This window comes from Bacillus sp. V59.32b (genome assembly GCF_003429085.1).
Lineage (GTDB): Bacteria > Bacillota > Bacilli > Bacillales > DSM-1321 > Peribacillus.
On the sequence record NZ_QVTC01000016.1, the window covers coordinates 1 to 57671 of the forward strand.

A 57671-nucleotide genomic window follows, 5' to 3' on the forward strand; every position below is an offset into this window, starting at 1 on the left:
TACTGCCTTCATGGCTCGGGACTTTCACCCTAGAGACTACACCCATGCCGGGCGCACCATTAAAAGCCCCCGGCCAGGCCGGGGGCTTTCTTATTACTTAATCTTACTTGGGCTTCTTCTTATCGTTTTTGTACTCAATTTCATACGTAAAAGCGACTGGATTTTTCTTGTCAGCCGGTGCTGCGTATGACGTGATCATATAATTCTTGCCGTCTTTGAATAACTGGCGAAGCTGGAGCGCTTTTTCTTCGGTTACATTAAACGGCTCAACATGGACCACTTTATACTCTGTTTTCGCGTTCTTCCCTTTACCTTTCGTTTGTTCATTAATAAATGTCACGGTATATTCAACATACTGTCCTAAAACTTCATCGATTGACTTGAAATTGTCCGTTGATGAACCATCACTGGAAAAACCGATTTCCGGAATTTCGATGTTATCAACAAACCAGCCTTCCTCTGTAGTTCCCCAATCAGTCATATATCGGAATGAAACCAAAACTTTCTGGCCGGCATATGCAGATAAATCAAAGGACTCATTCTCCCAGCCGTCGCTATGGCCTGTGAAACCTGGCAGATTCGCTTTAATTGTTGGATAGCCTTCTTCCACAACGTCAGAACGGGTATTTTCATTGGCCAGACTCTTCCATGTCTTTCCACCGTCTGTCGAAACCTGGACCGCTGCGAAATCCCATTGTTCTTCAATTTTATAATGATGGTCAAAATTCAAAGTAGCTTTATTGACATTGGTTAAATCCGCTTCAAGGATTAAGGAATTATTCGCTTCATCGCCCGCATTGCCCCATAACACCTTATTATTGGCATCAACTGGATCAGCTGCGGATTTCCAAGGGGATGGCAGGAAATCCACTCCGTCAAAGGAGATGTTACGGATCTTGCCGGATTTTTCAATTTCCTTGAAGTCTCCGCCCCACGCAGGCACACCTTCTTTTTCAATCGCCTTTGCAGCTTCATAATTCACGGTGAATCCACGTTTTGTGCCTTTATCATCCACTACCAAATCTCTTAAATCAATACTGTCAAAATTATAGATTCCTTTACCTGGTTTATCGCTATCAATGGCGAGTGCTGTGATAAAACGATTATACACATCTTCGAAATCAAGCTTTTGCCCGTACGCAGGCAGCGTTTGGTTCACGCTGTCAATGCCGTTCGTGTCATTCAATGCAAGATCACGGATGTACTCCCTGCCGAACTTATCATTCATATAAAGCGTAAATAAATACACTTGTCCATAATCAGCGATCGTTTCCGGCCCTGTTGTTGCCCCTTGATGTTCATCCCAGCTAACCAGAGAGTTTTCCGGATGGTCGAGATAGAAATTGATCGATCTGTCATCATGGCCGTAGCCGCCAAGATACTCGGAGAATGTAGACATTCCTTCATTTAACCATGTTTCTTCATCACCATCATTGTCGCTATGGATTAGGTGCTGAAGCTCATGGATCGTTGTCCCATAGAAAGTATTCTCAAGACGGGTATCCCAATCTCTTGTATCAATGGTAATGATATTTCTATCAATATAGTTTTCTAGCGTTCCCCAGAAAAAGCCGGCAACAAAGAATGGATAAGTTGGATCTTTGTAATTATCATCGATAATATTATCTACCAGCATAATGACTTTATCGCTGCCCTCGTAATAGCCTTTTGGTAATAATTTATCATTGGCAAGCGGTGATTTTGATCCATCATGAACGTCCGGTGTTCCGAAGAATTCAGTCGCTTTCGGATAGATGTTTGCGTCGAACTCATTCTTTAATTTATCAACCTGCTCCTGTGTCACTACATGGGCCGGACGGCTATCTCCCTCAGGGAATGAAAGGTCGTTGGCTACCCAGATTTCCACATTATTACCGACGCTCCTTAAAGTGAAATCTTTGAATTGCAAGTTTCGATTCAAAAATTTCTTCGTTCCGCCGTCGTATGTAAATGAACTGTCCGCAGAAGTAGAATCACTACCTGATTGCTCATCAAAATTGATCGCTTCCGCCTGCTTCTTAATGCTGTCTTCCGCCTTCTTTAGAAACGCTTCATCCATTGAGAGGCTGTTTAAATAACCATCAATATCAACCCTGTCGCCATAACGTTCTGTATCCCAATTTGGTGTTGCCGCTTCTGCCGTGGGCGCTGCTGAACCTATAGGTGCAAGCAAAGATAGCGCTAAAGCACCGGTTGATAGTACTGAAAATAATTTTTTCTTCAACTAAGTGACCCCCTTACAATAATTGTATTAATGCATAAATTATTCTAACATGCCGAATTTTCTGAATAAAGGGTCGATAGGACTACACCCTAATGAAAGACAAAAAGGCTGAAGAGGAACAGTATATCTTCCTCTTCAGCCTTTTTAGTTTTTACATTATTTAACTCCTAACAAATAATAATTTATAAATCTGAATCAGCACAAGCGGCACGAGCGATAATCCATAGATCATATAGAATTGTGCGCTATTCAGATCTGCCACTTCAAATACGCCTTTCAGCGGTTCGAACATGAGTACCAGGTGCAATAGCAAAATCCCCAGAATCACCGCAAACCAGATATATTTATTGGAGAATACTCCGATTTTGAAAATGGAATGTTTCGCTCTTGCATTGAATCCGTGCAGCAATCTTGAGAGGCAAAGAGTAGCGAATGCCATTGTGCTTGCGATTGCGGCGTCTCCAGTTGATAATCCGATATGGAAGGCAACCAGGGTGACAATCGCGATCAATAAACCTTCTGCAATAACCCTTCTCGCGAATTGCCCATTTAACAACGGTGTTCTAATATCCCTTGGCTTTTCTTTCATGATGTTTTCGTTGTGCGGCTCCAAGCCGATTGCGATAGCCGGTAGACTGTCTGTAAGCAAATTGATGAATAACAAATGCACAGGTGCGAACGGTACGGGCAAGGCTCCTAATGACGCGTATAGTACCGCAATGATTGCCCCGGTGTTCCCTGATAACAGAAACCTGATTGCGTTCTTAATGTTCTCGTAGATGCTTCGCCCATTGGAAATGGCTTTGACGATTGTGGAGAAATTATCATCGGTGAGCACCATCGATGAAGCGTCTTTCGCAACCTCTGTACCGGTTATCCCCATAGCGATTCCGATATCTGCCTGTTTTAAGGCCGGGGCGTCATTTACGCCATCCCCCGTCATCGCCACGACATTTCCTTTTTCCTGCCATGCCCTTACAATCCTGATCTTATGCTCCGGGGACACCCTCGCATACACGGAAATATCTTCAACCTTGTTTTGGAGTTCTTCATCGCTGAGCTTTTCCAACTCAATCCCTTCAACAGCTTCCGATTCATCCTTCAGAATCCCGATTTGCTTGGCGATGGCACTGGCGGTAATTCGGTGGTCACCTGTAATCATCACCGGCTTGATGCCTGCCTCGATACAATCCCTCACGGCGGCTGCCGACTCTTCTCTTGGAGGGTCCATCATCGCCGTAAGCCCTACAAAGATGAAGTCTTTTTCATCATCGAAACTGATAGTAGGATCATCGACCTCTTTATAGGCGAATCCCAGAACCCGCAATCCATTTCTTGAAAATTCCCTATTTGCTTTTTCGATGTCTTTTTTATGTTCTTCGGTAAGGTCGGTTACACCCTGTGAGGTTTCGATCTTTACCATTCTCGAAAGGAGGACATCGAGTGCACCCTTCGTGATCATCACTGTCCTTTGATCGATTTTGTGAACCGTGCTCATCAGCTTTCTGTCAGAATCGAACGGGATTTCCCCGATTCTTGGATATTCTTTTCTGACAGTCTGTTCATCCAGCTTATAGATTTCCCCGAAATTAACGAGCGCAATTTCCGTGGGATCGCCAATTTCTTTCTTTTCTTCGGTGATGGAATCATTGCACAGCAGGGACATTAAAATAAAATTCTTTTCCAGCTCCCTGTCTTGGTTCAGCTGATCATGCTCCACCACTTTATTATCGACAAAAACCTTTTGCACGGTCATCTTATTCTGCGTCAACGTTCCCGTTTTATCGGAGCATATGACGGAAATACTTCCGAGACTTTCTACCGCATGGAGCCTTCGGATGATCGCATTTTGCTTAGCCATCCTCTGCGTTCCAAAAGCGAGTACAATCGTTACGATCGAGCTTAATGCTTCTGGGATCGCCGCTACGGCAAGCGATACCGCGAACATAAAGGAGTCGACAATTTCGCGTCCTCTAAATAGGTCAAGCCCAAAAATAACCAAGGCGATGACAATGATGACGATCGCAAGCTTTTTCCCGAAATCATCCAGGCTTGCCTGGAGAGGCGTTTTCTTTTCCTTCGCCGATTCCAACAGGTTAGCGATTTTCCCGATTTCCGTCTTCATACCGATTCCGGTTACTAAAACAACGGCTCTTCCGTAAGTGACGAAGCTTCCGGAAAACACCATATTTACTCTGTCGCCAATCGGTACGTCATCTTTGTCAATCGGTTCAACGGATTTGTTGGAACTTACCGATTCACCAGTAAGGGAGCTCTCATTTACCTGCAGGCTGTGGCTTTCGATAATTCTGCCGTCCGCACTGACATAATCGCCGGCGTCCAGATAGAGAATATCCCCTACCATCACTTCCCTTGAAGGAATTTCCTCTCTTTGCCCGTTCCGTAACACCTTGGCTGTCGGTGAAGACAGAGCCTTCAGGCTGTTCAAGGATTGCTCCGCCTTGATATGCTGGACCGTACCGAGAATAGCATTAATGATGACCACTATTAGGATAACAATCGTACTTTCAAATTTTCCTAAGAAGGCGGAAATCAGTGCAGCCGCAAGTAAGATAATAACCAGGAAGTCCCGAAACTGATCAAAAAACACTTGTACCGCGCTTCTGCGTTTTGCTTCTTCTAATTCATTGAAACCATATTGTTCACGTCTTTTCTGGACATCATCAGCACTTAAACCCTGTTCAGACACATCCAAGGTTCTCATCACTTCATCGGATGATTGCCTGTAGAATTCACTCATTCTGCATCTCCTTCCCAAAACATGAAAAAAGTTTCTGTTAATCTGCTTTAGTGACTAGTATTTTACTTTACTGTACCTTTTATGTTAACAAATAGTTAAAAACCCTGAATCGAAATGAAAAAGGCCACAACCCTCTGATTAGGATCGTGGCCTTTCCGGGAAAATTAATAGTCCGAGAAAACAGATTAAAATGATTTAAGCGAAAAAATGCATGATTTACGCGAAAGTACCACTCACTTAAGTGAAAATAAGGGTGATTCACGTGAAAATGCTCTCCATTTAAGCGAAAGTGGAAATCCCAGGGTTTTCTCATCAAGAAAATCAACCACCCTTTACTTCCAACAGCTTTTGCCTTAGATCATTTTCCATAGAACCGAGCTCCAGCTCAGCCTGGCGGCGTTTATTCCGGCCTTCTTCCTGGATGCGCAAGGTTTCTTCAAGAGTAGAAAGTAAATTCTCCTGGGTTTTCTTAAGCGTTTCGATATCGATCAGGCCGCGTTCATTTTCTTTCGCGGTTTCAATTGTATTGCTCTTTAGCATTTCCGCATTTTTTAATAATAGCTCATTGGTTGTCTTTGATACTTGCTTTTGCGCTTCGACTGCATTGCGCTGCCTGATCAGTGTTAGAGCGATTGCAACCTGATTTTTCCACAATGGAATCGCCGTCATGATCGACGATTGGATTTTTTCTACAAGCGCCTGATTTGTATTTTGAATCAGACGGATTTGCGGAGCGCTTTGTATCGTAATCTCCCGGCTTAATTTCAGATCATACAGGCGTTTATCAAAACGGTCGGCGAATTGGACCATATCGTTTACTTCCTGGAACTTCATTTGGTCATTTGTTGCTTCAGCCATTTTCCGAAGCTCCGGGATCGTTATGCCATGCAGCTCCTCCAGCTTGATTTCCCCGGCTGCGATATACACATTCAAAGCCTGAAAATATTCTTTATTATTTTCATAAAGCTTATCAAGCATGACGATATCCGAGAGGAGGACATTTTTGCTGCCGTCGAGCTTTACGCTGATCCGATCAATCTGTGCCCCTGTCTTTTGATATTTGGACAGTACCTCTTGAACGGAACCGGATACTTTGCCAAACATGCGGCCAATCAACGTCCGCTTCTCCGGTTTCAGTTCGTCCGGGTTTACGTCGTTCAATTTCTTCATTAAGTCGCTGATGATCGTGCCTACCTCGCCTATATCCTTCTTCTGAACATGCCCAAGCATCGTTTCCGAGAAAGAAAGGAGTTTGGATTGCGCCGGCGTGCCATATGAAATCATCGCCTGGTGGTTTTTCGGGTCAATCTGTTTCGCAAGCTCGTAGGCCTTGGCCTTGTTTTCTTCCGGGATGACATCAATGAGTTTAACCGGTTTTTCTTCTTTCATATGGAGGTTAGAAGCTTGTCCGCTGTCTCCGAATGGATTAGATAATAAATCATCCATTAAATCCGCGCTGCCAGTTTTATTTAACAGGGATGGGTTGGTTTCGCTCATATTATCTCCTGCCTTCTTTTAGTAATTGCGATTCTTTTACTGTTTTCATCGAATGCTTCACCACATCCATTTCGAAATGAAGCTGATCAATGTCATCAGAAAGGATTTGATATAAATCTTCTTCGATCGAATCCTTGATCTTATCCAACGTCCGGCGCGTATCGGCAAGAGACTTTTTAAGCTCTTTATCCATTTTAGGCTGGGCCGATAAAAAAACATATTTCTCTGCCAGCTCGACTGCCGAATCCAAATGGGTAAAATAAAAGCGTTCCGCCTTGTAAAAACGCTTTGGCTCCTTTTTGGTCAAACCGTATATTTTTCTCGTAATCCGAATGAATTCGATCCTATCTTTTATGGAAGAAATATCCCGCATGGAAACAAGCGCCTTATTCAGCCGGGTAATTTTTTGCTTCGCTTCATCTAAATTCCCCTTAATATATCGATACTCTTTCCTGGTCAGTCCGTATCTTTTTAATGAACGGTGCTTCAAATAAGCTGAAATCCCGCCGTATATGGCGATTCCGCCACCTAAGGAAACCGCAGTCGCGACCAAAAAAGTTTGATTAAAAGCAAAATAAGTGACCAGCCAAAAAGTGATAGTTGCAGGAATTGAAAAAAATATGGTTACAAGAAATGAAAAAAACTGTTTCATTGAATATCGACTCCTGACATAAGCTCTATACCTACACATACGAATGGATGGAAATAGAGTTTCATTTAATGAAGAAAAAGTATAATTTCTCTCTCAAGTTTAACCATACAGAATAGTTGTTAATCCTGCCAGGGACTGTGAATGTAAGGGGAACTAGGGCTTGAGGCGTAGTTTTAAAATCCGCTTACCGAGGAGTTACAAAATATATATGAAAAAAGGAGGAAGTAAAATAACAAGCGCAATCACCATTACACCCGACGATAACGACATTTCTTTCTCAGAAATTTGAGGGAGCACTTTTTCGATAGACCATGTTATAAAATAGACTAGGAGACCAACTAGAGCAGCTGTTGAAATAAAGTCATAGGGCAACACAATTGAAAAGTTCTCTTTGATTATATCTACAAAATTTATAGCTAAAATACCGATAATTATGAAAATAAGTGAGGTTAATCTCAGGAGTTATATCCCCCTTTTTTAAAATTAGCTTTCCATTTCAACTAGTCTGGCAACCTCATGCCCGCAATTTTTGCATTTACCCTGCAGTACAATCCCAAATTTATCCGGTTCTATCGTATAGTCCACAATCGTTACAACATCGCCGCAATGTCCGCAGAAGACATTATTAAGTAACATATCACGATCCGCTTGAGGGATTTTCATCCATCTGCTGGCTGCACCAAATGATATGATTTCTGCATGCTCTTGTGCTCCATCATCTTCTTTCATTTTAGTGGAAAGATATGATTGGAATTCCTTGCTCATCTTGAAGCTTTCAACCAGAAGATCCGTTAGTTCTTTTTTGAGTACCCCTTAAGATGCTCTCTTAGCTCTTTAATTGAGAATTTGCCGTTCTTATCTTTCATCACATGATCAATCCATTTCCATTTTTACTCTTAGACTATCATGGTTTAAAGCATCAGTAAAATTATCATCCCTATATAGTATTTATTATTTTAGAAGAAGAAATTTTTAATAAATGGTGAGAATCAAAGGGAAACCAGCATGATTCTGCATTTTAATTAAAAAACACCCTTTAAATCAATTCTTAGTCCATCTTTGATTATTGATGTAAGTTCTCCAATATCTATTTTCGTAGCGTATTGTTCATACTTTTCTTCTTTATTCATTCCGAATCGATTAACTTGCTTATTGTATAACTCGAGGATAATATAACTGTGTGGTAATACAACAAATTGAACAGGACAGTGATTATCATGCAAAATCAAAACCTATTCGAGATCATAGCTGAAACAAACCGGCGACATATAATAGACCTTCTGCGCACCAAACCGCGATCCGTCGGAGAACTGGTCGAACGCTCTCAATTAAGTCAACCGGGCGTTTCTAAGCATCTTCGGATACTGCGCGAAGCTGGCTTGGTCACCGCTAGCAAGGAATCGCAAAAGCATATTTACCATTTGCATGCAGAACCGTTAAAAGAAATTGATAATTGGCTGGAGCCATACCGTCAGCACTGGTCGGACAGGCTCGATGCACTTGAACATTTTTTAGATGAGGAGGACTAAAAATGTTAGCTGTAATAGAGAAGGTTGAGGGTGGCTATGTCGCCCGGTATGATCGTCCTTTAAAACATTCCGTAGAAAAAGTGTGGGCTGCTTTGACAGAAAATGATAAACTGGCAAAATGGATGTCAAACCTCCAAGTAGAAGAACTTCGAAAAGGAGGAACCATAAAGTTTGATATGAAGGACGGTTCCGGATCATTCATCGATATGGAAATTTTGGATTTCCAAGAGTATTCCGTGTTGGAATACGAATGGGGCAAGGACCGAGTCCGCTTTGAATTATACCCAAAACCGGATGGCTGCCTGCTCGTATTGAAAGAGTTTATCAGCACCTTAACGGATCACACATCAAAGGATCTATCAGGCTGGCATGTGTGCATGGATGTTTTGTCTGCATTACTGGAAGGCCGTTATATGGAATTCCCAAAAGGCGAATGGGAAAAATGGCATGAGAAGTATAAATTAGCCGTCAAGGAGATGCAAATAATCGAGTACGATTCATGATGATCGAGAACAAATTCGGACAATCGAGCACAAATCCAGATAATCGAGCACAAATCCAGATGATCGAGCACAAATCCAAATAATTGAGCACAATTTCAGATAATCGAGCACAAATCCAAATAATCGAGCACAAATCCAGATAATCGAGCACAAATCCAAATAATCGAGCACAAATCCAAATAATCGAGCACAATTTCAGATAATCGAGCACAAATCCAAATAATCGAACACAAATCCAAATAATCGAACACAAATCCAAATAATCGAGCACAAATCCAAATAATCCAGCACAGCACAAATCCGTTGACGAGAATTCATCAGCAAACCACTCTTAGGGAGTGGTTTTCAACTTTAATTGATACCCTGCTTTACAAACCACGGATTAATTTCTTCAGCAGTCTCATGGAGAATTAATAGAAATGAGACAATACCTACTTCATTTTGAAAAAATATCATCCACATCTATGCTAAGACCCTTTAAGGCCTTTGACGCTAGAACCCCCGCGTCAATTTTCATATCATATTGTTCATACATTTCATCTTCATTAAGGGCATAAACAGTTATTGCATGAAGCATGGGATTTACAATCCAATACTCTTTCACTCCATACTCCATATATAAATTCAGCTTTGTAACCAAATCATGGGACTGATTGGATGGGCTCAGAATTTCAACAATTAAAGTCGGAACACCAACATACCTTGCATCAGTAAACCCACTTTTATCACAGACAATGCATAAATCGGGTATAACAATCCTGGTACCCTCCACTCCATCTTTCTTTAATTCAATATCATAAGGCGCACTAAATACTTCACAGTCTTTTCCTTCAAGAAACATACCGAACCTGAGCTGAAGCTTGCTTGACACCCTTTGATGCTTTGTCGATGGTGATGGGGTCATGTATACAAATCCATCCATATATTCAAGTAAATCTGTACTGCTTTCCCGCATTTTAAGATACTCATCTAAAGAAACAAAGCGATCACCGGCAAGTGCCATAGTTTCACTCCTTAGAAATCATTTATTACCTATTTTATCATGTTTCATTAGCGAATTCCTTGTCATCTATGATTCACCCGGTGCCTTCGGTTCGATACAATTCACATCAACTGAAATACTTAAAAGACTCATCGAGAAAATCCAAAATCAACTGGAATAATGTTCTCAATACAAGGAAAAGTAAAAAAGAATACTTTTGAGAGGGGTAACAGTTATGTCAAAAAGGGATAAGCACGCTAATGGGGATCAATCTGGTACAAACCCTGGCAGCCACACAGAAAATGACGCTGTTGACGTCAGCAGTCTTTCTTCCAATAGCAAACAAAACCCGGAAATCCGTTCTGGCGGTCGGGGGCCTGTCATCATTAATGACCCGGAAGCCACAGAATTAAATCGCGGGATTTTTGATAACACCCACCGTGAATATTATGATGGTGACCAGTACCGATAAACTGAATCATTACGCAGTAAAAAAGAGCTCGATTATCCTATACCGGATATCGGGCCCTACATTATTTTTTAGGTTAATTTTTTGTTCGTTTTATTATCCACACTTGCGAATTCTGTTCCAAATCTCCCGGAAGAGCCCGCTTGATTCTCTGCGGCTTCAGCCTGGTTACGGCAAGTTGCCTCAGCGTCCACTCCAGGGGCATAATCCGAGTTTTGGAGAGATTGATTAATGCATGCTGCATCCCGGCTTTGTCGATTGTCTGCCATCGCTCATCACCTCCCCGCTATTAATGTATCCAAAAACCAACCTGCGTATTTCGGAGTTCTTCAAAGTTTTACGGAATCATCCCCACTTTGTACGGAATTCCTCAATAGTTTACGGGAAAAGATCTGAATTTCACGGAATTATTTATTAGTTTTACGGAAAAATAACTACGTATGCCACAGCGAGACCTAATCTTTGCTTTTATCTTTATGATTTTTTCGGTCGGTTATATAAAGCATGACACAGCTGGAGATAAAGGTAACGATCCCCATAATGGATGTCAGATAGTACATATGCATGATGTTCACGATTCCGCACTCCTGTCTGGCAATTTTTTATTAGTTTCCCTTTTTTTTCGGTAAAAAATACCTGTAATATGCTCCAGCACATTAGGAAAGCTACCTGTAATGAAGGAGGGTGTAATATGGAACATGTGAGATCAATTGTTATAAAATACGTATTTACTTTGGCGATTCTTTACGTTATTCTGGGCATCATTTTCGACATGAGCTTCACGAACGTGTTATTGACTGCCACGGTGGTCACTGTAGCGGAATATATCATTGGCGATTTGTTAATATTGCCAAGGACGAATAATACAATTGCTACAGCTGCCGATTTTGGTTTAGCCTTGTTTGTTATATGGGCCATGATTGCGAGCCTGACCGATGCTGCCAACCCGTTTGTGCCGGCTCTCATCGCTTCCGCGACATTTGCGGTCTTTGAATACGTATTTCATAAATATTTCGCCAACACTGTACTCGATAATGGAGACAAGCCACGAAATCAGACGAGGATGCAATTCCAGACAGAAGCATCTGAGGAGTTTTCTCCGCCAAGGCGCGCAAAAGGGAAGAAAAAAGATCGTTTGCCAAGGCTATAAACGTAGTATCAATTCAATCAAAAAAAGAGTGTCCCAAAGCAGGCTTTGGGGCACCCTTCCTTATTACCGTCTTACCAATTATTGTTTAAAACAACTTTACCTAAAGCCTTACCGGACTCGAGGTATTCATGCGCTTTCGAAACTTCATCAAAAGTAAAATGGGTGGAGTCAACAAGCGGGCGAAGCTTCCCTTCCTCAACCACCTGAGCAACCTTCTGCAAAATCTCGCCATGATTTTTTCGCTCGTCCGCATTGATGATCTTCAATAACATAAAGGTGACATGCAGCGAAAGTCCCTTTGCATGCAATAGGGAAAGGTCATGTGTCGATCGGGCAGCAATTGCCAGAACCGTTCCGTGCATGGCTGCGGCTTCAAAAGAACGATTAAGGTTTTCTCCCCCTACCGTGTCAAATATGATTTCAAATCCTTTTCCGTTCGTATATGTTTGGACATAGTCCTGGACGGCTTCTTCTCGATAGTTAATTGCCTCGTCTGCTCCCAGACGCTTCGCAATCTCCTGCTTCTCCTTGGAAGAGGCAGTAGTATACACATTCGCTCCCGCCCATTTGGCCAGTTGAATTGCTACATGCCCTACTCCGCCGGTAGCCGCGTGCACGAGTATATCTTGCCCGGCTTTAAGGTTACCTCTTTCGAATAATGCTTCCCAGGCAGTGATACTGACCAACGGCAGGGCAGCGGCCTCTTCCATCGTCAGATTTTTCGGTTTGTGTGCAAGCAATTGGGCATCTGCCAGCATAAATTCCGCAAGTGCACCGCCGGTTCCTTTGAATCCGCCCGCGCAGCCAAATACTTCATCACCTGGTTGAAACCTGGTAACCCCTTCGCCTACTTCGGCGACAATCCCGGCAACGTCCCCTTGTATCACTGCCGGAAACTCTGGGGAAACGGCAGGAACTGCTCCACTGCGGACTTTCGTGTCAATCGGATTCACACTCGTAGCCTTAACTTGGATAAGGATATGTCCCGGTGTTACCTCAGGCTTTGAAATCTCTTTTAATTCAAAAATGGTAGGGTCGCCGAACGATTGAATTATTTGTGCTTTCATTCCCATCACTCCTTTCCTTTCACTTTACAGAAAATTCGGATTGCGGACAATCATTACGGCTGAACTAGACAACTGCCGGTTCTTTGACAGCATCCAATAGCAGGTCAACAATATGGACCCCTCTCATAGTAGATGAAAGTCCTTCCCGTTCGATGCCAAGCTTCATTTGCAGTAAGCATCCCGGATTTGCTGTCGCGATTGTCGCAGCATGTGTAGCCTTTGCCAGCTCCATCTTGGTATCGAGTAATTTCATCGACATTTCCGATTCGATAATATTGTAAATTCCTGCAGAGCCACAACAGCGGTCTGCATTTACCATTTCCTTGAATTCCACACCCTTGATCGCTTGAAGCAGCTGCCTTGGTGCAGACGATGTTTTCATGACATTCCGAAGGTGACAGGAATCCTGGTACGTAACAACTTGATGCGGCAGCTCCAGGTTGACCTTTTCATGAAATTTTGTGGCGACGAGCACTTCCGAGATATCCTTGATTTTTTCTTTAAAAGCGATGGCCCGTTCTTTCCAATCAGGGTCATCCTTAAGCAAATGGTCATAATCAATCAAGAATGCGCCGCACCCACCGGCATTCGTAATGATGAAGTCAACATTTAAATCTTCAAACGCTTTAATATTCCTTTTCGCAAGGTCCTTCGCACTCTCCTTTTCCCCGCTGTGTCCGTGCAGAGCTCCACAACAGGCCTGCTCCTTGGGTATCACTATTTCACACCCGGCAAGCTGTAGGAGTTTCATCGTTGCATTATTCGTTTCAAGGAAAACAGTATCCATTAGGCAGCCGCTAAAGAAAGCGACCCTGCTCGTTTGTTGACCGATAGAAGGTAAATGTTCCGGACGATTTTTCATTTCCTTTCTCGTAGGCACCTTTGGCAGGACTTTTTCCATGGCAGACAGGTTATCAGGCAGAAGCTTCAACATTCCCGTGCTTCTCACGACTGTCTGCAGACCTGAACGCTGGTAAAATCCAAGCATGCCTGTCAGGTTCTGCATCCGGTTTTGATGTGGAAATAACCCGTTGAATACAACCTTTCTTACCACTTTTACCGGAAGTGAATGCTTTTTGTTCTGGTTGACGATATCCCTTGCTTCCTCGAGCAGATGTCCATAATTAACACCTGACGGACAAACAGGCTCACATGCCCGGCAGCCGAGGCAAAGATCCAGAGATCTTTCAAAGTCTTCATCCGGTTCGACAAGGCCATCCACCACTGCCTTCATCAAGGCAATTCTGCCGCGCGGTGAGTGTGTTTCCTGATAGCCGGATTCGATGTAGGTCGGACAGGTAGGCAAGCAAAACCCGCACCGCATACAGTTTAGCAATTCATCCTGATCCATGCGTTCATTGAATTCGGTTTGTATCTTTCGCTGTTCTTGTAAGGTTGTCATTTTGCGATCACCACCCGCTGTCTGCTTTCTTCTGCGAATACCTTTCCAGGGTTCATGATATTATTTGGGTCCAAGGCATTTTTGACAGCTTTCATCGCTGAAATCCCTGCTTTCCCAAGCTTCCATTCAAGATAAGGGGCCTTCATGACGCCCACACCATGCTCACCGGTAATCGTTCCGCCCAGTTCAATCGCCTTTTCGAATATTTCAGCAAACGCCTTTTCGACACGCTCCATTTCCTCATGGTTCCGGGCATCGGTTGGGCATGTCGGATGAAGGTTTCCATCCCCGGCATGGCCGAATGTACAAATATCCAAGTTGTATTTCTCGGCAATTTCATTGATCGCTTTTACCATTTTGGCGATTTCTGACCTTGGCACGGTCGCATCCTCTAAAATCGTTGTTGGCTTTAAGCGGGCAAGGGCGGACAAAGCGGTCCGACGGGCTGTCCTTAAAGCCTCCGCCTCTGTTTCAGACTGGGCAATTTGGACGGAGACCGCATTTTCCTGCTTGCAGATTTCTGAGATTAATGCGATATCACGTTCGACGACTTCAGGCGGGCCATCCTGCTCGATTAATAGGACAGCTTTCGCTTCTGTCGGCAAGCCAATGCGTGCATAGTCTTCCACTACCTTCAATGTTGGCTGATCGAGAAATTCAAGGGTAGCAGGGATAATTTTATTAGCGATAATTTTTGAAACGGATTTCGCTGCCGAATCCAAGTCTTGATATAAAGCAAGCATCGTCTTTTTAGTCTCGGGAATGGGAATGAGCTTTAAGGTTGCCTCCGTGATGACTCCAAGCGTCCCCTCTGATCCAACATACAGACGGGTAAAGTCATAGCCTGCTACATCCTTCGCAAGTTTGCCGCCTGTACGGATGATTTCCCCATTCGGAAGGACAATCTCCAGGCCCATTACATAATCTCGGGTCACCCCATATTTCAACCCGCGAAGCCCGCCCGAGTTTTCATTAATGTTGCCGCCAATCGTAGAGATTTTCATGGAACCGGGATCCGGCGGGTAAAACAAGCCTCTTGCTTCGGCGGCTGTGATGACATCAAATGTGATCACTCCGGGCTGGACGGTTGCGGTTAAATTTTCTTCATCAATTTCAAGAATTCGGTTCATATGTTTAAACAGCATGACGATCCCGCCTTCGAGCGGACACGTACCGCCGCATAGGTTGGTACCTGATCCCCGTGGCACAATCGGGACATGGTGCTCATTGCAAATCTTGACGATTTCCGCTACCTCCGCCGTATTTCTCGGGCTGACAACGGCATCCGGAAGAGCCTGGTAATTCGGTGTTGAATCATACGAATAGACGAGCCGCCCTGTTTTGGAATCATCGAAATTTTCAACGGTCACGACAGCGACCATTTTTTCCTTAACTGTGTTTGTTAGCAATATCCTTCACTCATTTCTGTTTAAAAATTTACACTGGCTGACTTATGTGCTCACAGGATATGTTTAGTAACTTCTTGTCATATGGTTAAGGGATCATCCAGCTAAGAACTGTATTCTGCAAGAACGTGATAATTCCTACCAGAGTGACAAGGAAAAGGCTGTGCTTGATCGTGAAGCGGAATAAATCTGATTCTTTCCCTGCAAGTCCAACTGCCGCACAGGCAACTGCAATGGATTGAGGCGAGATCATTTTTCCGGCTACGCCACCTGATGAGTTGGCCGCAACAGCAAGCACTGGATCCATCCCGATTGATGTGGCCGTGATCTTCTGCAAATTCCCGAACAACAGGTTGGCGGACGTGTCCGATCCTGTAATGAAAACACCAAGCCAGCCAAGGAATGGTGAAAAGAATGGGAACAGGATCGCTCCGGTTTTCGCCAGACTCATACCAAGGATGGTACTCATACCGGAAGCATTGGTTACGTATGCGAAACCAACAACAGATCCGATCGTCAGGATTGGATATTTTAATTCATTTAATGTCTCGCCCATTGTGACCACCCAATTTTTCCAGGAGATCCCGACAATGAACTTGGTGATAATCGTCGCGATCAGGATAGCCGTTCCGGCAGCCCCGAGAATTTCCAGCTTATATACAGCAGCAATTGGATCTCCCGCCGAATTAATCACTTGATTATTCAGGAAAGGAACCTCAGGAGCGAAGGTCAGGGAATGCCCGACTGAGTTGATTGCTTTTAGAATCCCGTTTGTGCCTTCATAATGACCTGTCAAGGCCAGTTTAATGGCCGGGATTCCCCATAGTGAAATGACTCCAGTAAGGACAAGGAATGGAGACCAGGCCTTAAAGACTTGTCCACCCGTATAATGCTGCTTGCCGGTTGTAGCTTTCACAGCAACAGCAGCGGCCATTTCCTGTTCGGCCGGAAAACGGTAGATTGTTTTCGGCTTCCAAAATTTAAGAAAGATAACCATCGCGAATAGTGATACAAGCGCAGAGAGAATATCCGGAAGCTCTGGCCCTAAGAAATTAGAAGCTAGATACTGTGTCACAGCAAAGGACACGCCTGAAACAAGAATAGCCGGCATGATTTCCAACGCTTTTTTGAAGCCCGCCATGATGACGATTAAGTAGAATGGAATAAACACGGAAAGAAACGGAAGCTGGCGGCCGACCATTTTCGAGATTTCCATCGCCGGGATCCCGGTAGGACCTTCTACAGCAATGATTGGAATACCTATGGCTCCGAAAGCAACAGGTGCCGTATTAGCGATCAGGCACAGCCCTGCAGCATATAACGGATTAAAACCAAGACCAACCAAAAGCGCGGCGGAAATGGCAACCGGAGCCCCAAATCCGGCTGCTCCTTCAAGAAAAGCCCCGAACGAAAACGCAATCAATAATGCCTGAATGCGGCGGTCTTCCGTTATCGATAAGACCGAATTGCGGATAATATCGAACTGCCCGGTTTTCACGGTCAGCTTATATAAGAAAACAGAAGTGATAATAATCCAGCCAATCGGCAAAATCCCGTAAACGGCACCCTGCGTCGCCGACATAACCGCCATACCTGTTGGCATTTTAAACGCCACGATGGCGGTAACCAAGGCGACCCCCAGGGTGGTGATGCCGGCAATATGGCCTTTCATGCGTTTGATGGCCATCGCCCAGAAAAAATACAAGATAGGAATCAAGGCAACAATAGCGGAAAGAGCAAGATTATCTCCTACCGCTGTAAAATCTTGATGAAATGACATGAAATTTCCCCCTTTGAATAAAATGATTAAATCCTTCATGGAACACATTTTCAAATAGTAATCGCTTACAAAATAAGATAAGGTCATCTGATGACTGGGTGATTAACCTTGTATACGAAAAATTATAGAGACGATTCGGAAAATTTACAACTACTTATTTGATTTCTTAGAATATTTTCTTAATTCCGAGGGTTTGACAACCATTTTTATTAAACCTATGAATCTCTTTGAAAAGAATAGTTCAGCTAATTTGATAGGAACGATGTATAATAGGATGTAAGTTTTTGAAAAAGTTGGTGTGGAGGCTTTGAACTTGGAATATAAAAAAATTAAACCAAAGAAAATATATGAGGAAGTCGCTGAGACCATTTACGACTTGATTAGGACTGGAGCACTAAAGCCAGGCGAAAAACTTGATTCCGTCCAGCAGCTCGCCGAAAATTTTCAAGTTGGCCGCTCTGCGATAAGGGAAGCGTTGACGTCTTTAAAAGCGATGGGACTTATTGAAATCAGGCAAGGCGAAGGCACATACATTAAGGAATTTGAAACAGAACAAATTGCATTCCCATTGTCCACTGCCATTCTGATGAACCAGGAAGACATTGCCCACCTTTTAGAGGTCAGGAAAATCATCGAAACCGGGACGGCATACGCGGCAGCAAAAAAAAGAACGGACGAACAGCTTTTGGCCATGGAAGAAGCCTTAGAAGAAATGCGCCTTATTAACGGAAATGAAGAACTCGGAGAAAAAGCGGATCTTCAATTTCATTTTTCCATTGCCAAGGGTTCACAAAATCCGTTGCTAATCAACCTGATGAATCATGTTTCGGGATTGATGGGTGAAACAATGAAAGAAACCCGCCGCCTTTGGCTGTATTCGAAACAAACAACAACAGACAGGCTTTATGAAGAACATCTCGCTATCTATCATGCTATAAAACGGCAGGATGCGGAAAAAGCAAGAACCATCATGCTTGAACATATTGAAAATGTTGAAGGTGTCCTTACGAAATACTTAAAACAAACGAAATCCCCAAAATAAATGCACCCAAAAACCACCTCTTTTTTTAAAAAGGTGTTTTTTTTCAAAAAAGAGTGTAACCCCTTTCAAAATTTGTTACGATTATAGTAATATTATTTTGAATATTTGTTATAATGTTAGCCAAGTCATCTGATGACCAGTTCATCACATCCATATGATAATGAAATTGATTCAAGGAGATGTTGATATGAAAGTAACTCTTTTTGCAACATGCTTAGTAGATATGTTTCAAAGTGATGTTGGAAAAGCAACGGTAGAACTGCTGGAGCGGCTAGGATGCGAAATAGATTTTCCTGAATCCCAGGTGTGCTGTGGACAGCCCGCTTATAACAGCGGATATGTAAAAGAATCCAAGGAAGCCATGAAGAAGATGATCGAAGCATTCGAAAGCGCCGAATACGTTGTATCTCCATCCGGATCATGTACGGCGATGTTCAAGGAATATCCTCATCTTTTTAAAGGCGACAGCGAATGGGAGCCAAGGGCAAAAAAACTCGCCGAGAAAACGTACGAGCTGACCCAATTCATCGTCGATGTTTTAAAAATTGAAGATGTGGGCGCACGCTTTGAAGGCAAGGTTACCTATCATACCTCCTGCCATATGACAAGATTGCTTGGTGTAACAACAGCACCTATGACTCTATTGAAACATGTAAAAGGCTTAGAATTTTCGATGCTGCCCAATAAGGAACAGTGCTGTGGCTTCGGGGGAACTTTCTCAGTTAAGATGGCGCAAATTTCCGAGCAAATGGTAGACGAAAAGGTCCTGCATGTTGAAGAAACAGGGGCTGATTATTTAATTGGAGCGGATGCCGGATGTATGATGAACATCGGCGGACGAATTGAAAGAACAGGAAAACCAATCAAAGTGTTGCATATTGCTGAAGTGTTAAACAGCCGTTGAACCAGCGAAGATAAATGGCACAAAAATATTTAAGGATGGAGGAACTTCCTATGACAATGAAAATCGGGACAGGCGATTTCAAAGAACGCGTTGACCAAGGAATCAATGATGCTTTTATGCGCGGAGCTGTTGCCGGGGCACAGGAACGAATGGGCACGCGCCGGAATGATGTGATCTCTGAACTGAACTGGGAGGACTGGCGTTCACACGGAGAAGAAATTCGCCAGCACGTTCTCGAGAATTTGGATTATTATTTAGAGCAGCTTAGCGAAAATGTTGCAAAACGCGGAGGCCATGTATTCTTTGCGCAAACCGGCGAGGAAGCAAATGAATATATCCGAGAGGTTATTGCCAAAAAAGATGCAAAAAAAGTCGTGAAATCAAAATCAATGGTAACGGAAGAAATTTCGTTAAATGCCGCTTTGGAACAAGCCGGCTGTGAAGTCATTGAAACGGATCTCGGGGAATATATCCTCCAGGTCGATGACCATGATCCTCCCTCTCACATCGTAGTACCGGCATTACATAAAAACAAAGAGCAAATCCGCGATGTATTCACAGAGAAACTCGGCTATCAACTAACCTCCAAACCGGAGGAACTGGCCGGGCACGCCCGAAAAAAACTGCGCGAGGAATTCATGACCGCCGATGTCGGAATCACCGGATGCAATTTTGCCGTTGCTGAAACCGGCTCATTCAGCCTCGTTACAAACGAAGGAAATGCTGACCTTGTTACCTCCCTGCCGAAAACGCAAATTACCGTGATGGGAATGGAACGGATTGTTCCGACCTTTGAAGAAATGGAAGTGCTTGTCAGCCTGTTGACCAGAAGCGCGGTCGGCCAAAAGCTAACAAGTTATATCACCGTCCTGACCGGTCCGCGGGAAGAACTCGATGTTGACGGCCCGGAGGAATTCCACCTCGTCATCGTCGATAATGGACGTTCAAACATTTTAGGCGGCGAGTTTCAATCTGTCCTGCAATGTATCCGCTGCGCGGCATGCGTAAATGCCTGCCCGGTCTACCGCCATGTCGGCGGACATTCGTATGGATCCATCTACTCAGGGCCGATTGGAGCCGTATTATCTCCGTTGCTGGGAGGATACGAAGAGTATAAAGAACTTCCTTATGCATCTACCCTGTGCGCGGCATGTACGGATGCATGCCCGGTGAAAATTCCGTTGCACGATTTGCTTCATAAGCACCGGCAAGTCATTGTCGAAAAGGAAGGCAAAGCGCCCATTTCCGAAAAACTGGCGATGAAGGCATTTGGCTTAGGGGCCGCCTCACCGATGCTGTATAAGATGGGATCAAAAATTGCGCCAACAGCGATGAATCCATTTACAGATGGGGATCGAATTTCAAAAGGGCCGGGTCCATTAAAAGCTTGGACCGAAATCCGCGAGTTTCCAGCTCCGAATAAAGAGAGATTCCGAGATTGGTTTAAAAATAGAGAAAAAGGGGGCCAACAATGATGCAAGGCACCATTCAAAACCAAGAGACATTTCTAAATCAAATCGCAAGCCGTCTTGGCCGGGAACGCTTATCTGCCCCAGTTCCACGTCCTGCGTGGAAATACCAACCCCAAGAAGAAGTGCTGAAGGACGCCACGGCGGACGAGTTGGTCGAAGTTCTAAAAACCCATTGTTTAAAGATCCATACAAGTCTAGTACTGACCGACTTAAATGGCTTGCCCGAAACCCTCGAAAAAACGGTTGCGGACTATGGCAATGAATCGATTGTGACATGGAAAGATCAAAGGTTTTCTGATTGGGGTCTTGATCCATTATTAAAAGATACTCTGCCCCGGCAAAATATTGACGTTTATGAATGGGACCATACGAAAGGGCACGAAAACATCCGGCAGGCTGAAAAAGCCAATATCGGAATCACAATCAGTGAAATCACCCTCGCTGAATCAGGTACCGTTGTCTTGTTCAGTGATAAGGATAAAGGCAGGACAGTTAGCTTCCTCCCGAAAAGCTTTGTCTGCTTAGTTCCCAAAAGCACCTTAGTCCCGCGCATGACCCAGGCTGCAAAGATCATGCGGGAAAGACATCTGCAGGGTGAGATGGCATCATGCGTCAACTTCATTACCGGCCCAAGCAACTCAGCTGATATCGAGTTGAATTTGGTCGTAGGTGTGCATGGTCCGATTAAGGCGACTTATATTCTGATTGATGATTTGTAGGACAGGACTAGTGACGCCGATTTATAAAAATAGATTTGGGATAATTGCATTCATGATCAATGGATTGAAAAAGCAGACAGTGCAGCGAGGATCTTTTAAAGATTCCCGTGCTGTCTGCTTTTTGTTTGATTTAGTTGCTGAAAGGTATTCATTACTAGACATGGCTAACTAGCATTTCATTTTGGTGATTCGCTTCACAAAATCATGTTATTTTCTGATTAAGCTATAAATAGAAGCCCCAACCAAGTCCCCCGCTTCTTTAAGGCGCTCTGGACTAATATGTTCAAGCGTATCAAGCGGAGTATGGTAATATGGCTCTAAATTAGCTGTTCCCGGCTCGCGGCGAATAAAGTTTACAGCTGGGATGCCTGCTTCATGAAAGGAAACATGGTCAGAAGCACCGCGCTGATACAGGATCAATTCTGAAGGGGTTCCGATTCTCTCCGCTGTTGCCTGTGCCGTATCCGAGACGATGTTAGCCTTCCCGTCAACTGTATTCATGAATATAGCTGATGCATTTTCCCATGAAGTCCCCACCATATCCATGTTAAAGTTCCCGATGCTCCGGGCAATTTCATCATCGGTCAACTGGCTAACATAATGATGTGAACCAACCAGGCCGATCTCCTCTGCCCCCGCAAATACAAAACGCAACTCCTTGTCTATTGGGTAGCTCTTCATCACACGCGCCAATTCTAAAGAGACCGCTGTCCCTGTAGCATTATCACTTGCCCCCGGTGCAAACGGTACGCTATCGTAGTGGGCAGATACGTGTAAAATGTCATGATTGCTCCCTTTTTTCGGCAGCTTGGTTGCGATAATGTTCTGTGATTTCACGTTTTCGATTCGTTCTATTTTCAATGTAACCGTTTTGTTTTGCATGACAACATCCTGTAATAAAGCCTCTCCACTAACTTTGGTGATACCGCCCACCGCAATCGGCACCTCGGCACCAAGGGATGGATTTAACGGGGCCGGTGAATCGACATTATTATAAATCAGTACCCCAATGGCGCCCGCCGCATAGGCATTGTCTACCTTTTGTTTAAATGTCAATCCTTCTCCCCTGGATATAAGAGCAATTTTTCCTGCCGCAGCTTCAGAAAAATCCGTCACCTTTCCATATCCGGCATTAAATAGTTCTGCAGTGATTCCCTCTTTTGACGTAGAGGCTGACCCCGCAGGGATTGTGACCAACACTTCCTTTTGGTCGCTTGTTTGCAAATGGCCCATCAGCCTGTCAGGTATACTGAATTCTTGAGTTTCTACTTTATAGCCATAAGACTGGAGCCGCTTTTTTATATATTCAGCTGCCATACGTTCCTCCTTGGTTCCCGTCACGCGCGGGCCGATTCCTTTTGATAGCAGAGCCACATCGGCATACATCCGTTTAGCACTGACATTAGCCGTAATCTTTCGGTCAAAGGCTTTGGAATTTGGTTGTGTTACATTATGTACTGCGGCTTCTGCAGGGCCCGCAAAATCCACAGGCGCAAAATACAGACCTGAAGTTAGTAGAATCGTTGAGAGCATAATAGAAGAACGTTTTTTCATATTTCTTGCCTCCTCAAGTATTCATTTCATAAAACCTATTCGCTTTCATTTCGTACAATCCTTTTTCAACTATAAAAACAAGGCTATTAGACTAGCTTTTCTACACAACCAAAAATATTTTTTAGGACAAAGGTTTGGTCGTTAATATGAAAATATAAGTATTGATAGAAAAAACGATTGCCAGTGAAATTCTCAAATCATCCCATGAAAAAAACTGCATAAAACTAACAGTTTCCAGGCTGAATATCCGGGTATCTTTAAAGTAGAATCAAAAAAATTTTCTTAGGAGGAATTCCAATGAAAATAGAAGAAGTGATGACGAGAGAGGTAGAATACTGTTCAGCTGATACGCCAATTTATAAGGTAGCGCAAAAAATGAAGGAGCTGGACGTCGGGGTCATCCCGATTTGTGAAGGAGACCAACTGACAGGTCTTGCGACAGACCGTGACCTGGTCATCAAAGCAATGGCCAGCGATATGCCAAACGATACTCCCGTATCCAATGTGATGACACAAGACCCTGTCCGCGGAACGATTCATATGTCGGCAGAGGAAGCGGCCGATTTAATGGCCGATGTCCAAATCCGCCGCCTGCCAATCGTCGAGAATGGCAAATTAATTGGCATTGTCTCCCTGGGAGATCTCGCCGTGACAGAAAAACTCGACGGCGAAACGGAAGAAGCGCTCGAGGAAATCTCCACCCCGTCAAAACCGATGCAATAAATAGCCAAAGGGTGTCCCGTGAATCTCGCGGGACACCCTTTTTATGTTGAAATTTGTGTTTACTACTTAAGCCCCCGAATATGCCAACCGATAAATTAAAAACCTTTCATTAGCATTGTCCTCATAAAAATGAGGCAGAATTACTTCCTCCTTCAATTCAAAAGAGGTGTCGTTTTCCAGGAAATAAATATAATCTTCTGATGGATAATAGAGAACCAGGTCTACCTCCCTTCTTTCCTCTTCTACAGAAAATAAGATATTGTTAATGATATTCATGAATACTTGTATCGAAAATGGATTAAAAAAATAGAACCTATTGTCGGATGGATCAATTTTGTATTCTTCCGCAAAGCAATAATGGAGATGAATTTTATCTTTACTCTGTTTATATTTTTTCAAATAACGATTTCTATTTGCAACTGCTTCTTGATAAAGGGTTTCGTTCATCTCTACTCCTACAACCGTTGCATGAGATAAATAATTGATATAAAAGATTAATCGGCCTTTTCCACACCCAAAGTCGACAACGCGGTCGCTGCTGTTCCATTTATATATATTAAATAATTCTTCCAGGGCACGATATGGGGTTGCCTCATAACGGTGATAATGCAGCGACTTATGAAAACCCTTTTGGTCTCCTTCTGTTTTTACGTTCAGTAATTTATCGTAATCCTTCTGCTTCATCGATTTTCTCCTCGTGACCCTCTATTCTTATATTGAAAAAAGGCGCCCAATAAATCGAGCGCCCTTCTTCAGATACATTATTCTAAGTTAGCATTTAGTTACTGCCAGCTGATTTTTCTGCGAGCGTATCATCCGCCGGTTTTGCCCGTTTGATAAAGAAAGCAAGAACAAGTGCAACAGCAGCAACAAAAGCTGACACAAGGAAAGCATCATTAATTCCTTCCAGCATGGCTTTCATGCCGATTTGAAGCTTCATTTCAGCTAATGCAGCTTTCGATGGCTCGCCTGCCGCATTTTTCATAGCCTCATTCGTGTATTCAATGGCATAGGATTCCGTACGAGTCGACATAATCGTGACTAACAACGCTGTACCAATGGCACCGGATACCTGCTGTAATGTATTGTTCATCGCGGTACCATGCGGATAAAAACGTGATGGCAACTCATTTAATCCATTTGTCGAAACCGGCATCATTACCAGTGACATGCCGAACATCCGTATAGCGTGCATAATCGTTAGGTAGGTATAAGATGTCTCAGCCGTTAGCACGCTGAAATAATAAGTCGATACGGTTGTAATGATTAACCCAATGATCGCCAACATACGTCCGCCATACTTATCGAACAATCTTCCGGTAATTGGTGACATAAAGGCATTCAAAATCGCCCCTGGCAGCATCATTAAGCCCGCATCGAGCGGAGAGATCCCGCGGATTGTTTGGACATAAATCGGCAAGAGCAGCATACCAGAAAACATCGCCATCGTAACGACCATCGAAATGACCGAGGATAAGGCAAACATCGGATATTTAAAGATCCTGAAATTCAGCATCGGCGATTCCATCTTTAATTGGCGTAAAATAAACCATATCAAAGCAGCTATTCCAATGACGATCGTCCCGTAGACCTGGGGGCTATCCCAACCTTTATTGCCGGCAGAGCTAAATCCATACAACAGCCCTCCAAACCCTACACTCGATAACGCAAGCGAAAGTAAATCAAGGCGGATATCCACTTTTCCTTTCTTATCCTTAAGCAAGAAAAAGCCAAGCAAGAAAACGATAACAGCAATTGGCGTTACAAAGTGGAACAGCATTCTCCAGTCATAATGTTCAATAATCCAGCCTGATAAAGTCGGTCCAATCGCTGGCGCAAACATTAAAATCAAACCGAAGACACCCATCGCCGCTCCCCTTTTTTCGATTGGGAAGCTGACTAACATGACATTCATCAAGAGCGGCATCATAATCGCCGATCCTGAAGCCTGAACCATACGAGCAGTCAATAACACCGGAAAAGCATGGGCAATCCCAGCAATAATGGTACCGGCCAAAAATAAGCCCATGGCTACCAGGAATAATCGGCGGACAGAATATTTTTGAATTAAAAAAGCAGTAGCCGGAATCAAGATCCCATTGACTAGCATAAAGCCTGTTGTCAGCCACTGCACGGTCGTTGCGTCCACATCCAAGTCCACCATTATGGAAGGCAAAGCAATATTTAATAGCGTATTATTTAAGAATGCAATAAAAGCCCCAATCATCAACACCGCGATAATCCCGTACGGTGGACGATCAGTCTTATTTATGGAATGGTCCATGTTTTTCCCCCTATATACGTTCAGTTCATTATTTGTACTCTAATTTCAACACAAACTATATCTTATACCATCGGTTCAAATATTGCAAAGCAAAAACAGCACGATGTTTACTATGTTTGTTAAAACAAGATAAATCCTGTACTATAAATTTATACAGGCAGTATAACTGAAAATAAGGGTGATTACATGAACGAAAGGAAAGAGCATGTCATAAAAGCGGCGCACCACTTGTTTACTGACAATGGCTTTCAAAATACATCCATTCAAGACATATTGGACTATAGCGGGATTTCGAAAGGAACATTTTATAATTACTTTTCCTCTAAAAACGAGTTATTAATCACTCTTTTCACAACTCTCTATAAAAAGTTGGAAAAGGACCGCAATGAATTGCTCATCGGCCAGGATCCCTCCAATATTGAAATCTTCATTAAGCAAATCGAATTGCAAATGAAGACAAATCGGGCTAATAAGCTCATTACCCTTTTTGAAGAAGTACTCGTTTTGAATGATCCGGATTTTAAAGAATTCATGAAACAAGGCCAGTTCAGAATGATTCGCTGGTTATACCATCGGTTCATAGACATCTTTAGCGAAAGCAAGAAACCTTATTTGCTGGATTGCGCGATCATGTTCCTGGGAATTCTGCACCACAACCTTAAATATCAAGCGATAGCAACCCAATCAAACCAAAGCATTCACCATGTAGTCCGTTATAGCGTAGAGCGAATCGTCAAGATCGTTGACGAAGTGTCCGTTGCTGGCGATCAATTAATCCAGCCCGAGCTTTTGGACAGCTGGCTTCCAAACAATCAGAAAACCGATCCGGCGCTCCAACAGAAGCTTTCCCATACTTTATTGGAGTTAAGAAAAACGCTAGGCGATAATCAAGATCAGGCGAAATATATGGAGTTATTGGACTTTATCCAGGACGAGTTGCTGAATTCAAAGAATCCCAGAAAGTTTCTCGTAGAGAGCGCCCTTTTATCTTTAAAAGAGGGTCGGCAATTTTTTGAAGAAAAGCAGCTCGAAAATCTTGAAGAGCTGGTGATGGCTTTTTTCAGCAAGAATGAGGAATAAATTATATTGCCGAAAAAGAAGATGGTGACAAAAAATGACGCCTGAGCAAAATAGAATCGAAGAAGATATTAAATGCTATGAAGAAGCATTTGGCTTCCCGCAAAGCTGGTGAAAATGCTGAGGAGCTATTAAAAATTGGAAACAGAGAAGAAAAGTGGAGAACAGATAACATTGAGTAAGCTATAACAGTCCGAAAAAGATATTATTATCACTCGATTTCAGAGAAATTAGATAAGCTGAATCCCTCAAAAATATTAAAATTACCGTTCTTTCACTCCATGAAAAAAGCTCCTCTTCAAACAAGAAGATGAGCTTTACTTATTTTCAGATTCCGAAGCACTCTATATCATTTTTTCAATTTGTTCCCGCTTTGGTTCCAGGAATGGCGGTAAGGATAGTTTTCTCAAGCTTTTCATACGGTTCGTCTCCCATAAAACCCGGGCCATCCAGTGCAAACTCAAAGAAAATCTGTGGGGTAACTCTTGCATACAGGGATTCGAAAAAATAGCGATCTACATAACCGGACGTTTGGAATCCAAAGCTTAGCAAACAATCAATCCATCCTAAAGGACAGAATGATCTTCCACACGGAATGCGGCACGGCGGACTGTACCAAAGCCTTGTCTGGCCGACGGCAGAATCGCTTTATATTCGACGATTACCTGCGCCCCGTTGCCTCCTTCCCCTACTTCAAACAAATGGAATGACCCTTCAGCGATTTCTTTAAACAAGAGAACCTTCTCCATCGCTTCTTTAAAAGGCGATCCGAACAAAGATCGGCCCTAAACCAGTAATCGCTTATTCCAAGGGGACCGGTCCTTTTTGTCGAATTGTTCTTTAACTCCAGTATGTTTTACATCGAGGCGATCACTATCATGTTCATGCACATACTGATAAAAGAACTCTTTTCATGAACTTGTCCATCATTTCTGCTAAATTTTGATCGCCATTGTTGACACACCAGTCGAGTACGATACCCCTGACAATCACCAGCAGATATTCAGCCATTTCTTCTTCCGTCATATCATTAGTAATTTCTTCATTTGTTTGACCTAATTTTATTAATTTTTGCAAAGCCAAGTTCATATGTAAATCTTTTCGGTAAAAAAAAGCATCATCCGTAAAAAGATTATGCCTCGTTATATTTAATCCTAGTTCGGTGATGTTATTCGCAAGCAGGGCAAAAAAGTTCAGAATGACATGCTTGATAGGTCTTTGACATCTTCGTAAAGAAAGATACTCCATACGTTTGCTTGGTCATCAAAATGAACAGGAGATTCCTTTCTCATTTTCTCGTACCAAGGATCATATGTGCTACCAGCTTTGGCCTTGATTTGGCCGATTGCGACTCTCAAAGTTTAGTGAGGAGGAAATAATAAAATGGGCGGAAGCAAAGGCAAGAGGTGAAATGGAGCTGGCTGAGTTCTTTCACGGCATTGTTGAGGAGAAGCGTGGAAACCTGGGAAAAGATATCATATCGATTTTAATCCAGGCAGAGGAAGAAGGCATGAAGCTTTCAGTTGAGGAATTGGTTCCGTTCTGCAACTTATTGCTGGTCGCAGGAAACGAAACGACAACTAATCTGCTGTCAAATGCCGTATTCAGTATCATGGAGACCCCTGGCGCTTATGAGGAGCTTAGTACTCTTACATGTTTTATTTTTCGAAATCATTATTCTGTTCTTCAAAAAGGCCCTTCAATTCTGCTTTACCTTCGCTATTGTACTTAGGAACTGTATCAGCGATTTTAATGGAAAATACGGTAGACAAAATAATAACTGCGATATAGAAAATTGCTATTTTTTTCATTTCCCAGGCCTCTTCTCTGTGAGCTGACGTATCAGCTTTCTTGATTATAATGTTCACTAGTTGGAGGCCTTTAATGCAAAAAAACTGTTTGAAGCCCACAAAAAAATTCACTTAACTTTATAATTACGTGAATTTTCTTCTTGTTTTGGAAATAGCATTAGATGGACTGTTTTACATTATTTCTAACAACTGTTCTGCCATATAGTTAGCTCTGGTTAAATCTCAAACGACATCATCTATAATTTACTCTATAAGGTCTTCCTTATATTGATAATGCTCCTAAAATGTTCCCTAATTAACATAAGCGACCTTAACACATATCTGTTCTGTATCCCTCAACGCTTTTATTCAATTGAATAGATAAGAGAGTCCTTAAGTACTTTTTTGTTCTTCTAAACCATTCTAATAATCAAGAGCGTTAATATAAAAATTAAGCAATCTTAGCCCTGTGGAATACAGAACTAAGATTGCTAAGAAAGACAAATGTATGATTAACTAAAAAGCTGATGTCCAGCCCGCGTCCGCAGTGACCACCGTACCATTGACAAAACTAGATTCATCTGATGCTAGAAAAAGTGCGACTTGTGCGATTTCTTCTGGTTGCCCTGCACGAGGAATAACAGATTGGGCAACTTGTGTACGACTTGTACCAAACTCATTTAAATTAGTCATGGTGGATTCAATGTTCGTTATCGTAGCACCTGGTGCAATAGCGTTACAACGGATTCCTTTGTTGGCATACATGAAACCTGTATTTTTCGTAATACCAACAACTGCATGTTTAGAAGCTGTGTACGCAACTCCGGCATGAGCGCCGTTAAATCCCCCAGTAGAAGCTGTGTTTACAATTACACCTTTGCCTTTTTCCAAAAAGATTGACACTGCCTTACGTGTTGCGCGCATCACACTTTTTGTATTAATATCAAAAATTCGATCCCATTTTTCATCAGTAATATCGCCAACAGGTTCAAAACCGTCCATTATCCCAGCATTATTAACGAGGATATCCAGTGTCCCAAATTCACTTACCGCTGTATTGATCATGTTTTCAATATCTGATGATTCTGCGACATTTGCCTTCACGGCTTTAGCTGTACCGCCATTCGCAACGATTCCACTTGCCACCGTTTCTGCACCTTCGAAATTATAGTCGGCAAGAATTACTTTTGCTCCCTCCTTCGCATACAATTCAGCAATCGCCTTGCCCATACCTGAAGCTGCTCCTGTAACCACTGCTACCTTTTCATTAAGTCTCATATCCATCGTCTCCTTTATTTTTATTAGTTTATAATAGATTGATAGCTTACTAATACCCATTTAGTTTGTTAAATATTAACGAACCATGTTCATAATCCTATCAACTTCTTCCCCAATTATTTTTTAGCAAGTGCATTTCTTACGATTGGCGCTACTTTATTCGCCAACAAGTCTATCGCTTTTTCTACATTAGCCAATGATTGTCCACCCATATCAAATTGTCCCATAAAACGGCTATGGCCAAATAACTCATGTTGATATAGGATTTTTTCAGCCACTTCTTCTGCACTGCCGACTGCTAATATTTGATTGGAGGTTCTTTGCGGGTGTAACGATTCTTTTGACACAAAAAAGTTTTGGCCACGTTCTTTCATAAAGTATCCAAAGTAGTTCATATAATGTGGATAAAACTCTTCGACAGCTTGTTCACCTGTTTCTGCAACATAGGCATGGCCTGTTACGGATACACGCAGTTGACTTAGATTATGGCCAGCTTCATGCGCAGCTGCCCAGTACAAATCAGTTAAATGTTTGACACTTTCAGGCCGGCCTGCTAATAAACCAAGAGCCATATTCACTCCTAACCTACCTGCACGAACGGCACTTTCAGGTGTGCCTCCAACGCCAATCCATAATGGGAGCTTCTCTTGATAAGGGCGTGGTGAAATACTGGTATTTTCAAGAGGCGATCGGAACCTGCCAGACCAACTAACATTTTCATTTTCTTGTAATCGCATAAAGAGTTCTAATTTTTCTTCGAATAATTGATTATAATGTTTTAAATCTGCACCGAACATTGAAAATGATTCTAAAAAGGCACCGCGGCCCACGATAATTTCCGTCCGTCCTTTAGAAAGTAAATCGAGCGTTGCAAAATCCTCATAGACACGGACAGGATCCGCCGTACTAATGACTGAAAGTGAGCTAGTCAATTTAATCTGGCTTGTTTCCCTTGCAATGCCCGCTAATATCATGGCATATGAAGAAGTTACAAAATCCGGGCGATGATGTTCGCCAATGCCAAATACATCTAACCCTGCCTCATCCGCCATCTTTGCCATTTGAATCATTTCTGAAATGCGTTCTTCCTCACTTTTCACATGGCTCTTATCTGGGATCCTTTCACCGAGAGAATAGATACCAAATTCAAATGACGATTGTTTTGAAATTTCCATACTCGCAGTCCTTTCATTAGATAAGAATAAATAACAGGATAAACACCATAATACCAAGGAAGACAATGGCTGACGTTTCTTTAAAACCATCTTTGACACGAAGATGAGTAAGGATTCCGCCAATTGCCGTTACACCAAGCAATAGCGCACCAGCAATGGCATAATCAGTTTGCCAAAAACCGATAACTAATAACGCAGCCCCGGCTAATTCTACGATCCCTGTTACAACCCGGAACCATTGTGGTAACCTCCAATGCTCAAATCCTTCTTTATGCATTTTCGAACCAAAAACTTTTCCCATCCCCGCAGCTAGAAACATGGCTGCTAATAAACCTTGTAAAATCCAAGCTAATATAGTCATATAAACTCCCCCTTATTTATTAAAAACAATCGGCATTTTGTGAATATACTCATTTTTTCTCGTCATATCAAACAAACATTTGGCAACATTTTCTCTTGATACATTCATACTTCCTTTTGTATCACCCAATGAAATGCTGTATCCTTTGCCATCATGCTTAACATTTGGGTTAATAATTCGTACGACAGTCCAATCCAAATAAGATTGTTTTACTAACTGTTCAATACGTTTCATCTCCTGATACCCTGTTGGAAATAATAGCTTTGCCATCATGCCTGGTAAAATGGTAATCACTTGAGATCGATCTTCATTTGCCTTTATTGATGGAGTACCGAGTGTAATAAAGCGCTTTTTCTTTACCTTTTGCATAACCTGGATGATGGTTTGATGGGCTGCAGCAATAGGCAAATCCTTAACTTTCCTTGATTTATCTAGCGCTGGTCCTAAAGCACTGATTACTGCGTCCGAATCAGCGATCGCTTCTTCAATTTTTCTCGCATCATCTAAATTTCCTACGATAATTTGTAAATTTTCATGACTGATAGTTAACGCATTATCCCTTCTTATATAGGCAATCACTTGATCACCATTTTCCAGTGCTTCCTTCACTGCTAGCTGGCCTATTGCTCCGTTAGCTCCAAAAACGGTTAATTTCAATTCTTTAACACCTCAGTTTATTAATCACCTTTTGTTTATACAACATATGTTGTATAGTTAAAGTATATTACACTGTAAAAAATGCTCAACCAACACTTTTTAACTTTTATCGCATATACGACAGATTTGATAAATTGTCTAATATCTAAAAGGGGTTATAACATGGCTGAAACAAAAATAGATCCACGGATTGTTCGTACACGTAGGTTAATCATGGATGCATTTGTTCAACTTTCAATAAAAAAGGATTTTAAGGATATTACCATCAAAGATATTACAACAGAAGCAACGGTTAATCGTGCGACCTTTTATTACCATTTCACGGATAAATTTGACTTATTGGAAAAAGTATTAAAAGAAGACTTGATGACAAACGTAATCAGTGAAATCGCTGAACATAATGAACTGACCGAATCCACGATCATTAGTGTTTTTTTATCCGTTACAACTTTTCAAAAATCGATAGCAACGCAATGCCGAAGAAGCTTTGAGGCTTTTTCAGCAACATTTGAAACCATTATAAAGAAAGAATTAGAAAGTATCTTTTATCAAATGTTATTAAAGCGACATTCCACTGAAAACGATGAATCTCTAAGAATAGCATCTGTCATGTTATGTTGGGGGCTTTACGGGGCTTCATTGGATTGGCAGCACAATAGTACTATGCTACCAGAAGAATATATAAAATTAGCTATACCATATGTTACACAGGGAATGCAGTTTCTAGCTTCAGAGGGAATTTAAAATAAAAACTCAATCAAATAAACGACCTAACACAATCAGGTCATGTCGAAATTGAATCTTCTAGACATCCGTGCATATATCAAAAAATGATGACATTTTCATTCAAATGTCTCAGTCTTTTTAGGAGTAATAGAAATGAACACAAACACGCAAAAACGCACAATTAATCAAATCATTCAAACTTACACTACTTTGCTGCACCAAAGGCCTTTCTCAGAAATTACCGTGCAGGATATTTGTGACGCAGCACTTATACATCGCAGTACATTTTATCGCTATTTTGAAGATAAATACGATCTTTTAAATCAAGTTGTTCGTTTAATTGGGCAGTCATTATACGAACGTTCACAAAGTCATCGCACTTTATTTGAAGAATTAATTGAATTTGTTGATGAAAACCGTCAATTTTTTATTCATGTGACGACAAATGATATTAATGTCGATTTATTTAGTGAGCTTGTAAAGATGAGCAGTAATATTATGTATGCCAATGCAGAAAGAATGGATGATCCGCTTTCCCAAAAAATTCGAAATTCACCCCATCCTAAGATTTTATGTGATTTTTACAGTAGTGGGATTATTGAGGTGTTAAAACAATGGATTAATAAAAATTATGATTATTCCAAAGAGAAATTAATCGTAATTGTAAACGAACTGTTTTAATAATGAACCATTTTGCGATATTTGTCGCATTTTGAAACATATCCACCATATTGATTGTTTATCTGCCTTCTTTTCCTTGTTATATTTTATTTTATGAAAGGGAGGAAGAAATTAATGGACAAACTATTTTCAAAACTCGGGGATTTTATCGTTAAAAAGTCTAAACTAAATATTATTGTCATAACGATTTTAACGATAATTTTAGGGTTTGGAGTTACAAAATTAGAAATGAAAATGGGCAATGACGTCTTCGTCAGTTCAGATACAGACGTGTTTAAAGATACAGCGAAGTATCAAGAGCATTTTGGTGGAGACGGTATTTACTTATTGCTAGAAGGTGATAAGGATACCCTCATTTCTCAAGAAACAGCAGCTGAAATCGTTCGTTTCACAAATGAAGTCGTGCAAATTGAAGATATTACAGGCACAACAAACTTTGTTGGCCTAATGAATGAGTTATTATCTTCTGATAATCCTTCATTATCAATAGGCGATGAAGGAAATGAAGAATTGGAAGAAGCAATCAAAGATTCAATAAGCACGGAAGATATGGCTGATATTGAAGAATCGATGATGAATAGTTTAACAGACAAGCAAAAGAATTCGATTCAAGCATTTACACAAGAACAGTTAAAACCAGAACAATTACAAGAGCTAGGGCAGCAAATGGCTGCACTTGGGCCAAATGCAACTCAAGAAGCACAAGCCGATTTAATGAATGACATTTTAACAGAAGAACAAAATGAAGCGATTATGTCTTATACAGAAAGTATACTGACAGAGAAGCAAAAATCTCAAATGCAAAAAGAAATGCTTGCTGTGTTGCCACCTGTAGAAAAGATGAGCGATGAGTTATTACAGGCGATTATTTTTTCGGATAATGGCAACGTTCCTGAGCAATTAGAACAACTTATACCGGCAAACGGCAAACACGTTTTAATTATGCTTAACACGTCAAATGATACAGAAATGGCAACATATGTACGGATAAATGAAGAATTAAATGAAATAATTGATGAAAGTCACTTCCCAGAAGGAATTAAAATTCAAGCCGGTGGTGTACCTGTGGTACAAGGTGACGTACAAGGGGAAGTAATAACAACGATGGGCATAATGCTGGCACTAGCTGTTGTTATTATGATTTTAGTATTATTCTTCGTTTTCCCGGTGCGCAGACGAACTATCTCTTTAGGTTTTGTCCTGGTCGGCCTTATTTGGACATTTGGCTTTATGGGTTGGGCTGGCATACCAATCACACTGGCAACAATGGCAACCTTGCCAATCATAATCGGATTAGGTACTGACTTTGGTGTGCAGTTCCATAACCGCTATGAAGAAGAATTCAGAAATAGCAAATTTAATGCACCACGTGCCACAAAAGAAGCAGTTCGCCATATTGGTCCTGGTGTAGGAATTGCTGTTTTTATTATGGCCTTAAGCTTCTTAACGATGTTTTTATCAAAAGCACCAATGATGCAACAATTTGGTTTAACACTCGCAATTGGTGTTGTGTTCTGCTATTTCGTTGAACTCATTTTAATGTTCTCGACGTTTAATCTACTCGATCAACGTAAAAAAGACATAAAAATCAAAGCGAATGATGATACATGGCTCTCACGTTTCTTAGGTCGCTATGCTGAAATTGTTGGGAAGTTTGCTTTACCGATCTTAATTATTGCCATGAGTTTATCAGCGATTGGTTTTATAAATGAACATAAAATCCCAACTGAAACAAACTTAATGAAAATGATTCCACAAGATTTGGAAGCATTAGAGAATACTAATTATTTACAAGAAGTGGTTGGCTCCACAACATTCATTACGTATTTAGTGAAAGCTGAAGATGTCACCAGTCCAGCAGTTATCGAATGGACCGATAAATTTAGTCAAAAAATTGATGATAAGTATGAAGATATTCAAGATTATACAACATTATCTTCTATGCTGCTTCAATTAAATGGCAATGATGAACTACCAGAAGATGAAGCACGATTAAAAAAAGATATTTCAAATCTTCCTGCTTCTATTAAACAAACTTTAATTAGCGAGAATAACAAATACGCTACCATTCAGTTCCAGGTAAATCCAGAGCTTGCATCAGCAGATCAGCTTGAATTAATGAATGAAATTACAGACCAAATCGATACAGATGGCCAATTTAAAGTGTCTCCTGCTGGCGCACAAGTCATGATGTTATACGGTATTGATAACATTGGGGCAAATAGCAAATTAATGATTGTGGTCGGACTTGCAATTATTTTCACTGGTTTATTCTTAGTCTATCGTCGTGTAAAACACTCGATTTATCCGTTAATTCCGATTATCTTAGTACTAGGATTCTCTCCATTAGCCTTATTATTACTGGATATGTCATTCAATCCATTAACGACCGCACTTAGTTGCTTAGTGTTAGGTATTGGTACAGAATTTACCATTTTAATAATGGAGCGATTCCGTGAAGAGGAAGCGCGTGGTTTAGACGCAAAAGAAGCCATTAAAGTTTCCTTATCAAAGGTTGGTCAAGCAATTACTGCTTCTGGTTTAACGGTCGTTGGCGGGTTTTCAACTTTAATCTTTGTCAACTTTCCTATTTTACGTGACTTCGGCATTACAACAGTAATTGATACACTTTTATCATTATTTTGTGCATTAACGATTCTACCTGCATTAATTGTATTATTCCGTAAACGAAAAAAGGCTTAATTGACTTTGTTGGGTATGTGATTCTAATATAAACCCTATCGAATCGGATCATACGAATTTGTATGCTAATACCGTATCTAATAAAACTAGAATAACCAAAATTTCCCACATTTACTTTAGATAACAAAAAGACAGGAACCGCTACCTGTCTTTTTGTTTACATATAAGGGGTTAATAATTCTTCCAGCAGTTATCCTAATCATTTGTTTAACGATTCTTTTCCAGAGTATCTTATTATTCTTTAACGAACTCCTTCGTGCTTCTCACCGTATCGATTGGGCGGACCATTTTTTCGATTTCTTCACGCTTCGGTTCCAAAAATGGCGGCAAGGACAGTTTTTCTCCAAGCGTTTCATAAGGTTCATCTCCCATAAAGCCTGGGCCATCCGTGGCAAACTCAAATAAAATTTGCGGAGCGACCCTTGCGTACAAGGACTCGAAAAAGTGGCGATCTACATAACCAGACGTTTGGAACCCGAAGCTTGGCAAACGATCAATCCACTCTTCAAGGACAGAACGGTCTTCCACACGGAATGCCACGTGGTGAACCGTACCAAATCCTTGTCTGGCCTGTGGAAGAACCGCATTATATTCGACAACTACCTGCGCCCCGTTGCCCCCTTCCCCAACTTCAAACAAATGAAATGACCCTTCCTGAGCGATTTCTTTAAACAATAGAACTTTCTCCATCACTTCTTTAAAATAATCAAATTGGGCGATACGAACAAAGATGGGCCCTAAACCAGTAATCGCATAATCCAGTGGAACCGGTCCTTTTTGCCATGGTGTACCGGCAGCGACTCCCTTATTGTTTTCATCTGAAATCAATTGATATTGCTGGTCATCAAAATCGACAAATGAAAGTGTCTTGTTCCCGAATTGTTCTTTGATCCCCGAGTGCTTCACATCAAGACGATCAAAGCGTTTTACCCAATAATCCAACGCTGCATCACTTGGCACCCGGAAGGATGTTTTGGAAATCTCGTTTGTTCCATGCTCTCCCTTAGGAATGCCGGGGAAGTCAAAGAAGGTCATATCTGTCCCCGCGCTGCCTTTATCATCTGCAAAAAATAAGTGGTACGTTTGGATATCGTCCTGGTTAACGGTTTTCTTTACTAAACGCATCCCTAACACATACGTAAAAAATTCATAGTTCTTTTCTGCACTGCTAGTAATGGCCGTTACGTGGTGTATTCCTTTTAATCCGTTCATTTTTATTTCCTCCCATTGATTTTCGATTTGTACTTATATAAATAATCGCATTTAACTTTAATTAAAATATCTTTAATTCAAAATAAATATATCATGGACGAAATTAGCTGTCAATATGTAAGAATTATTCCCTCATGAGTAAAAAGACAATCATAAAGGTGATGATTGTCGAACACTCTGCCATATCAGCAGAGCTTTTTCCAGACAAGAAGCAAGAGAAAAAATGAATGTATGGGAACTAACAAATCCCGGAACCATGTACAAAACAATTGAATATAATTTTTCTAACTTCAATTGTGGGTGAAAACCCATGGGTTAGGAGAATTGCAGTGGATGTGAAAATTTATCAGGGAAACGGGCACCGACTGGCAGCTTCGGACATAAATATTGTGATTGATGTAATCAGGGCCTTCACTGTCGCCCATTATGCCTTCTTGAATGGTGCGAAGGAAATTTTGTTGGCTGGCACCATTGACGAAGCAGTTGCCTTAAAAGAAATGTACCCTCACTATCTTCTTGCCGGTGAGGTAAAAGGCCTTCCGATAGATGGGTTTGATCTGGATAACTCTCCTTATCGAATTTCCATGCACGATTTAATGGACCGGACGCTCGTCCAAAAGACAACAAACGGAGTGAAGGCCACATTACATGCCTTAGACGCCAGGCACGTATTCGTTACCGGTTTTTCCAATGCCAAAACGACCGCTCGTTACGTCCAGAGCTTAGGCAAGCAAGCGAACAATAGTTTACAAATAAACATCGTCGCCTCCCACCCGACAAGTGAAGAGGACCTGGCCTGTGCCGAATATATGAAAAAGATTATTGTAGGGGAGAAAATTTTGGATCCAGAGGACGTTGCAGTAAGAATTAAAGCGTCACGGGCCGCTGAGAAATTCTTCGATGAAACAAAGCCTGAATTCGACCCCAGAGATATGTCATTTTGTACCCGTGAGCTAAACAGCTCATTTGTAATGAAAGTGAACCAAGCAAGCCGAATTCCATCGATTGAGAGGATTCAAACATGAGGAGATCTTGTGGAATATACCTGCCGCCTAGGCAAGAAAAACCGAGAGAAAAAGGGATTACGATTCTGATTGATAACGGGGTGCCGTTAAGCTTTTTTAAAGACACGGTTTCCGGTGCTGCCGATTTCATCGATTATGTGAAGTTTGGCTGGGGAACGTCGATTATCACAAAAACGCTGGAAGAAAAAATAGAATGCCTAAACAACTACAGCATTCCGTTCTTCTTTGGCGGAACACTATTCGAAAAGTTTGTGAGCCAAGGGAAAATCACCGACTTTTACCTCTACTGCAAAAAATACGGCTGCCAATACATTGAGATCTCAAACGGCACATTCGAGATGACCAATACTGAAAAAGCGCGTTTCATTTCCGACTTCTCAGACGAATTCCTCGTCTTCAGCGAGGTCGGCCAAAAAGACAGCGAGAAAGCAATCACACAGGAACCGGCGGAATGGGTGGAATACATCCAGGAGGACTTCGAAGCAGGTGCAATCAAAGTCATCACGGAAGCAAGGGAAAGCGGAACGAGCGGGATGTGCCGGGGTAACGGGGAACTTCGCAGCGAGCTGGTCGAACAAATCGTTTCATCCGGTATTAACTTGAACAATATGATTTTTGAAGCCCCTAATAAAAAGCTGCAAACCTTCTTCATTCAACTGGCTGGTTCTGACGTAAACCTGGCCAATATTGCGTTCACTGATATTATCCCGCTGGAAACGTTGCGCCTCGGTTTACGCTCAGATACATTCACGTTATTTGATAGGAGCGAAATAAATGAGAGAAAGAAACAAAGTGTTTCACCTGGCGATCCCCTGTAAGGATTTAGATGAAACCCAACAGTTCTACGAAAAACTTGGATGCACCCTCGCCAGGCGCTATGATGACCGCCTCACATTTAACTTTTACGGCGACCAGGTCGTATGCCACCTTAATCCTGAAAGCATCGATAAAAAGCCGAAAATATACCCGCGCCATTACGGAATGACCTTTTTAGAGAAAGAAGAATTTAACATCCTCCTGCAGAAAGCCGAGGAACAGAACCTCCCTTTCTTCCAAAAATTAATGGTACGGTTCCAGGGAAGACGAGAAGAACATCTCACTTTTTTTCTAATCGATCCGGCTAATAATTTGCTAGAATTTAAGTATTATCATGATGTGGAGATGGTTTATTAAGTAGCTGTTTTGATATCCTTTTGTTAGACTTCAACAACCCTAAGAATGCCAGCCTTTAAAATGAATAGAAGCAAATTTAAGCAATATAAAAATAGGATTTCATCCCTGAAATGTTTCTGAGCTGGCAATGCAAACAGGAGTGGTATTAGTTTTGAAATAGCAAGCAAACAAAGGATGCTAGTACAAGACTTGTGCCACTCCTACTTTATGCGAAAACAATCATATAGTGGGCCTAAAATTCTGCCCGAATGGCAAATGGAAGGACAACTACTTTTTCCGCCATTCCAATTCCTGAAAGAAGGAAAATTCAATTTTATAAGTATTCACGAAGTCAATGATCCTTGTTGATAAAAATTGACAGGTCACTGCATATAGAACGATCCTCATATCAATGATGATAGCGGTTAAAATGAATATAGAAATGTTCATCCAGAACATCGCTTTACCAGCACTCCATTTCTTATACATGGCAAGCACGAGTGCAAATACAACCATACCTCCACTGGATGAACCATATCTTATTAAGATTCCCACACCGACCCCGTAGAATAACGAACCGCAAAGAATATCGAATCCTATGTTCCATTCGGGTATATACCAAAACATCGTGACCCAATTTACTGTAAAGGACGCAACGGATACCGAATAGATTGTCCTGATCATCCATTCGTAGCCAAAATAGGTAAGCGCCAATGTAAGGGAGGTTAAATTTGCAAACCATAAACAAACTCCAATTGATATAGGCAGGAAGTGATTTAAAATGATGGCAATTCCGGCAGCCCCTCCGGAAGGAATGGCATTTGGAAATAAAAATAAGGCCATTCCCACCCCTTGAATAATAGCCCCGATGGTTAAATAAACATAGGTTATGATTTGCCAATATAAAATTGCTCCTAAAGACCGATTACGTTTTTTTCTCAATCTTAACAATGCCATCATTGCCCCCATTCACCCAGCGGGCTTTTTTACCCCTTGTCCATTTTATGATGAGGGCAGGCAAAATATGTTGATGTGGAAACCATCTATATATATTAGACAACAAGCAATTGAACATTTCAGGGTGTCAATATAAAAAGCCGCCTGAATCGGCAGCTAGGTTTTTCACTAAGGATCAGTTAGTTAAATACACTGTGCTATTAGTTCCATTATATTGACTCGTTCAATGAAACTTCCTTTCGAATAATAAAGCCGTCTGCAATCAAGTGACATAATTCTTTATAATTTTGCGACGCTAAACTCTTCAGTGAATAAAAATTCCATGTTTAATCAATTTTCACATAGCCTGGGTGGCATCTACCAATCTACTTGTAACTTATGTGAGTAAATCAGCAACTTTAAAAATAAAATATGGTAGGGTATTACCTTGCTTTTTCCTAATTGTTTTAAAACCATATTCCTTATAAAAACTATTAGAATTTTCAGTTGCTTCTAGTCCAATCAACAAGCAACCTGTTATCTCGGCAACATCCTTTACTTTCTCAAATACCTGCGATAAAAGATAATCACTATATTTTATCCCTTTATTAGAAAAATATTGCCCTTGAAAAGTTGTATCAATAGCAAACTTATGAAGTCGTATCGCGGGATATATATCGGTAGCTTCCGATCGATATAACTTAATCCCCTTAAATTTGAAGCTTTTTTTCTGACCATTACTAATTAGAATTTCTTCATTGTATAAAGAAAAGAACCCTATTACTTTGTCTTTTTTACCATTCAAAGTATATGGGTCCGTACAAGTTGATTATGATGATGGGATCGTGCCTCTTCTTGAAGAAAAAAGTTAATATTCTCGTGGTCTTTACGGAGAAGTTCTTGGTTTGCGTCATAATTAGTTAAGAAGCAGGAGAATTGATTAATGATTCCTTGATCTACGTGAGTAATTGGCAGCAACTCCATATTTACCATCCCTTAATATCTTAACTTTCGATTTTAGCCTAATTCTTCCGCTGCCTAATGCCCCCTTTAACACCACTGTTTGAGGAATCGCATTCGCACTTGGGGTATTATTTGTTGTTTCTTGATCATTGGCATTCTGCATGATAGCTTTTGCTATACGCATTACATCTTTCGCTTTCTTTACGCCATCGGATGGTGTGCTCGGTCCTAAAGCCCAATTAAGAAACTGTTGTTTTTGTTCTTCTTCACTAAAATGAATAACGGTTTGTTTTCGTTTTAGGCTCATACCTTCACCTCCTATACGTAATTTTACAATTTTATTTGACTTTTATCAAAAAGTGCAGTTATGGTCTTTTTCAATAAGGCAGTCCATCCCTACCCCAAATTACGGTGGTTAGTTTCCTTAGCTTCTCTTCATTAACCACATAAAACGGCCAACCAGAAATATCTGGTTGGCCGTTCATTATCACTTCAAACCTGAAGCAATTTTGTTTTTGTTTCAAAAAGTCATGAACCGCTACATATTAAATGACTGGTTCTTCTTCTTCAAAACTATTCTGTTTATTGATCAGTTTATCATAAAATACAGCCATGGAAGTTGTCATATAAGGAACGAGCCACAATAGCCCGATTCCTAGTGTGATCATACTAAGAATTCCCCATCCAATGAAGCTTAAGTACATTAGGAAGTATTTCCCTTTGTAGCCCTTCATTCTTTTCTTACTCTCCGTTATCGCTTCAAGTGCGGAATATTCCGGATGGTCTTTCATCAAGAAAAATGCTTGGGAATAGGATATCGATTTTATAATACCTGGGACAATCAATAATAAAGACCATAATATTACAAAAATACCTACTAAAAGAGACGTTCCAATTACTTTAAAATAAGTCCCTGCCTTTTTAAAGATGGCAAACACTTGTGGAATCTGCGCGTTTTCCTGTCTTGATAGATTAAGATAAAACCAATAAGTCGCGATTGATAATGGTATGAGGGCAAGCGAGATAAGTAAATTAATTAAATCGGCTGCTATTGGTATTTCTTCTTGATATAACCAGTTTGTAAAACCGCCGCTTAAGCTGACTTCAACGATCAAGGTCAAAACTGTTGTGATGAAGAACACTAAAAAGGTAAGCAAAACTGCTTTTCCCCATTGTCCTTTTAAAGATGTTAAAGCATGTTTCTTAATTTCTGAAATAGTCATAATTTCCTCCTTTGTTTGGTTAAATTGTACCATGAAGTGTTTTTTATGTCATATTATGTTAGATTTTGTCGTTTGTTTGCAGAAAGCAATTATCACTAGCTTTTGCTTAGTCTTAGTGGGGACATGTTGTTGTGTAAGTTGGTAAGTTATGTATGCTGTAATTATCATTATGTCAGAGGAAGCAGATAAATTCCGAATAACTATGGAGGAAATCTTCAGCATTTGCTAATACGTTATCTGAAAGAGAGATTAATTACAGGGAACGAGGATTGAATTTAGTTTGTTTTCCAAGATCTTGTTTCATATGTGGCCTCTCTTAAAAGGCTTGCCCAAGGCTAGATCATTGATAAAACCTTCATTTTTACTGCCTCCAATCTATGAAAATTTACTTTTCGTATATAGTGTCCCTTTAGAAAAGTATTATGAGACTAGGCAGAATTGATTTATAAGGATGGAAAATATAAGCGATAAACATTACTTAAAAGGTATTTTGGGTGGCAATGGACTTTAATAATACACTATCCTCCACGGCTTTCTAACAGAATTCAAATCTCACATACATTAGAGGAAAAGTAAATAACACGGGCATTACAAAATGCCTGTGTTATTTTTTAAGAGGCTTGGTTTATCGGGCTTTCTTCAACCATTCAACCAATTCCATATTTTCTGTCCATATATGCAAATGCTGCTCTGCATAAATAATCGCCTCAGATTCGTCTCCTTATCCGTCAGCCTTGCATGTTTTGCATCAATGCCATTCCATAATACTTCATACTGGTTATCAAAAAGGACTGTTGTAAGCACCGTTTCTCCTTCCAACCGGCATTGTTTTTCAATTAGAGAATTAAACCCGCCAATGGTATCACTTTCAAGCCCTGCCATAGACCCGCTCCTATCGAGCAGGAAAATTATTTCTGTGAAATTCGTGTTCATGTCTATCATCCTCTCAAAATTATTAATCATGATATAATAATAGCTAGGATCATCCATGATTTGGTCGCCTGTGAAGCGACATTTTGGGGAGGCATACGATATGCTCAATGAAAAAATACTTAGAGAAATGCAGGAGTATGTAGACAGTTACATAAACGAAGATTTTACATTAGTTGTTAGTCCGGAATCCTATAAGATGGAGGAAATCCATCAGGACATACATAATCTTGAGTTAGAGGATTTTATTAAAACCAATCGCAAACCATCTCTTAAAGAGGTATTGTTTAGCTTTATCGATCAAACAGGCGCCAGTGATCCAGAAATCTACAATAAAGTAGGGATTGACCGTAAACTTTTTTCAAAAATACGAACCAATCCAAACTACCGACCCGGTAAAAATACCATTATCGCTCTTGCCTTAGCTTTGGAGCTAAATATAGAAGAAGCCGACACTCTCTTGAGCTCGGCGGGTTACTCATTGTCGGACAGTGATACTTACGACTTGGTCATTCAGTTCTGTTTAGAGAAAAAAATTTATACTATCCATGATGTCAATCAAGCATTGGACTATTTCAGTCTGAAGCCTTTGATTGGATCACTTTAATAATAAACCGAATGCTCTGCTTGTACAGAAAATGCCTGAAATGAAAGTACGGTCCACCAGAGATGTATCGCAGATGGACCGAGCCTGTGTTAGATTATACTGGAGTTAGCTCCTTTCTGGCCCCGACCTTTCTGGAAGCCATTCGGCAAGATAATCTGGTAAACGGGGAGTAATGTTGATTGTCGTATGCCCTCCCCTTAGCACCCTATATGTTTTGTCCTCGCTTGAAACAATCTTCATCATGGGCTTAATCATCTTTTCAGGGATTAACATGTCATCCTCGCCTGCCACAACAAGCAAATTAGCTTGAATATTTCTTAATAAGGCTTTTTTCTTGTTTATCGTAAGTTTCCCTTTGATAAATTTATTTTCTCTGAGCAGATCATTCACTATTTGTTTCATCGCAGCTCCACTAAAGGGCACATGGTCCTTGGACCACTCATTAAAACGGCGCCACTTTGCGACATATTGCGGGTCATCTGCTTTGCTTAAGAGGGAAAGATAGCTGGAGAAGTGAAGAGGGGAACCTGCTAAGTTAATTCCTCCATTCACAAGGAAACCGGGTACAATTTGGATGGTATCGAGGACTTTGTCAAAATTGACATCGCCTTTCCGGATAGCATTCGTCCACAGATCAAATTCCGGTAAATGACTGAAATCAATTGGCGGGGTAGAAAGGATCAGGTTTTTAATCGGTTCATCCGCGATCGTTGCATACATCGCAGCCAATGTCCCCCCCAGACATAATCCGAATACGGATATTTCTTTGGACCCAGAGTGCCGCAATGCCCTCCTTACACCGGTTTGGATATATTCCACGATATATTCTTCCATGCTGATGTCTCCATCTTCATAACCGGGCGCACCAAAATCCAATAAATACACTTCAAAACCTTCCGTGACAAAATGCTCAATAAAGCTGTTGCCCGGACCAAGGTCAAGAATTACTGGCTTATTGATAAGTGAGTAGATAATAAACACCGGAACACTAAACTTTTTTTCTTCAGGCGGGTAATACCATAATGACGCTTTGTTCTTCTTCCAGACAGCTTGTCGTTTGGTTACTCCCATTTCAGGTAGAGGGCCTTTAATCGCCTTTAATGCCAGTTCCAGTTTAGATACGTGTTCTTTACTATCCTTATTCCGTTTATTCATGGAGTGATTTCGTTCCTTGGATGAGGGAATCTTTCAAGAGCTTTTTAATTATGTTTCGTTTGTCAGATTGTTTATCTCTTTTAGCACTCTGCCACATGCTATCACTCGATTGCCCTGCGTGACTGTCAGTTGTAGCCTCTGATAATAATTCCTCGATATGGTCGATTTTATTCTCCAGCTGAACCTGCATCTTTGCCACATTGGCAATATCTCTTTTGGTAGGGAAGTTTCCAAAAGCTGATAGTGTTTCCATTGACTCCTGGAGGTGTTGAACGATTTTGGCAAAAATATGTGATTCCATACCTGCCAGTTTGATGATTCTTTTATCATTCAGTAAATCCTTGATCTTTCTATTTAATTCTTTTTCCTTCTGGGCTCCCATCACTTTAAGAGCCTCATAAAAATCATCTGTTTTATTCTTTTTCCCCATATTTACTCTCCTTTCTACTATCGTTTTGTTTACCTGAGGGAGGATTCAAGCCGTCCCCATTTATAATACCTGTCTAATCTTAAGCAATAGCAGGTTTATTTCTTTCTTCGAGTACCATTCGTAATCCGCCCCTGGGCCTGAGAGTAATAGATGGATAAGGGATAACCGGACGATGGTCCGGGGCAAGCTTTACCCTGAAACGCCTGGAGATAGTGGCGAGGACAAGCACCGCTTCCATCATCGCAAAATGATTGCCGATGCAGACCCTTGGACCGCCTCCAAAAGGAAAGTAAGCGTAAGCGGGTATTGTTTTCACAAAATTGTTTTCGAACCTTTCAGGGCGAAAGGCTTTTGGCTCAGGGAAATACTCCGGCTTATGGTGCATCACATATTGGGACACCATAACTGTGTCACCTTTTTTAAAATGGCATCCCCGAATTTCAACTTCCTCATCGACTTCACGCCCTGTTACAAAGGCAGGCGGATAGATCCTCATCGACTCCCAGATAATATTTTGGGTGTATGGCAATTTCATAAAGTCCTCTGGAACCGGATTACGGCTGCCAACCACACGATCAATCTCCGCAAAAAGTTTCATTTCGACTTCAGGGTGCTGCGAAAGCAAGTACAGGGTCCAGGATAAAGCATTGGCCGTGGTTTCATGTCCTGCGAGAAAGATCGTCATCAGCTCATCGCGCACTTGAGTGTCTGTCATGCCTACCCCATCCTCATCATCGCGTGCGTCCATTAAAATGCCCAGCATGTCCTCATGCTTCTCATGATCCTGCCTTCTTTTTTCGATAATGTTATAGAGTACTACATTAAGCTTATCCATCGCCTTTTTATATTCAAGGTTACTTTTAGTCGGAATCCATAAAGGGATTTTTATTAATGTCCTCATCCTCTTAATGGCCATTCTCATAGCCATTTCGATTGGCTCCCCAAGGATGCTGTATCCATCCTTAAAATCCAAGCTGAACATCGTTTTGGATATGATCCCGAGTGTGATATCCATCATATCCTGTGTAATACTCCGCTCTTGCCCGTCTTCCCATTTGGATAAATAGTCAGTGGTAATATCAATCATATCCCGGCCATAGTTGCTGATATGCGACCTTTTAAATGCAGGCTGAATCAGCCTTCTCTGACGCATATGGGTCTCTTTCTCACTTGTCAGCAGACCTTCCCCAACAATGGTTTTCAGGGCATGGAAGTCTTTTGATTTCACAAAATACTTTTGTTTTGTGACAAGCACCTGCTTGATCATGTCAGGATCCGATATCAGGTACACCTTCTGGAAAGGTCCCAACCGGATTTTTGCGACTTCTCCATAGCGCGAAGCCTTTATCAAAAAACCAAGCGGATCTTCCTGGAATTCGTTTAAGTGTCCGGTAATCAGCTTCCCCTTTGGGACGCTTGGAACTTTATTTGTGATATCTGATTCATTCAAATATGCATTGCCTCCTTCATTTTTATATTTCCTCAAACCATGGTATGACAATTAGGTGGATTGGCTTGTACTATAGCTGAAAGCTAATAAATTTCATGAACCTTCCAGTGAGGGGGATACAGAAGTCTCATTTCCCAACACAAAAAAGCTTGTAGATTTGGTCCTTGATGCAGGAGTTTTTCTACAAGCTAGGGCTACTCACAATAACTGTGAGTAACTTTAATTCTGCTATGAAATTAATTTGCCAAAGACTATTATAGTCTGCATCATCGTAAGTGGATTGAGTAAATAATCTTGCATTATCATTTATGATACGGTTCACCGTATCACAAGATTGGTTTACATTTTAATGTCCTAAATATTAGTCATTGAGCACCACTTTAGCCACGGCTTCCCAATGGCTCGAGTAGAGTTCACTCATATTTATTATTGTCATTCTGTCTTCTTTCCGCCAATTCTTCTTCCACCTTGATATACATACTTTCCACACCAGCACTTGATGCTTCAAAGTTATAGGCGTCATCCTCACTAATCCCAATACTATCCGCTTCTTTTGAAGCATCAATGTTTGCCCCAATAAAAATAAACTCCCAATTATATTTTTCTTTCTGGTGTTGAATCATCTCTTTTACTTTTTCATAGGTAAATTCACGGCTCGAATTTTCCATGCCGTCCGTTGTAATGACCAATATAACCTTGCCGGGTTTTCGTTCCTCGCTGGTCTTCGACAACCTGTACCCCACATCCAAAATGGTCTTCCCCACTGCGTCCAGCAATGCCGTAGACCCTCTTACAAAATAATCCTTATCCGTCAGCCTTGCATGGCTTGCATCAATGCCATTCCATAACACTTCATACTGATCATCAAACAGGACGGTTGTGAGCATCGTTTCCCCTTCCAGCCGGCATTGTTTTTCAATTAGAGAATTAAACCCGCCAATGGTATCACTTTCAAGCCCTGCCATAGACCCGCTCCTATCGAGCAGGAAAATTATTTCTGTTAAATTCGTGTTCATGTCTATCATCCTCTCAAAATTATTAATCATGATATAATATTAGCTGAGTTTATCCATGATTTGGTCGCCTGGTAAGCGACATTTTTGGGAGGCACACGATATGCTCGATGAAAAGATATTTATAGAAATGCAGGAGTATGTACAAAGTCACTTAGACAGATTGGAATTCGTTTTGTCTGAAGCAATTAGCATAGAGAGTGAGATTATCCTTGATGATAAACATCAGAATGAATTAGAGGATTTTATAAAAACCAATCGCAAACCATTATTCAATCAGGTATTGTTTAGCTTTATCGAAAAAACAGGGGCCAGTGACCCAGAAATCTACAATAAAGCTGGAATTGACCGTAAACTTTTTTCGAAAATACGCAATTCAAACTACAGACCAGGGAAAAATACCGTTATTGCTCTTGCCTTAGCCCTCGAGCTAAATATAGAAGAAACTGATTCGCTTTTGAGTTCGGCTGGTTACTCCTTGTCAGACAGTGACACTTACGATTTGGTCCTTCAGTTCTGTTTAGAGAAAAAAATTTATACTATCCATGATGTCAATCAAGCATTGGACTATTTCAGTTTAAAACCCTTGATTGGATCACTTTAATAAAAATAAAAAAACTGAGTGCAGTTTAGTTTAAGTGAAAGCCCTCGCGATATATCGATCATAAAACAATCAGACTTAAATGAAACCAGACGCATTCACTGTTAAGGAAATGCGTCTGATTGCGTAAGGTTATCTATGTTTTTTATAAGAGTATCCGATTCCCTTTTTAAGAATGAATTAGATTCATCCCATAACTCTTCTGCCATTCCTCTTTAAAAACAGCCACATCCGCTGCAGTAGCAGGGAAAGCAATAAACTTCTCAATCAGATCAGGACCCACCGTTACGCTTTGTGCTCCTGCCAGACATACATTAAGTACTTGCTGAATATTTTTAAAACTGGCTGCCACCATTTCTGTTGATAACCCATTGGTTGAAAATAGCTGGACAATTTCTTCTACAACTTTTCTCCCGTCGCCGGTTAGATTATCGATCCGGTTGACATATGGAGCCACATATTTTGCACCTGCCAATGCTGCCATTAATGCTTGAAAAGAAGTGTAGATGGTGGTCGCAAGTGTAGGAACATTTTCCTCAGACAACCGTCTAATTGCTTTGAGGCCTTCCTCTGTCACTGGAATCTTTACAACAGTATTGCCTGGAAGCTCTCGCGAAATGTATTTCGCTTCTTGGACGATTTCTTCAGCGGTATCCCCGAGCAACTGAACAAATAATTCTTTCTCTTCACCGATCACTTCTCTAATTTCTTGAAGCACATCTAAGAAAGGGCGCTTTTCTTTTACAAGAATAGAAGGATTCGTGGTAACTCCGGCTACTGGAAAATACTCATTTATATGACGAATTTGATTTAGGTTTGCAGAATCAATATAAAGTCTCACTTATTTTCCTCCTTAAAAATTAGAGGCATAATCTTATTAGATTACGCCTCTTTTGTTCTATCGTTAGCAGAGGTTAATAGCTTGCCTTAAAATAGCTAACTTACAATCTTTAGTTCGGTGTTCAATTCAATAGCAGGTATTTCGTTATTTTCTAAGTACAACGTACCAGGTAATTCTGGAGTTGTTGCTCCATCAAAACGTAAGGTAATATGACCAAGAGTCGTAAGATTGCGTTGAACGAGATTGCCAACAGCAGTAATTTCAAATTCTTTATTGTCGATTAAAAGCTTTTGCCCTACTTGGATTTCTCCGTTGGCATCCACAACATCAATATTGTAGCAAAAATCCTTTAGATCCTGAGGAGCCTCAGTACCAAACAAGATAAACATTTTTTCTTCCAAGAATGCATTAGCCATTGGACCAATATTTTTTACTTTGTTTTCATAAATTGTTTTCATAATTAATGGCATTAATCATAAAGTTATGCCCTCACGCCTCCTTTTAAGCTGCAATAATGCTTGAAGTAACTTTAGATTTAATTGACAACCCTGAAAATATTTTCTTATTCGTATAAACCGAAGCTGGCCAGCCAGGCTACGAATACCCTTGGAACTCCAATCAAGAACCGTGAGTAAAGAACAGAAGGTACACCCACTTCAACTGTTTCAGGTTCTGCATCAGCAAGACCTAAACCTACAGGGATAAAGTCACAGGCATTTTGTGTATTGATTGCGAACAAAGCAGGCAAAGCCAAGCTTGGCGGAATATTTCCCTTCCCTATTTCTACCCCGATTAAAGTACCAATAACCTGTGCAATGACTGCCCCTGGTCCAAGTAATGGAGAAAGGAATGGTAATGAACATATGAAGCCGATTAGCAGTAATCCCCAAATGTTTCCTGCAAGGGGAGCCATTACATTTGCGAATACATCGCCGATCCCGGATCCTTGGATGATACCAATCAATAAGGATACAAAAGCCATGAATGGAATAATGGTATTGATCATCGTTTGTATTGCGTCACGTGCTGCTTGATAGAAAGTACTCATGACTTTCCCTGCACCAAGTCCAAATTTTGTTACGATGCTTTTATTCTTTTTGGCAGCCAATGTTTGTGAAATTTTCTTATCCGTACTGTATTTATATTCTTTTTCAGACTCAGGAAGCTTTTCAGCTGCCGCTGCCTCTTGTGGTTCTAAGTCTTGGACATGTATCTGATTAACGTCTACAGCCGATACATAAATGTCTTCAGTGATGAATTTAGCTAACGGGCCCGTTTTACCTGTAGGCATAATATTAATGGTTGGTATATTTTTTTGCGGATAAATTCCACAGCGCAATGTGCCCCCGCAATCAATGATCGCAACCATGATCTCCTCATCTGGGACCGATGTTTGGAAACCGTTGACCGGCTCGGCTCCTGTTAATTCTGCAATTTTATCAACGATGTCCGGTTTTGAACCGCCACCCGTAATATATACAATTTTATTCTTTTGAGCAGTTGGAGTAATCGTCAACGGACCCCCGAATCCGCCGCTTCCTTTCACTACCTTGATTGAACGATAATCAGCCATCTCGTAACCCTCCTCTAAATCCTAGTGATTTAATTTAACTTCTGTTTTTAATGTAATTCCTTGTTGTTTCTCAACCATTTTGGTTGTAAAGTCAGTAATCCAGCCTGCAAAGAAGTTCATGACTAACCCGACTAGAAGATAACGGACAGCCAATTCTGCTGTACTAAAACCAAGCGTCTCAATCCCTGCTGCAATACCAAGGAAGATAAACAATTCACCTGGGTTGATATGCGGGAATAATCCATTGCTTGTATGACAGAAATAAGCACCTGAAGCATAGTAACTTGGCTTGTACTTCTCTGGCAGGAAACGTCCTAATGACAAAGCCATCGGGTTACCCAGCATAAACGATCCAACAAACGGTAGAACCATATATCTTAATAACGGGTTTTTGGCTGATGCTTTCGCCAATTTGTTGATCCGTTCTTCCCCAATCATTTGAATCAAGGTATTCATTGCAACGATTAGCATTAAAACAACCGGTACGATTCCTGTCATCCATGAAATAAATACATCTGCGCCTGTTTGAAACAATTTCATAAATCCTTCAGCAAATACAATCAAGAAATCCATAGATTTTCACCTCTTATTATTTTTTTATGGTAACTGCACGTTCCGCTTTTAACATCATGTTCTTGAAAAGACTATTCTTTTCCGGAATGACTCCTCCGCTCATGATGGTCTTATAATTGTGTACAGCATCCAGAATGGCTGACCTCAAAAGCGTGTTGCAATGTACCATATCTTCTTCTTTTAGGGTTCTAATATTTTTATCCTCAAAGCCCGGCAAATCTTTAACAGCTGCCAAGACTGTAACCCCTTGCATTTTTTTCGCCTTCAAGATCTTCCCGCTATTGGATACCGCGAAAAGAACGATCGTTCCAGAACGGATTTTTCCAGGCTTCTTGCCTATGGCTACTTTGCCTATTCTGCGCATTTCTGCATACGCTTTCGAAAAGTGCTGAATTTGAAGGAAACCCAGCCCCATTTGAATAAGGAATGCCACTGCTATGGCAATCATGATTACGATAATATTCATTGTTTCACTTCCCTTCGATTCATGTTTTTATGACCTGCTGGCATGCTCAAGGTGTTTGGCGAGTTCTTCATAGCTTTTTGAACTGGACAATTGGTCTACCAATTCTTGATTAGCCGCTATTTTAATAATTTCGTCGTAAATTTTCACTAAAAGACTGGCATCATAATCTGTTTGTTTCGGTATCCCCAGCAGAAAGACCAATTTAATTTCTTTCCCCTCCGTTTCTACCTTTTCAGGAAAAACCCCTACTGCCAGTTCAATTTTATTGGTAGCCGTATTCGTGGTATGCGGCAGGGCGATGTAACGGTCGAAAACCATTGAACCCTTTGCCGCTCTTTCTAGCAGCCTTTCTTTAAACCCATCATCAAGGAACCCTTTACTCCCTAGATCATCGATCATTCCTTTAACATTTTCTCGATAACTCTTGCTGCTATCCAATCGGAAGAACTTTTGATTGTTAGTCAGCAATTTCACGATCGAATTATGATTGCCAGTCTCCCTGAGCTTGAATTTTTGTAGGTAGGTCACCTTTTCAATTTGCTTTGAAACGATACTTTCATCGAAAATCTCATTAATCATGAGAATGGGTGTATCAGATTCAAATCCGAGTTTTACAGTTGTGAAGACAATATCATAAGATTTCAATAATTCTTTTGTCACTTCTGCATCCGAATAAAGGTCAATTTGTGTAGTTTGATTTAATACGCGCTGGATTTGCATGGCCACTAACTTAGCTGTCCCTCTTCCTGTTCCGCATATTACCGCAACCTGCTGTAAGCGTTTTGTTTTGACCTCGTTCTGAGCGATAAAAACCCCAAAGTAAAAGGCAATATACCCTAGCTCATCATCGGAAGCAGTTAAACCATATTCATTCTCAATAACCTGGCCGGCAATTTCGGCCATTTTAAATGCGACAGGATATTTTGCCTTTACATCATTAAGCAAAGGGTTTTTCATCCTGATCCCAAACATTAATCGATTGAGCATAAACGTTAAGTGATATTGCAGGTCCTGAAAAAACAATTCATTTTCGCAAATGATATCCTTATCAAAACCAAGCTGTTCCATTATCTGTTCTAAGAGATGTTTCACATCCTCGGTGACCGTGCTGCTGGAAATGCTGCGGTTATTGGTTGGCGTCCTTCTGCCTGCAATTGGCAATGTGATAAACAAAATTTCCGATTCTGGTAATATAAGAGGGAGTTTATTTTCAATGGCAGTCTTGATTTCCAAAGCAATCTGATAATCTTTCGATCCCAATAGCTTATTATGTTTTTCATCCATCTTCTCCAGGCCATGATCCTTTAACAAGCGGTCAAGCATCACAATTACCGATTGCATAAGCCTGTTTTGGGTAGAAACTTCAAAATTTTGCTGATTGGCTATCTTCAGAATTTCATCTTTAATATCCTCATCCAATGGATAATCGCCATATATAAAGTCATAGACATTATCAAGGATAAAAAAGCGCACATCTAACTCACTTCCACTTAAATACATCCCGCTATTTTGTTTTCCGCGAATGGATAGATTATAAGATTCTAACGCTACTGCAGCCTTCTTTAATTCGGTTACCAGAGTGGATCTGCCAACATTTATGGCAAAAGCCAATTCATCGAGAGTATTTGTTTCATCACTGTTTATTAAACGGTCAATGATAAAAGCAAGCCTGCGTTGTGGTGAATCCTGAAGATTTTTTTCTGATTCAATTTTCCCGACCCATTCCTCAAACAATGGCTCATCGATAATGGTAAAACTGTATCCTTTAGCTCTTTCATTCTCGAGTACAGCTATCCCTTCAAGATCATTATTTAATTGTTTTATATAATTCCGTATCGTCCGCGAGCTCACTCCGACAGCGTCTGCAAGATCATCTAATGGGCAATACGTTTTTTTCCTGACTAATTCAACTATTTTAACGACTCGACCATCCATCATTAGTTCAGACATGTTTTCACCACCTATCTCTTTTCAACGGATGAAATAATTATATAGGAATAATTAATAATTTCCTTTATAATTTTTCCATGTCTTCCTGCCTTATCTACTACATTTAAATGATGTTAAATTAATTTGAATAGATTTAAAGATTAACCACGGGATTTACCACCCGAGATATTTACAGTTGTACCTGTAATATAACTGGAGCGATCCGAAGCAAGGTAAGCAACTAGTTCGCCCACTTCCTGTAATTGCCCTTCTCGTCCCAGTGGAATGGATTTGCTATAATCCGTATTTAACCCTTCAACCGTAACTCCGCGTGTATAAGCCAGCGCTTCTTCGTAAGCAGCGGTTCTTAATCCTGTTGTTTCCAAAATACCCGGTGCCACTGCTATAACGCGAATGTTATATTTCCCTAATTCCTTTGCCCATGCACGAGTAAATGAAATAACAGCACCCTTTGTTGCGGAATAACAGCTTTGGCCAGCAGAACCTTCCTGACCAGCTTCTGAAGCAATGTTAATGATCACACCTTTGTGCTGTTTGACCATTTCTTTCGCAGAGGCCTGGGCACAAAGATAAGGGCCTTTTTGATTAACAGCCACCATAAAATCAAAGTCTTTTTCACTGAGCTCATACTCCGGCCGTTCACCTACGACATCCACTAATAGTCGTGGCAGGTTAACACCCGCATTATTGACCAAGATATCCACAGAGCCAAACAAACTTACCGTTTCCGCTACCATCCTTTCGACACTTTCTTTTTTTGTGACGTCACACTTTATGAAATAGGAACCGTCTTCCCGTCGTCCTTCCTCGCCATTTATATCAGAAACTACTACTTTGGCACCGTTTTTGACCAATTGTTTAGAAATCTCTAATCCAATACCTGAGGCACCACCGGTGACAACCGCCACCTTCCCTTCTAAATCCAGCCAGGAATCACTCATACCAATCTCCTCCTAAAAACGTTCTTTGTAAAGCGTTTTCATGCTTTTAGTATAAAAGTATTATAAGGGTAGATTAATACGCTTATTTTCACACAATGGTGAAAACGATTACACTAATGTAGGATTCAAGTAAAGAGGAGGTTGGATTATTTTTTTGCCTAATCCCCAACAAATGTTAGAAAACAAATAAGCTACCCATACTTTGTGAGTAACTTTGATACGCTGCCATGAAATTAATTTGCAAAATGATGATAATTTTTGAATAGAAGGAATATCTGCAGGTACCCAATCTAAAGAAACTAAATGTTCGGCTGGCAACCATTTAATCGCTATATGTTCTTTCAAAACCGGATACCCTTGGATTAGCTTACAATGAAATGTAGTCAAATGAACATCACCAAAGCCATGAAAGAATTGTGTTGACTCAAAAACGCGCGCCAATTGGATATCGGCGCGCGTTAACTGTATAGCTTTAAATTGTCTATTAGACGGGGACATCTCCTGCTTTTTGTTCTAGTTATCTCCAAAACGAGAATATCAGATCTCCATCTCCCACCGATCCTTTTCGGTTTTCTTCAGCTGTTTTTCCGTTTCCTCTGGGTAAACGGTACGGAATTTATGATGATCAGCCGGGATGATTTCAATCATCTTTTCAATCATGTCTTCCGGATCGAACTGATTCTTCAATGCCTCTTCCTGCTTTAACATAGGTTCTTTCCGTGTGAAGTGTTTTTCTTCATCGTACCATTTCCATTTTTCCTCTGCACTTCGGTCGTTGAAGCCCGTTTTGTATGCGCCCGGATTAATGGTTGCGACTTTCACGTCGAACTCTTCAAGCTCCGTTTTCATAGTTTGCGCAATCCCCTCAATCGCGTGCTTTGTTGCCGTATACGGACCGACATATGGCGTCGCCGAAATACCTGCCATTGAACTCATGAACACAATCTTCCCGCTTCTTTTCTCTACCAGTTTCCTTGCGGCGATCTGTACGGTTTCCAGCGTTGCGAATACATTGACTTCAAATAGCGCACGGAATCGGTCCATTGGCACTTCCCCGAGCGGTCCGCCTTCATTGATGGCAGCATTGGCCACAAACACATCAAAGTCATACTTTGCAATCTGCTCCCGGTCCCGTTTGTTAGTAATATCGAGCTTGAATACCTCCAATTCCAGGCCTAGTTCACCGCTTCCCGAATAAGATCGGTTTTCTGAGAAGTTAGTTCTGTAGTTGCAATCACACGGTGTCCTTTCTTTGCGAGACCGAGTGCGGCACCTCTTCCAAGCCCACTGCCCGCACCCGTAATGAAAATTGTTTTCGCCATTTAGTATTCCTCCTAACAAAATGCCTATCAGTTTCTCTTCCCGTCTGCTAATGATATAAAACCAATCAAGGTAACCAGAAGGTGAAAAAGCCTTCCAACAACGATTGAAAGGCTCAAGGAAGATTATATTTCGTATATCAGCGATATTGGCACTCAGTCTAATGTTGTGGAATCTGGCGGTCCCTGTTTCCTTCACCATCAGGTGGTTTATTAGCTGGTGCCTTTATTTTTATAGCGATGAATAATGAGATCACGCATAAAACGGCAATGAGTGTAAAGGTTGGCTTGAAGCCGCCAAGTGCTGTAGCGATAAAGGATCCGGACAAGGCCCCGAGCCCAAAACCTTGGTAAATCACCCCATAATTTTGTCCCTGATTTTTCAATCCGAAGAAGTCAGCGACAATGGCTGGGAATACGGTAATATTGCCGCCAAAACAGAAGGCGATGCCTGCCACGCAAGCAAAGAATAAGGCGTAATTCAGTTCTGCAAATCCTAATAAAGTCACGGCTATAGCTGTCACTAATAATGCACCGGCCACGACTTTTAGACGGCCGACTCTATCTGATAAGGCGCCGAGAACGATCCTCCCGGTTGTATTGAAAATGGCGACGAGCGCCACCGCATTTGCTGCAGTTGCCACGTCCAATCCAGCCAAGCTGACACCAATATCTTTCACGATACTTATTAGGTATAGGCCGCTCATGCAGGCAGTAAATAAAATGACAAATAATAGGTAGGC

The 57671-nt window shown here is 41.2% G+C and carries 56 protein-coding genes and 5 pseudogenes (1 of these 61 running past the window's edge); 19 read left to right on the forward strand and 42 right to left on the reverse strand.

The annotated features are described in order from the left end of the window. Positions 1–103: 103 nt before the first annotated feature. The 5 genes from D0463_RS04435 to D0463_RS04455 all read right to left on the reverse strand — a co-directional run bounded on the left by D0463_RS04435 (position 104) and on the right by D0463_RS04455 (position 7899). A complete protein-coding gene (locus D0463_RS04435; RefSeq protein ID WP_117305548.1) occupies positions 104–2224 on the reverse strand; it encodes a choice-of-anchor J domain-containing protein in 2121 nt (706 codons plus the stop codon). 160 nt (positions 2225–2384) lie between these two features. Further along, a complete protein-coding gene (locus tag D0463_RS04440; protein ID WP_117305550.1) occupies positions 2385–4985 on the reverse strand; it encodes a calcium-translocating P-type ATPase, PMCA-type in 2601 nt (866 codons plus the stop codon). 321 nt (positions 4986–5306) lie between these two features. Then, positions 5307–6482, reverse strand: a complete 1176-nt coding sequence (locus tag D0463_RS04445) for a toxic anion resistance protein (protein ID WP_117305553.1) — start codon at positions 6480–6482, stop codon at positions 5307–5309. Position 6483: 1 nt separating this feature from the next. Beyond that, positions 6484–7134: a 5-bromo-4-chloroindolyl phosphate hydrolysis family protein gene (locus D0463_RS04450; protein WP_117305556.1), complete on the reverse strand. Its 651-nt coding sequence runs from the start codon at positions 7132–7134 to the stop codon at positions 6484–6486. A 483-nt stretch (positions 7135–7617) separates the two neighbouring features. Further along, positions 7618–7899, reverse strand: a complete 282-nt coding sequence (locus D0463_RS04455; RefSeq protein WP_254052709.1) for a hypothetical protein — start codon at positions 7897–7899, stop codon at positions 7618–7620. 431 nt (positions 7900–8330) lie between these two features. Here D0463_RS04455 and D0463_RS04465 point away from each other — a divergent pair, with 431 nt between their 5' ends. Further along, positions 8331–8663 (forward strand): ArsR/SmtB family transcription factor, encoded by a 333-nt coding sequence (locus D0463_RS04465; protein WP_483295714.1) that lies wholly within the window; start codon positions 8331–8333, stop codon positions 8661–8663. Positions 8664–8665: 2 nt separating this feature from the next. Beyond that, on the forward strand, positions 8666–9166 hold the full coding sequence (locus D0463_RS04470) for an SRPBCC family protein (RefSeq protein WP_117305563.1): 501 nt from the start codon (positions 8666–8668) through the stop codon (positions 9164–9166). A gap of 195 nt (positions 9167–9361) precedes the next feature. Here D0463_RS04470 and D0463_RS20045 read toward each other — a convergent pair whose 3' ends face one another. Further along, positions 9362–9484: a hypothetical protein gene (locus tag D0463_RS20045; RefSeq protein WP_301950623.1), complete on the reverse strand. Its 123-nt coding sequence runs from the start codon at positions 9482–9484 to the stop codon at positions 9362–9364. 118 nt (positions 9485–9602) lie between these two features. Next, complete coding sequence (locus tag D0463_RS04475) at positions 9603–10169, reverse strand: Uma2 family endonuclease (protein WP_117305565.1); 567 nt, start codon at positions 10167–10169, stop codon at positions 9603–9605. 214 nt (positions 10170–10383) lie between these two features. Between D0463_RS04475 and D0463_RS04480 the strand changes: the two genes are divergently transcribed. After that, positions 10384–10620, forward strand: a complete 237-nt coding sequence (locus tag D0463_RS04480; RefSeq protein WP_117305568.1) for a hypothetical protein — start codon at positions 10384–10386, stop codon at positions 10618–10620. 68 nt (positions 10621–10688) lie between these two features. Here the strand turns inward: D0463_RS04480 and D0463_RS04485 are convergent, their stop codons facing one another. Continuing rightward, positions 10689–10886 carry a hypothetical protein gene (locus D0463_RS04485; RefSeq protein ID WP_117305570.1) on the reverse strand — a complete coding sequence of 66 codons (198 nt, stop codon included), beginning with the start codon at positions 10884–10886 and terminating at the stop codon, positions 10689–10691. 422 nt (positions 10887–11308) lie between these two features. Here D0463_RS04485 and D0463_RS04490 point away from each other — a divergent pair, with 422 nt between their 5' ends. Further along, complete coding sequence (locus tag D0463_RS04490) at positions 11309–11767, forward strand: YndM family protein (RefSeq protein WP_160118361.1); 459 nt, start codon at positions 11309–11311, stop codon at positions 11765–11767. Positions 11768–11838: 71 nt separating this feature from the next. Here the strand turns inward: D0463_RS04490 and D0463_RS04495 are convergent, their stop codons facing one another. The 4 genes from D0463_RS04495 to D0463_RS04510 all read right to left on the reverse strand — a co-directional run bounded on the left by D0463_RS04495 (position 11839) and on the right by D0463_RS04510 (position 17422). Next, a complete protein-coding gene (locus tag D0463_RS04495; protein WP_117305575.1) occupies positions 11839–12834 on the reverse strand; it encodes a zinc-dependent alcohol dehydrogenase family protein in 996 nt (331 codons plus the stop codon). Between the two features lie 64 nt (positions 12835–12898). Beyond that, a complete protein-coding gene (locus D0463_RS04500; RefSeq protein WP_117305577.1) occupies positions 12899–14236 on the reverse strand; it encodes a (Fe-S)-binding protein in 1338 nt (445 codons plus the stop codon). Further along, the gene (glcD, locus tag D0463_RS04505) at positions 14233–15645 is read right to left on the reverse strand and encodes a glycolate oxidase subunit GlcD (protein WP_117305580.1); all 1413 of its coding nucleotides are present in this window, start codon (positions 15643–15645) and stop codon (positions 14233–14235) included. Before glcD ends, D0463_RS04500 begins: the two co-directional genes overlap by 4 nt. Positions 15646–15730: 85 nt before the next feature. Further along, on the reverse strand, positions 15731–17422 hold the full coding sequence (locus D0463_RS04510) for an L-lactate permease (protein ID WP_117305582.1): 1692 nt from the start codon (positions 17420–17422) through the stop codon (positions 15731–15733). Positions 17423–17735: 313 nt separating this feature from the next. Between D0463_RS04510 and D0463_RS04515 the strand changes: the two genes are divergently transcribed. From D0463_RS04515 to D0463_RS04530, 4 genes are all read left to right on the forward strand, one after another. Next, positions 17736–18464 (forward strand): FadR/GntR family transcriptional regulator, encoded by a 729-nt coding sequence (locus D0463_RS04515; RefSeq protein ID WP_117305584.1) that lies wholly within the window; start codon positions 17736–17738, stop codon positions 18462–18464. A 187-nt stretch (positions 18465–18651) separates the two neighbouring features. Further along, on the forward strand, positions 18652–19368 hold the full coding sequence (locus D0463_RS04520) for a (Fe-S)-binding protein (protein ID WP_117305586.1): 717 nt from the start codon (positions 18652–18654) through the stop codon (positions 19366–19368). A gap of 50 nt (positions 19369–19418) precedes the next feature. Continuing rightward, positions 19419–20843 (forward strand): LutB/LldF family L-lactate oxidation iron-sulfur protein, encoded by a 1425-nt coding sequence (locus D0463_RS04525; protein WP_117305588.1) that lies wholly within the window; start codon positions 19419–19421, stop codon positions 20841–20843. Next, complete coding sequence (locus D0463_RS04530; protein ID WP_117305677.1) at positions 20843–21559, forward strand: LutC/YkgG family protein; 717 nt, start codon at positions 20843–20845, stop codon at positions 21557–21559. The genes D0463_RS04525 and D0463_RS04530 overlap by 1 nt, the downstream gene beginning before the upstream one ends. Positions 21560–21766: 207 nt before the next feature. Here D0463_RS04530 and D0463_RS04535 read toward each other — a convergent pair whose 3' ends face one another. Next, complete coding sequence (locus D0463_RS04535) at positions 21767–23113, reverse strand: M28 family peptidase (protein ID WP_117305590.1); 1347 nt, start codon at positions 23111–23113, stop codon at positions 21767–21769. A 297-nt stretch (positions 23114–23410) separates the two neighbouring features. Between D0463_RS04535 and D0463_RS04540 the strand changes: the two genes are divergently transcribed. Further along, entirely contained in the window at positions 23411–23836 is a 426-nt protein-coding gene (locus D0463_RS04540) for a CBS domain-containing protein (RefSeq protein WP_117305593.1), read from the forward strand. Between the two features lie 66 nt (positions 23837–23902). Here the strand turns inward: D0463_RS04540 and D0463_RS04545 are convergent, their stop codons facing one another. Together D0463_RS04545 and D0463_RS04550 are read right to left on the reverse strand one after the other, a co-directional pair. After that, positions 23903–24520 carry a methyltransferase gene (locus D0463_RS04545; RefSeq protein WP_117305595.1) on the reverse strand — a complete coding sequence of 206 codons (618 nt, stop codon included), beginning with the start codon at positions 24518–24520 and terminating at the stop codon, positions 23903–23905. A gap of 94 nt (positions 24521–24614) precedes the next feature. Further along, entirely contained in the window at positions 24615–26120 is a 1506-nt protein-coding gene (locus tag D0463_RS04550) for a DHA2 family efflux MFS transporter permease subunit (protein WP_117305598.1), read from the reverse strand. Positions 26121–26306: 186 nt separating this feature from the next. Here D0463_RS04550 and D0463_RS04555 point away from each other — a divergent pair, with 186 nt between their 5' ends. After that, positions 26307–27200, forward strand: a complete 894-nt coding sequence (locus D0463_RS04555; RefSeq protein ID WP_117305601.1) for a TetR/AcrR family transcriptional regulator — start codon at positions 26307–26309, stop codon at positions 27198–27200. Positions 27201–27541: 341 nt separating this feature from the next. Here the strand turns inward: D0463_RS04555 and D0463_RS04560 are convergent. The 3 genes and pseudogenes from D0463_RS04560 to D0463_RS20350 all read right to left on the reverse strand — a co-directional run. Beyond that, a pseudogene (locus D0463_RS04560) lies at positions 27542–28069 on the reverse strand (VOC family protein); the annotation flags it as partial. Between the two features lie 10 nt (positions 28070–28079). Beyond that, on the reverse strand, positions 28080–28445 hold the full coding sequence (locus D0463_RS04565) for a hypothetical protein (RefSeq protein ID WP_117305603.1): 366 nt from the start codon (positions 28443–28445) through the stop codon (positions 28080–28082). After that, a pseudogene (locus D0463_RS20350) lies at positions 28403–28534 on the reverse strand (cytochrome P450); the annotation flags it as partial. The gene D0463_RS04565 and the pseudogene D0463_RS20350, both read right to left, overlap by 43 nt. A gap of 71 nt (positions 28535–28605) precedes the next feature. On the opposite strand from D0463_RS20350, the pseudogene D0463_RS04570 reads away from it, so the two are divergent. Further along, positions 28606–28839 (forward strand): annotated as a pseudogene (locus D0463_RS04570) (cytochrome P450); the annotation flags it as partial. 664 nt (positions 28840–29503) lie between these two features. Here D0463_RS04570 and D0463_RS04575 read toward each other — a convergent pair. The 4 genes from D0463_RS04575 to D0463_RS04590 all read right to left on the reverse strand — a co-directional run bounded on the left by D0463_RS04575 (position 29504) and on the right by D0463_RS04590 (position 32458). Continuing rightward, entirely contained in the window at positions 29504–30265 is a 762-nt protein-coding gene (locus D0463_RS04575) for an SDR family oxidoreductase (protein WP_117305609.1), read from the reverse strand. Between the two features lie 116 nt (positions 30266–30381). Then, positions 30382–31440 carry an LLM class flavin-dependent oxidoreductase gene (locus tag D0463_RS04580; RefSeq protein ID WP_117305612.1) on the reverse strand — a complete coding sequence of 353 codons (1059 nt, stop codon included), beginning with the start codon at positions 31438–31440 and terminating at the stop codon, positions 30382–30384. 16 nt (positions 31441–31456) lie between these two features. After that, the gene (locus tag D0463_RS04585) at positions 31457–31801 is read right to left on the reverse strand and encodes a DoxX family protein (RefSeq protein WP_117305615.1); all 345 of its coding nucleotides are present in this window, start codon (positions 31799–31801) and stop codon (positions 31457–31459) included. Positions 31802–31813: 12 nt separating this feature from the next. Beyond that, the gene (locus D0463_RS04590) at positions 31814–32458 is read right to left on the reverse strand and encodes an NAD(P)-dependent oxidoreductase (protein ID WP_117305617.1); all 645 of its coding nucleotides are present in this window, start codon (positions 32456–32458) and stop codon (positions 31814–31816) included. A 162-nt stretch (positions 32459–32620) separates the two neighbouring features. Here D0463_RS04590 and D0463_RS04595 point away from each other — a divergent pair, with 162 nt between their 5' ends. The 3 genes from D0463_RS04595 (at position 32621) to D0463_RS04605 (ending at position 36568) form a co-directional block, all read left to right on the forward strand. Continuing rightward, complete coding sequence (locus D0463_RS04595; RefSeq protein ID WP_117305619.1) at positions 32621–33202, forward strand: TetR/AcrR family transcriptional regulator; 582 nt, start codon at positions 32621–32623, stop codon at positions 33200–33202. 135 nt (positions 33203–33337) lie between these two features. After that, positions 33338–33865 (forward strand): TetR/AcrR family transcriptional regulator, encoded by a 528-nt coding sequence (locus D0463_RS04600; protein WP_117305622.1) that lies wholly within the window; start codon positions 33338–33340, stop codon positions 33863–33865. A gap of 114 nt (positions 33866–33979) precedes the next feature. Then, on the forward strand, positions 33980–36568 hold the full coding sequence (locus tag D0463_RS04605; RefSeq protein ID WP_117305624.1) for an efflux RND transporter permease subunit: 2589 nt from the start codon (positions 33980–33982) through the stop codon (positions 36566–36568). A gap of 234 nt (positions 36569–36802) precedes the next feature. Here the strand turns inward: D0463_RS04605 and D0463_RS04610 are convergent, their stop codons facing one another. Then, positions 36803–37780, reverse strand: a complete 978-nt coding sequence (locus D0463_RS04610) for a ring-cleaving dioxygenase (RefSeq protein WP_117305625.1) — start codon at positions 37778–37780, stop codon at positions 36803–36805. A 329-nt stretch (positions 37781–38109) separates the two neighbouring features. On the opposite strand from D0463_RS04610, the gene D0463_RS04615 reads away from it, so the two are divergent. The 3 genes from D0463_RS04615 to D0463_RS04625 are packed head-to-tail and all read left to right on the forward strand — an operon-like array spanning position 38110 to position 39978. Further along, positions 38110–38805 (forward strand): 2-phosphosulfolactate phosphatase, encoded by a 696-nt coding sequence (locus tag D0463_RS04615; protein WP_117305627.1) that lies wholly within the window; start codon positions 38110–38112, stop codon positions 38803–38805. Beyond that, on the forward strand, positions 38802–39623 hold the full coding sequence (locus D0463_RS04620; protein ID WP_117305629.1) for a phosphosulfolactate synthase: 822 nt from the start codon (positions 38802–38804) through the stop codon (positions 39621–39623). The genes D0463_RS04615 and D0463_RS04620 overlap by 4 nt, the downstream gene beginning before the upstream one ends. Beyond that, on the forward strand, positions 39580–39978 hold the full coding sequence (locus tag D0463_RS04625) for a VOC family protein (RefSeq protein WP_117305631.1): 399 nt from the start codon (positions 39580–39582) through the stop codon (positions 39976–39978). The genes D0463_RS04620 and D0463_RS04625 overlap by 44 nt, the downstream gene beginning before the upstream one ends. Positions 39979–40245: 267 nt before the next feature. On the opposite strand, the gene D0463_RS04630 is transcribed toward D0463_RS04625, so the two are convergent. From D0463_RS04630 to D0463_RS04655, 5 genes are all read right to left on the reverse strand, one after another. After that, positions 40246–40914, reverse strand: coding sequence for a YitT family protein (locus D0463_RS04630; protein ID WP_117305633.1), 669 nt, complete (start codon positions 40912–40914; stop codon positions 40246–40248). Positions 40915–41290: 376 nt separating this feature from the next. Further along, on the reverse strand, positions 41291–41698 hold the full coding sequence (locus D0463_RS04635) for a hypothetical protein (RefSeq protein ID WP_117305635.1): 408 nt from the start codon (positions 41696–41698) through the stop codon (positions 41291–41293). Positions 41699–41833: 135 nt separating this feature from the next. Beyond that, positions 41834–42163, reverse strand: coding sequence for a hypothetical protein (locus D0463_RS04640; RefSeq protein WP_117305637.1), 330 nt, complete (start codon positions 42161–42163; stop codon positions 41834–41836). Between the two features lie 238 nt (positions 42164–42401). Further along, complete coding sequence (locus tag D0463_RS04645) at positions 42402–43079, reverse strand: DUF975 family protein (RefSeq protein ID WP_117305639.1); 678 nt, start codon at positions 43077–43079, stop codon at positions 42402–42404. Between the two features lie 639 nt (positions 43080–43718). Continuing rightward, positions 43719–44012, reverse strand: a complete 294-nt coding sequence (locus tag D0463_RS04655) for a hypothetical protein (protein ID WP_216824883.1) — start codon at positions 44010–44012, stop codon at positions 43719–43721. A 100-nt stretch (positions 44013–44112) separates the two neighbouring features. On the opposite strand from D0463_RS04655, the gene D0463_RS04660 reads away from it, so the two are divergent. Then, a complete protein-coding gene (locus D0463_RS04660) occupies positions 44113–44616 on the forward strand; it encodes a hypothetical protein (RefSeq protein ID WP_117305641.1) in 504 nt (167 codons plus the stop codon). A 105-nt stretch (positions 44617–44721) separates the two neighbouring features. Here D0463_RS04660 and D0463_RS04665 read toward each other — a convergent pair whose 3' ends face one another. The 4 genes from D0463_RS04665 to D0463_RS04680 form a co-directional block, all read right to left on the reverse strand. Continuing rightward, positions 44722–45771 carry an alpha/beta fold hydrolase gene (locus D0463_RS04665; protein WP_117305643.1) on the reverse strand — a complete coding sequence of 350 codons (1050 nt, stop codon included), beginning with the start codon at positions 45769–45771 and terminating at the stop codon, positions 44722–44724. Continuing rightward, complete coding sequence (locus tag D0463_RS04670; protein WP_117305645.1) at positions 45764–46201, reverse strand: hypothetical protein; 438 nt, start codon at positions 46199–46201, stop codon at positions 45764–45766. Before D0463_RS04670 ends, D0463_RS04665 begins: the two co-directional genes overlap by 8 nt. Positions 46202–46280: 79 nt before the next feature. Continuing rightward, on the reverse strand, positions 46281–47651 hold the full coding sequence (locus D0463_RS04675; protein ID WP_254052710.1) for a cytochrome P450: 1371 nt from the start codon (positions 47649–47651) through the stop codon (positions 46281–46283). 413 nt (positions 47652–48064) lie between these two features. Next, the gene (locus D0463_RS04680; RefSeq protein ID WP_117305647.1) at positions 48065–48667 is read right to left on the reverse strand and encodes a vWA domain-containing protein; all 603 of its coding nucleotides are present in this window, start codon (positions 48665–48667) and stop codon (positions 48065–48067) included. A gap of 100 nt (positions 48668–48767) precedes the next feature. On the opposite strand from D0463_RS04680, the gene D0463_RS04685 reads away from it, so the two are divergent. After that, a complete protein-coding gene (locus D0463_RS04685) occupies positions 48768–49268 on the forward strand; it encodes a hypothetical protein (protein WP_117305649.1) in 501 nt (166 codons plus the stop codon). 166 nt (positions 49269–49434) lie between these two features. On the opposite strand, the gene D0463_RS04690 is transcribed toward D0463_RS04685, so the two are convergent. The 10 genes and pseudogenes from D0463_RS04690 to D0463_RS04735 all read right to left on the reverse strand — a co-directional run. Further along, the gene (locus D0463_RS04690; RefSeq protein WP_117305652.1) at positions 49435–50106 is read right to left on the reverse strand and encodes a transaldolase family protein; all 672 of its coding nucleotides are present in this window, start codon (positions 50104–50106) and stop codon (positions 49435–49437) included. Positions 50107–50201: 95 nt separating this feature from the next. After that, positions 50202–50576 (reverse strand): PTS glucitol/sorbitol transporter subunit IIA, encoded by a 375-nt coding sequence (locus D0463_RS04695; RefSeq protein ID WP_254052711.1) that lies wholly within the window; start codon positions 50574–50576, stop codon positions 50202–50204. Between the two features lie 92 nt (positions 50577–50668). Then, the gene (srlE, locus tag D0463_RS04700) at positions 50669–51679 is read right to left on the reverse strand and encodes a PTS glucitol/sorbitol transporter subunit IIB (RefSeq protein ID WP_117305654.1); all 1011 of its coding nucleotides are present in this window, start codon (positions 51677–51679) and stop codon (positions 50669–50671) included. A gap of 21 nt (positions 51680–51700) precedes the next feature. Then, the gene (srlA, locus tag D0463_RS04705) at positions 51701–52252 is read right to left on the reverse strand and encodes a PTS glucitol/sorbitol transporter subunit IIC (RefSeq protein WP_117305657.1); all 552 of its coding nucleotides are present in this window, start codon (positions 52250–52252) and stop codon (positions 51701–51703) included. 16 nt (positions 52253–52268) lie between these two features. Further along, the gene (locus D0463_RS04710; RefSeq protein ID WP_174234293.1) at positions 52269–52718 is read right to left on the reverse strand and encodes a transcriptional regulator GutM; all 450 of its coding nucleotides are present in this window, start codon (positions 52716–52718) and stop codon (positions 52269–52271) included. 27 nt (positions 52719–52745) lie between these two features. After that, positions 52746–54668 (reverse strand): BglG family transcription antiterminator, encoded by a 1923-nt coding sequence (locus D0463_RS04715; protein ID WP_117305659.1) that lies wholly within the window; start codon positions 54666–54668, stop codon positions 52746–52748. Between the two features lie 140 nt (positions 54669–54808). Continuing rightward, positions 54809–55609, reverse strand: a complete 801-nt coding sequence (locus D0463_RS04720; RefSeq protein WP_117305662.1) for an SDR family oxidoreductase — start codon at positions 55607–55609, stop codon at positions 54809–54811. Positions 55610–55858: 249 nt separating this feature from the next. Continuing rightward, positions 55859–56011, reverse strand: a pseudogene (locus D0463_RS20355) (NUDIX hydrolase); the annotation flags it as partial. Positions 56012–56146: 135 nt separating this feature from the next. Next, positions 56147–56931: pseudogene (locus D0463_RS04730) on the reverse strand (SDR family oxidoreductase). A 158-nt stretch (positions 56932–57089) separates the two neighbouring features. After that, positions 57090–57671, reverse strand: partial view of an L-lactate MFS transporter gene (locus D0463_RS04735; RefSeq protein WP_117305667.1) — the end only. Its footprint extends 639 nt past the window's final position; the window shows 582 of its 1221 coding nt (coding positions 640–1221); its start codon lies beyond the right edge, outside the window; the stop codon is at positions 57090–57092.

What these genes read in the sequence shown, in the direction of transcription:
- D0463_RS04440 (WP_117305550.1), bottom strand. Translation starts at nt 4,985, where the DNA reads ATGAGTGAATTCTACAGGCAATCATCCGATGAAGTGATGAGAACCTTG.
- D0463_RS04445 (WP_117305553.1), bottom strand. Translation starts at nt 6,482, where the DNA reads ATGAGCGAAACCAACCCATCCCTGTTAAATAAAACTGGCAGCGCGGAT.
- D0463_RS04450 (WP_117305556.1), bottom strand. Translation starts at nt 7,134, where the DNA reads ATGAAACAGTTTTTTTCATTTCTTGTAACCATATTTTTTTCAATTCCT.
- D0463_RS04455 (WP_254052709.1), bottom strand. Translation starts at nt 7,899, where the DNA reads ATGAGCAAGGAATTCCAATCATATCTTTCCACTAAAATGAAAGAAGAT.
- D0463_RS04470 (WP_117305563.1), top strand. Translation starts at nt 8,666, where the DNA reads ATGTTAGCTGTAATAGAGAAGGTTGAGGGTGGCTATGTCGCCCGGTAT.
- D0463_RS20045 (WP_301950623.1), bottom strand. Translation starts at nt 9,484, where the DNA reads ATGAATTCTCGTCAACGGATTTGTGCTGTGCTGGATTATTTGGATTTG.
- D0463_RS04475 (WP_117305565.1), bottom strand. Translation starts at nt 10,169, where the DNA reads ATGGCACTTGCCGGTGATCGCTTTGTTTCTTTAGATGAGTATCTTAAA.
- D0463_RS04480 (WP_117305568.1), top strand. Translation starts at nt 10,384, where the DNA reads ATGTCAAAAAGGGATAAGCACGCTAATGGGGATCAATCTGGTACAAAC.
- D0463_RS04485 (WP_117305570.1), bottom strand. Translation starts at nt 10,886, where the DNA reads ATGGCAGACAATCGACAAAGCCGGGATGCAGCATGCATTAATCAATCT.
- D0463_RS04490 (WP_160118361.1), top strand. Translation starts at nt 11,309, where the DNA reads ATGGAACATGTGAGATCAATTGTTATAAAATACGTATTTACTTTGGCG.
- D0463_RS04495 (WP_117305575.1), bottom strand. Translation starts at nt 12,834, where the DNA reads ATGAAAGCACAAATAATTCAATCGTTCGGCGACCCTACCATTTTTGAA.
- D0463_RS04500 (WP_117305577.1), bottom strand. Translation starts at nt 14,236, where the DNA reads ATGACAACCTTACAAGAACAGCGAAAGATACAAACCGAATTCAATGAA.
- D0463_RS04510 (WP_117305582.1), bottom strand. Translation starts at nt 17,422, where the DNA reads ATGTCATTTCATCAAGATTTTACAGCGGTAGGAGATAATCTTGCTCTT.
- D0463_RS04520 (WP_117305586.1), top strand. Translation starts at nt 18,652, where the DNA reads ATGAAAGTAACTCTTTTTGCAACATGCTTAGTAGATATGTTTCAAAGT.
- D0463_RS04525 (WP_117305588.1), top strand. Translation starts at nt 19,419, where the DNA reads ATGACAATGAAAATCGGGACAGGCGATTTCAAAGAACGCGTTGACCAA.
- D0463_RS04530 (WP_117305677.1), top strand. Translation starts at nt 20,843, where the DNA reads ATGCAAGGCACCATTCAAAACCAAGAGACATTTCTAAATCAAATCGCA.
- D0463_RS04535 (WP_117305590.1), bottom strand. Translation starts at nt 23,113, where the DNA reads ATGAAAAAACGTTCTTCTATTATGCTCTCAACGATTCTACTAACTTCA.
- D0463_RS04540 (WP_117305593.1), top strand. Translation starts at nt 23,411, where the DNA reads ATGAAAATAGAAGAAGTGATGACGAGAGAGGTAGAATACTGTTCAGCT.
- D0463_RS04545 (WP_117305595.1), bottom strand. Translation starts at nt 24,520, where the DNA reads ATGAAGCAGAAGGATTACGATAAATTACTGAACGTAAAAACAGAAGGA.
- D0463_RS04550 (WP_117305598.1), bottom strand. Translation starts at nt 26,120, where the DNA reads ATGGACCATTCCATAAATAAGACTGATCGTCCACCGTACGGGATTATC.
- D0463_RS04555 (WP_117305601.1), top strand. Translation starts at nt 26,307, where the DNA reads ATGAACGAAAGGAAAGAGCATGTCATAAAAGCGGCGCACCACTTGTTT.
- D0463_RS04565 (WP_117305603.1), bottom strand. Translation starts at nt 28,445, where the DNA reads ATGGAGTATCTTTCTTTACGAAGATGTCAAAGACCTATCAAGCATGTC.
- D0463_RS04575 (WP_117305609.1), bottom strand. Translation starts at nt 30,265, where the DNA reads ATGAGACTTAATGAAAAGGTAGCAGTGGTTACAGGAGCAGCTTCAGGT.
- D0463_RS04580 (WP_117305612.1), bottom strand. Translation starts at nt 31,440, where the DNA reads ATGGAAATTTCAAAACAATCGTCATTTGAATTTGGTATCTATTCTCTC.
- D0463_RS04585 (WP_117305615.1), bottom strand. Translation starts at nt 31,801, where the DNA reads ATGACTATATTAGCTTGGATTTTACAAGGTTTATTAGCAGCCATGTTT.
- D0463_RS04595 (WP_117305619.1), top strand. Translation starts at nt 32,621, where the DNA reads ATGGCTGAAACAAAAATAGATCCACGGATTGTTCGTACACGTAGGTTA.
- D0463_RS04600 (WP_117305622.1), top strand. Translation starts at nt 33,338, where the DNA reads ATGAACACAAACACGCAAAAACGCACAATTAATCAAATCATTCAAACT.
- D0463_RS04605 (WP_117305624.1), top strand. Translation starts at nt 33,980, where the DNA reads ATGGACAAACTATTTTCAAAACTCGGGGATTTTATCGTTAAAAAGTCT.
- D0463_RS04610 (WP_117305625.1), bottom strand. Translation starts at nt 37,780, where the DNA reads ATGAACGGATTAAAAGGAATACACCACGTAACGGCCATTACTAGCAGT.
- D0463_RS04620 (WP_117305629.1), top strand. Translation starts at nt 38,802, where the DNA reads ATGAGGAGATCTTGTGGAATATACCTGCCGCCTAGGCAAGAAAAACCG.
- D0463_RS04625 (WP_117305631.1), top strand. Translation starts at nt 39,580, where the DNA reads ATGAGAGAAAGAAACAAAGTGTTTCACCTGGCGATCCCCTGTAAGGAT.
- D0463_RS04630 (WP_117305633.1), bottom strand. Translation starts at nt 40,914, where the DNA reads ATGGCATTGTTAAGATTGAGAAAAAAACGTAATCGGTCTTTAGGAGCA.
- D0463_RS04640 (WP_117305637.1), bottom strand. Translation starts at nt 42,163, where the DNA reads ATGAGCCTAAAACGAAAACAAACCGTTATTCATTTTAGTGAAGAAGAA.
- D0463_RS04645 (WP_117305639.1), bottom strand. Translation starts at nt 43,079, where the DNA reads ATGACTATTTCAGAAATTAAGAAACATGCTTTAACATCTTTAAAAGGA.
- D0463_RS04655 (WP_216824883.1), bottom strand. Translation starts at nt 44,012, where the DNA reads ATGAACACGAATTTCACAGAAATAATTTTCCTGCTCGATAGGAGCGGG.
- D0463_RS04660 (WP_117305641.1), top strand. Translation starts at nt 44,113, where the DNA reads ATGCTCAATGAAAAAATACTTAGAGAAATGCAGGAGTATGTAGACAGT.
- D0463_RS04665 (WP_117305643.1), bottom strand. Translation starts at nt 45,771, where the DNA reads ATGAATAAACGGAATAAGGATAGTAAAGAACACGTATCTAAACTGGAA.
- D0463_RS04670 (WP_117305645.1), bottom strand. Translation starts at nt 46,201, where the DNA reads ATGGGGAAAAAGAATAAAACAGATGATTTTTATGAGGCTCTTAAAGTG.
- D0463_RS04680 (WP_117305647.1), bottom strand. Translation starts at nt 48,667, where the DNA reads ATGAACACGAATTTAACAGAAATAATTTTCCTGCTCGATAGGAGCGGG.
- D0463_RS04685 (WP_117305649.1), top strand. Translation starts at nt 48,768, where the DNA reads ATGCTCGATGAAAAGATATTTATAGAAATGCAGGAGTATGTACAAAGT.
- D0463_RS04695 (WP_254052711.1), bottom strand. Translation starts at nt 50,576, where the DNA reads ATGCCATTAATTATGAAAACAATTTATGAAAACAAAGTAAAAAATATT.
- srlE (WP_117305654.1), bottom strand. Translation starts at nt 51,679, where the DNA reads ATGGCTGATTATCGTTCAATCAAGGTAGTGAAAGGAAGCGGCGGATTC.
- srlA (WP_117305657.1), bottom strand. Translation starts at nt 52,252, where the DNA reads ATGGATTTCTTGATTGTATTTGCTGAAGGATTTATGAAATTGTTTCAA.
- D0463_RS04710 (WP_174234293.1), bottom strand. Translation starts at nt 52,718, where the DNA reads ATGAATATTATCGTAATCATGATTGCCATAGCAGTGGCATTCCTTATT.
- D0463_RS04715 (WP_117305659.1), bottom strand. Translation starts at nt 54,668, where the DNA reads ATGTCTGAACTAATGATGGATGGTCGAGTCGTTAAAATAGTTGAATTA.
- D0463_RS04720 (WP_117305662.1), bottom strand. Translation starts at nt 55,609, where the DNA reads ATGAGTGATTCCTGGCTGGATTTAGAAGGGAAGGTGGCGGTTGTCACC.